General features: G+C 42.0%; 58 protein-coding genes, 1 tRNA gene and 2 pseudogenes (2 of these 61 cut by a window edge). 25 read left to right on the top strand and 36 right to left on the bottom strand.

Annotated elements, in window-relative coordinates:
- The 19 genes and pseudogenes from egtD to N0824_RS21175 form a co-directional block, all read right to left on the bottom strand.
- Nucleotides 1-611, bottom strand: the 5' portion of a protein-coding gene (gene egtD, locus N0824_RS01120) for an L-histidine N(alpha)-methyltransferase (protein WP_108935426.1). The gene continues 394 nt to the left of window position 1, outside the view; only the first 611 of its 1,005 coding nucleotides appear in the window; its start codon is at nt 609-611; its stop codon lies beyond the left edge, outside the window.
- Between the two features lie 229 nt (nt 612-840).
- Nucleotides 841-1,125, bottom strand: a complete 285-nt coding sequence (locus N0824_RS01125; RefSeq protein ID WP_108935378.1) for a hypothetical protein — start codon at nt 1,123-1,125, stop codon at nt 841-843.
- A gap of 32 nt (nt 1,126-1,157) precedes the next feature.
- The gene (locus N0824_RS01130; RefSeq protein ID WP_002740183.1) at nt 1,158-1,751 is read right to left on the bottom strand and encodes a DUF3177 family protein; all 594 of its coding nucleotides are present in this window, start codon (nt 1,749-1,751) and stop codon (nt 1,158-1,160) included.
- A gap of 175 nt (nt 1,752-1,926) precedes the next feature.
- A complete protein-coding gene (locus N0824_RS01135; RefSeq protein WP_002792997.1) occupies nt 1,927-2,151 on the bottom strand; it encodes a Calvin cycle protein CP12 in 225 nt (74 codons plus the stop codon).
- Nucleotides 2,152-2,663: 512 nt separating this feature from the next.
- Nucleotides 2,664-3,338: an HAS-barrel domain-containing protein gene (locus tag N0824_RS01140; RefSeq protein WP_108935379.1), complete on the bottom strand. Its 675-nt coding sequence runs from the start codon at nt 3,336-3,338 to the stop codon at nt 2,664-2,666.
- Between the two features lie 2 nt (nt 3,339-3,340).
- Nucleotides 3,341-3,535 (bottom strand): NAD(P)H dehydrogenase subunit NdhS, encoded by a 195-nt coding sequence (locus N0824_RS01145; protein WP_002759298.1) that lies wholly within the window; start codon nt 3,533-3,535, stop codon nt 3,341-3,343.
- 446 nt (nt 3,536-3,981) lie between these two features.
- Complete coding sequence (locus tag N0824_RS01150; RefSeq protein WP_108935380.1) at nt 3,982-4,206, bottom strand: DUF2283 domain-containing protein; 225 nt, start codon at nt 4,204-4,206, stop codon at nt 3,982-3,984.
- Nucleotides 4,193-4,474, bottom strand: a complete 282-nt coding sequence (locus N0824_RS01155; protein ID WP_061431492.1) for a hypothetical protein — start codon at nt 4,472-4,474, stop codon at nt 4,193-4,195. Before N0824_RS01155 ends, N0824_RS01150 begins: the two co-directional genes overlap by 14 nt.
- A gap of 199 nt (nt 4,475-4,673) precedes the next feature.
- A complete protein-coding gene (locus N0824_RS01160; RefSeq protein WP_108935381.1) occupies nt 4,674-4,853 on the bottom strand; it encodes a type II toxin-antitoxin system HicA family toxin in 180 nt (59 codons plus the stop codon).
- Entirely contained in the window at nt 4,850-5,068 is a 219-nt protein-coding gene (locus N0824_RS01165; protein WP_108935382.1) for a type II toxin-antitoxin system HicB family antitoxin, read from the bottom strand. Before N0824_RS01165 ends, N0824_RS01160 begins: the two co-directional genes overlap by 4 nt.
- Before the next feature lie 244 nt (nt 5,069-5,312).
- Nucleotides 5,313-5,579 carry a hypothetical protein gene (locus N0824_RS01170; RefSeq protein WP_108935383.1) on the bottom strand — a complete coding sequence of 89 codons (267 nt, stop codon included), beginning with the start codon at nt 5,577-5,579 and terminating at the stop codon, nt 5,313-5,315.
- A 14-nt stretch (nt 5,580-5,593) separates the two neighbouring features.
- Nucleotides 5,594-5,980, bottom strand: coding sequence for a DUF6883 domain-containing protein (locus N0824_RS01175; RefSeq protein WP_108935384.1), 387 nt, complete (start codon nt 5,978-5,980; stop codon nt 5,594-5,596).
- A 590-nt stretch (nt 5,981-6,570) separates the two neighbouring features.
- A complete protein-coding gene (locus N0824_RS21815) occupies nt 6,571-7,725 on the bottom strand; it encodes an RHS repeat domain-containing protein (protein WP_373456613.1) in 1,155 nt (384 codons plus the stop codon).
- Nucleotides 7,726-7,956: 231 nt separating this feature from the next.
- A pseudogene (locus N0824_RS21820) lies at nt 7,957-8,643 on the bottom strand (hypothetical protein); the annotation flags it as partial.
- 21 nt (nt 8,644-8,664) lie between these two features.
- A complete protein-coding gene (locus N0824_RS01185; RefSeq protein ID WP_108935385.1) occupies nt 8,665-9,105 on the bottom strand; it encodes a hypothetical protein in 441 nt (146 codons plus the stop codon).
- A gap of 35 nt (nt 9,106-9,140) precedes the next feature.
- The gene (locus N0824_RS01190) at nt 9,141-10,793 is read right to left on the bottom strand and encodes a hypothetical protein (RefSeq protein WP_002782306.1); all 1,653 of its coding nucleotides are present in this window, start codon (nt 10,791-10,793) and stop codon (nt 9,141-9,143) included.
- A gap of 9 nt (nt 10,794-10,802) precedes the next feature.
- Nucleotides 10,803-11,561: a hypothetical protein gene (locus N0824_RS01195; RefSeq protein ID WP_002782307.1), complete on the bottom strand. Its 759-nt coding sequence runs from the start codon at nt 11,559-11,561 to the stop codon at nt 10,803-10,805.
- A gap of 40 nt (nt 11,562-11,601) precedes the next feature.
- Nucleotides 11,602-12,921, bottom strand: a complete 1,320-nt coding sequence (locus tag N0824_RS01200; RefSeq protein ID WP_306438736.1) for a protein kinase — start codon at nt 12,919-12,921, stop codon at nt 11,602-11,604.
- Nucleotides 12,922-13,248 (bottom strand): hypothetical protein, encoded by a 327-nt coding sequence (locus N0824_RS21175; RefSeq protein WP_233256330.1) that lies wholly within the window; start codon nt 13,246-13,248, stop codon nt 12,922-12,924.
- Between the two features lie 341 nt (nt 13,249-13,589).
- Here N0824_RS21175 and N0824_RS01210 point away from each other — a divergent pair, with 341 nt between their 5' ends.
- The gene (locus tag N0824_RS01210) at nt 13,590-14,087 is read left to right on the top strand and encodes an HNH endonuclease (RefSeq protein ID WP_002759301.1); all 498 of its coding nucleotides are present in this window, start codon (nt 13,590-13,592) and stop codon (nt 14,085-14,087) included.
- Here the strand turns inward: N0824_RS01210 and N0824_RS01215 are convergent.
- The 3 genes from N0824_RS01215 to N0824_RS01225 form a co-directional block, all read right to left on the bottom strand.
- Nucleotides 14,084-14,437 carry a hypothetical protein gene (locus tag N0824_RS01215; protein ID WP_108935387.1) on the bottom strand — a complete coding sequence of 118 codons (354 nt, stop codon included), beginning with the start codon at nt 14,435-14,437 and terminating at the stop codon, nt 14,084-14,086. The two genes, N0824_RS01210 and N0824_RS01215, sit on opposite strands and share 4 nt — an antisense overlap.
- Nucleotides 14,438-14,717: 280 nt before the next feature.
- A complete protein-coding gene (hypD, locus tag N0824_RS01220; RefSeq protein ID WP_108935388.1) occupies nt 14,718-15,824 on the bottom strand; it encodes a hydrogenase formation protein HypD in 1,107 nt (368 codons plus the stop codon).
- Nucleotides 15,825-16,047: 223 nt separating this feature from the next.
- Nucleotides 16,048-16,311, bottom strand: coding sequence for a HypC/HybG/HupF family hydrogenase formation chaperone (locus N0824_RS01225; RefSeq protein ID WP_108935389.1), 264 nt, complete (start codon nt 16,309-16,311; stop codon nt 16,048-16,050).
- A gap of 368 nt (nt 16,312-16,679) precedes the next feature.
- Between N0824_RS01225 and N0824_RS01230 the strand changes: the two genes are divergently transcribed.
- On the top strand, nt 16,680-18,581 hold the full coding sequence (locus N0824_RS01230) for a transketolase C-terminal domain-containing protein (protein ID WP_108935390.1): 1,902 nt from the start codon (nt 16,680-16,682) through the stop codon (nt 18,579-18,581).
- Between the two features lie 404 nt (nt 18,582-18,985).
- The gene (gene clpB, locus N0824_RS01235) at nt 18,986-21,604 is read left to right on the top strand and encodes an ATP-dependent chaperone ClpB (protein WP_108935391.1); all 2,619 of its coding nucleotides are present in this window, start codon (nt 18,986-18,988) and stop codon (nt 21,602-21,604) included.
- Nucleotides 21,605-21,715: 111 nt separating this feature from the next.
- Here clpB and N0824_RS01240 read toward each other — a convergent pair.
- A tRNA-Leu gene (locus N0824_RS01240) sits at nt 21,716-21,798 on the bottom strand.
- 73 nt (nt 21,799-21,871) lie between these two features.
- On the opposite strand from N0824_RS01240, the gene lgt reads away from it, so the two are divergent.
- Nucleotides 21,872-22,723, top strand: coding sequence for a prolipoprotein diacylglyceryl transferase (gene lgt, locus N0824_RS01245; RefSeq protein WP_108935392.1), 852 nt, complete (start codon nt 21,872-21,874; stop codon nt 22,721-22,723).
- A 12-nt stretch (nt 22,724-22,735) separates the two neighbouring features.
- Nucleotides 22,736-23,686, top strand: coding sequence for a branched-chain amino acid ABC transporter permease (locus tag N0824_RS01250; RefSeq protein WP_108935393.1), 951 nt, complete (start codon nt 22,736-22,738; stop codon nt 23,684-23,686).
- A gap of 6 nt (nt 23,687-23,692) precedes the next feature.
- Here N0824_RS01250 and N0824_RS01255 read toward each other — a convergent pair whose 3' ends face one another.
- The 3 genes from N0824_RS01255 to N0824_RS01270 form a co-directional block, all read right to left on the bottom strand.
- The gene (locus tag N0824_RS01255) at nt 23,693-24,691 is read right to left on the bottom strand and encodes a Gfo/Idh/MocA family protein (RefSeq protein ID WP_108935394.1); all 999 of its coding nucleotides are present in this window, start codon (nt 24,689-24,691) and stop codon (nt 23,693-23,695) included.
- Nucleotides 24,692-24,967: 276 nt separating this feature from the next.
- Nucleotides 24,968-25,243, bottom strand: a complete 276-nt coding sequence (locus N0824_RS01265; protein ID WP_108935396.1) for a hypothetical protein — start codon at nt 25,241-25,243, stop codon at nt 24,968-24,970.
- Nucleotides 25,244-25,631: 388 nt separating this feature from the next.
- Nucleotides 25,632-26,180 carry a DUF721 domain-containing protein gene (locus N0824_RS01270; RefSeq protein WP_108935397.1) on the bottom strand — a complete coding sequence of 183 codons (549 nt, stop codon included), beginning with the start codon at nt 26,178-26,180 and terminating at the stop codon, nt 25,632-25,634.
- Nucleotides 26,181-26,274: 94 nt separating this feature from the next.
- Between N0824_RS01270 and N0824_RS01275 the strand changes: the two genes are divergently transcribed.
- From N0824_RS01275 to N0824_RS01305, 7 genes are all read left to right on the top strand, one after another.
- Nucleotides 26,275-27,165, top strand: coding sequence for a hypothetical protein (locus N0824_RS01275; RefSeq protein ID WP_108935398.1), 891 nt, complete (start codon nt 26,275-26,277; stop codon nt 27,163-27,165).
- A 22-nt stretch (nt 27,166-27,187) separates the two neighbouring features.
- Nucleotides 27,188-27,844, top strand: coding sequence for a PspA/IM30 family protein (locus N0824_RS01280; RefSeq protein ID WP_066029586.1), 657 nt, complete (start codon nt 27,188-27,190; stop codon nt 27,842-27,844).
- A gap of 232 nt (nt 27,845-28,076) precedes the next feature.
- Complete coding sequence (locus tag N0824_RS01285; protein WP_108935399.1) at nt 28,077-28,850, top strand: PspA/IM30 family protein; 774 nt, start codon at nt 28,077-28,079, stop codon at nt 28,848-28,850.
- 106 nt (nt 28,851-28,956) lie between these two features.
- The gene (locus tag N0824_RS01290) at nt 28,957-29,928 is read left to right on the top strand and encodes a PspA/IM30 family protein (RefSeq protein WP_108935400.1); all 972 of its coding nucleotides are present in this window, start codon (nt 28,957-28,959) and stop codon (nt 29,926-29,928) included.
- Nucleotides 29,929-30,283: 355 nt separating this feature from the next.
- Nucleotides 30,284-31,432 carry a Re/Si-specific NAD(P)(+) transhydrogenase subunit alpha gene (locus N0824_RS01295; RefSeq protein ID WP_108935401.1) on the top strand — a complete coding sequence of 383 codons (1,149 nt, stop codon included), beginning with the start codon at nt 30,284-30,286 and terminating at the stop codon, nt 31,430-31,432.
- A 208-nt stretch (nt 31,433-31,640) separates the two neighbouring features.
- Complete coding sequence (locus N0824_RS01300; RefSeq protein ID WP_002733247.1) at nt 31,641-31,937, top strand: NAD(P) transhydrogenase subunit alpha; 297 nt, start codon at nt 31,641-31,643, stop codon at nt 31,935-31,937.
- Nucleotides 31,934-33,343, top strand: a complete 1,410-nt coding sequence (locus N0824_RS01305; RefSeq protein ID WP_108935402.1) for an NAD(P)(+) transhydrogenase (Re/Si-specific) subunit beta — start codon at nt 31,934-31,936, stop codon at nt 33,341-33,343. Before N0824_RS01300 ends, N0824_RS01305 begins: the two co-directional genes overlap by 4 nt.
- Nucleotides 33,344-33,402: 59 nt before the next feature.
- Here N0824_RS01305 and N0824_RS01310 read toward each other — a convergent pair whose 3' ends face one another.
- From N0824_RS01310 to N0824_RS01320, 4 genes are all read right to left on the bottom strand, one after another.
- Nucleotides 33,403-33,642 (bottom strand): hypothetical protein, encoded by a 240-nt coding sequence (locus N0824_RS01310; RefSeq protein ID WP_002757689.1) that lies wholly within the window; start codon nt 33,640-33,642, stop codon nt 33,403-33,405.
- A gap of 160 nt (nt 33,643-33,802) precedes the next feature.
- Complete coding sequence (locus tag N0824_RS01315; protein WP_108935403.1) at nt 33,803-34,132, bottom strand: hypothetical protein; 330 nt, start codon at nt 34,130-34,132, stop codon at nt 33,803-33,805.
- A 64-nt stretch (nt 34,133-34,196) separates the two neighbouring features.
- Nucleotides 34,197-34,328, bottom strand: coding sequence for a hypothetical protein (locus N0824_RS21525; protein WP_255420494.1), 132 nt, complete (start codon nt 34,326-34,328; stop codon nt 34,197-34,199).
- Nucleotides 34,329-34,467: 139 nt separating this feature from the next.
- Nucleotides 34,468-34,968: a bifunctional nuclease family protein gene (locus N0824_RS01320; RefSeq protein ID WP_002803501.1), complete on the bottom strand. Its 501-nt coding sequence runs from the start codon at nt 34,966-34,968 to the stop codon at nt 34,468-34,470.
- Nucleotides 34,969-35,288: 320 nt separating this feature from the next.
- Between N0824_RS01320 and rpsD the strand changes: the two genes are divergently transcribed.
- Both rpsD and N0824_RS01330 read left to right on the top strand, forming a co-directional pair.
- The gene (gene rpsD / locus N0824_RS01325; RefSeq protein ID WP_002737433.1) at nt 35,289-35,897 is read left to right on the top strand and encodes a 30S ribosomal protein S4; all 609 of its coding nucleotides are present in this window, start codon (nt 35,289-35,291) and stop codon (nt 35,895-35,897) included.
- Nucleotides 35,898-36,111: 214 nt separating this feature from the next.
- Nucleotides 36,112-36,564, top strand: a pseudogene (locus N0824_RS01330) (DUF29 domain-containing protein).
- Nucleotides 36,565-36,604: 40 nt separating this feature from the next.
- Here the strand turns inward: N0824_RS01330 and larC are convergent.
- On the bottom strand, nt 36,605-37,855 hold the full coding sequence (gene larC / locus N0824_RS01335) for a nickel pincer cofactor biosynthesis protein LarC (protein WP_108935404.1): 1,251 nt from the start codon (nt 37,853-37,855) through the stop codon (nt 36,605-36,607).
- Here larC and N0824_RS01340 point away from each other — a divergent pair.
- Both N0824_RS01340 and N0824_RS01345 read left to right on the top strand, forming a co-directional pair.
- Nucleotides 37,832-38,473, top strand: a complete 642-nt coding sequence (locus N0824_RS01340; protein WP_046661155.1) for an L-threonylcarbamoyladenylate synthase — start codon at nt 37,832-37,834, stop codon at nt 38,471-38,473. The two genes, larC and N0824_RS01340, sit on opposite strands and share 24 nt — an antisense overlap.
- Nucleotides 38,474-38,810: 337 nt before the next feature.
- Nucleotides 38,811-39,221 (top strand): Hsp20/alpha crystallin family protein, encoded by a 411-nt coding sequence (locus N0824_RS01345; protein WP_108935405.1) that lies wholly within the window; start codon nt 38,811-38,813, stop codon nt 39,219-39,221.
- A 58-nt stretch (nt 39,222-39,279) separates the two neighbouring features.
- Here the strand turns inward: N0824_RS01345 and hpf are convergent, their stop codons facing one another.
- A complete protein-coding gene (hpf, locus tag N0824_RS01350) occupies nt 39,280-39,879 on the bottom strand; it encodes a ribosome hibernation-promoting factor, HPF/YfiA family (RefSeq protein WP_002780485.1) in 600 nt (199 codons plus the stop codon).
- 473 nt (nt 39,880-40,352) lie between these two features.
- Here hpf and lipB point away from each other — a divergent pair, with 473 nt between their 5' ends.
- The 3 genes from lipB (at nt 40,353) to N0824_RS01365 (ending at nt 42,801) form a co-directional block, all read left to right on the top strand.
- Complete coding sequence (lipB, locus tag N0824_RS01355; protein ID WP_108935406.1) at nt 40,353-41,021, top strand: lipoyl(octanoyl) transferase LipB; 669 nt, start codon at nt 40,353-40,355, stop codon at nt 41,019-41,021.
- A 1-nt stretch (nt 41,022) separates the two neighbouring features.
- Nucleotides 41,023-42,285, top strand: coding sequence for a pentapeptide repeat-containing protein (locus tag N0824_RS01360; RefSeq protein ID WP_108935407.1), 1,263 nt, complete (start codon nt 41,023-41,025; stop codon nt 42,283-42,285).
- A 285-nt stretch (nt 42,286-42,570) separates the two neighbouring features.
- Complete coding sequence (locus tag N0824_RS01365) at nt 42,571-42,801, top strand: hypothetical protein (protein WP_002737992.1); 231 nt, start codon at nt 42,571-42,573, stop codon at nt 42,799-42,801.
- Here N0824_RS01365 and N0824_RS01370 read toward each other — a convergent pair.
- Nucleotides 42,790-43,986: a homocysteine biosynthesis protein gene (locus N0824_RS01370; protein ID WP_108935408.1), complete on the bottom strand. Its 1,197-nt coding sequence runs from the start codon at nt 43,984-43,986 to the stop codon at nt 42,790-42,792. The two genes, N0824_RS01365 and N0824_RS01370, sit on opposite strands and share 12 nt — an antisense overlap.
- A gap of 321 nt (nt 43,987-44,307) precedes the next feature.
- Between N0824_RS01370 and N0824_RS01375 the strand changes: the two genes are divergently transcribed.
- The gene (locus N0824_RS01375) at nt 44,308-45,234 is read left to right on the top strand and encodes a class I SAM-dependent methyltransferase (protein WP_108935409.1); all 927 of its coding nucleotides are present in this window, start codon (nt 44,308-44,310) and stop codon (nt 45,232-45,234) included.
- A gap of 14 nt (nt 45,235-45,248) precedes the next feature.
- A complete protein-coding gene (locus N0824_RS01380) occupies nt 45,249-45,902 on the top strand; it encodes a HupE/UreJ family protein (RefSeq protein ID WP_108935410.1) in 654 nt (217 codons plus the stop codon).
- Between the two features lie 164 nt (nt 45,903-46,066).
- Here N0824_RS01380 and N0824_RS01385 read toward each other — a convergent pair whose 3' ends face one another.
- Entirely contained in the window at nt 46,067-47,071 is a 1,005-nt protein-coding gene (locus tag N0824_RS01385; RefSeq protein WP_108935411.1) for a helix-turn-helix domain-containing protein, read from the bottom strand.
- A gap of 202 nt (nt 47,072-47,273) precedes the next feature.
- Between N0824_RS01385 and N0824_RS01390 the strand changes: the two genes are divergently transcribed.
- Both N0824_RS01390 and N0824_RS01395 read left to right on the top strand, forming a co-directional pair.
- Nucleotides 47,274-47,729 (top strand): hypothetical protein, encoded by a 456-nt coding sequence (locus N0824_RS01390; RefSeq protein ID WP_233256331.1) that lies wholly within the window; start codon nt 47,274-47,276, stop codon nt 47,727-47,729.
- A 60-nt stretch (nt 47,730-47,789) separates the two neighbouring features.
- Complete coding sequence (locus N0824_RS01395) at nt 47,790-48,281, top strand: helix-turn-helix domain-containing protein (RefSeq protein WP_108935412.1); 492 nt, start codon at nt 47,790-47,792, stop codon at nt 48,279-48,281.
- 272 nt (nt 48,282-48,553) lie between these two features.
- Here N0824_RS01395 and N0824_RS01400 read toward each other — a convergent pair whose 3' ends face one another.
- Nucleotides 48,554-49,387 carry a GIY-YIG nuclease family protein gene (locus N0824_RS01400; protein ID WP_108935413.1) on the bottom strand — a complete coding sequence of 278 codons (834 nt, stop codon included), beginning with the start codon at nt 49,385-49,387 and terminating at the stop codon, nt 48,554-48,556.
- A gap of 963 nt (nt 49,388-50,350) precedes the next feature.
- Here N0824_RS01400 and N0824_RS01405 point away from each other — a divergent pair.
- Complete coding sequence (locus tag N0824_RS01405) at nt 50,351-53,101, top strand: glycerol-3-phosphate acyltransferase (protein ID WP_108935414.1); 2,751 nt, start codon at nt 50,351-50,353, stop codon at nt 53,099-53,101.
- Between the two features lie 738 nt (nt 53,102-53,839).
- On the opposite strand, the gene N0824_RS01420 is transcribed toward N0824_RS01405, so the two are convergent.
- On the bottom strand, nt 53,840-55,996 hold the full coding sequence (locus N0824_RS01420) for a putative PEP-binding protein (RefSeq protein ID WP_108935416.1): 2,157 nt from the start codon (nt 55,994-55,996) through the stop codon (nt 53,840-53,842).
- Between the two features lie 343 nt (nt 55,997-56,339).
- On the opposite strand from N0824_RS01420, the gene N0824_RS01425 reads away from it, so the two are divergent.
- On the top strand, nt 56,340-56,680 hold the 5' end (the start) of the coding sequence (locus tag N0824_RS01425; protein ID WP_002767277.1) for a response regulator transcription factor. The gene runs 355 nt beyond the window's last position; 341 of the gene's 696 nt are visible here — the first part of the coding sequence; the start codon lies at nt 56,340-56,342; its stop codon lies beyond the right edge, outside the window.

A 56,680-nucleotide genomic window follows, 5' to 3' on the forward strand; every position in this document is an offset into this window, starting at 1 on the left:
AATAAAAAATAATCTCCAGCTTTTAGGACAGTGGCAATTTTTTCTAAAAATTTATCACATTCAGCCGCGGAAAAATTACCGATCGAACTTCCCAAGAAAAAAATCATTCTGGTATTATCGGAAGGGTTTTGACAATAGGCTAAGGCCTGTTCATAGGTTCCAATTAACCCCTGAATGGGTAAATTAGGATATTCTTTTTGTAATTCTATGGCACTAGCTTTGAGAATAGTTTCACTAACATCGATAGGTACATATTTAGAGGATTTTTGCTGTTGATAATAAGCGTCCAATAACAGACGAGTTTTAGTGGAACTACCACTACCTAATTCGATCAATTCGCAGTCCCCTGTATAGGCAACAATTTCTTGAGCATATTTCTGGAGAATAGCCGCTTCTGTCCTAGTGGGATAGTATTCTGGCAATTGACAGATTTCTTCAAAAAGTTGCGAACCTTGCCGATCATAAAAATATTTAGATGGTAAACTTTTGGGGGTTTTAGTTAATCCTTCAATCACATCTTTGCCATCATCTTTAACTATATTTTGTCGCGTAGCAGCGGTGGCTAAATACTCAATTTGTAACAGTTCTTGGTTAGATTGTTTAAGTTGCATAGATTCTCCGATTATTCTCCAGTTTTTTGATTGTTCTCGATCGATACCGAGGATGAAATCCACTTTGACAGCTTGAATACTGGCAGAGATTATCATTCCCCGGTAATCTTACCACTAAAACGCCGCAAAATTTACCTCTTGTCTAGATAGACAAAGTTTATGGATGGTAAATAAAAGCTGTTAAATCGCTCAAGATGAGTGCTGATATTATCCAAGCAAAATTACCGTTTCAATTAATCAGTAAAGATTGCATTTCCTCTAAGCTAAGATTTTCTTGGATATAGCGAGGTTTAAGGGGATGATAGGGACTAGCAAGACGATCTATCCTAATAATTCTAGCCGTTTCAGGAATGAGCGGAATATCGGGATCGTAGGGGGTGCTGCGGGTAAGAGAACTAGAAAAACCTTTAAAAATAGAGATTTCTTCCTCCTCCCCATCCACAGCAATAGTCACTAATAAAACCTCGTGGGGATTTTTGAGGGTGTATTGTTCCAGTTGTTGACCAATATTCATAGAAAAATGGCTAATCATCGATAGCTAAAAACTTACTGTTGTAAAGCTGAACGTCCCTGTTTGCCAAGGCGAATAAGAAGAAAATGGGCAAAATAGAGAGTATAAAAAGAGAGACCAACTAAACCAAAAAAGCCCAAAACATTAGCGGTAGCTTCTGAATGAAAAATCTCGCGAAACTGCCAGGGTGCTTCCTGCCAAACCTGACAATAGGGAGAATTTAGCAATTCCCCTGACATAGCACAGGAGAGAAAAGGTAAGGTAGAAATCGCGCCCAAAGGAGAATAGATAGTCACTGCCCAACGCCAAGCAGTGGTGACAAATTTAATCGGACTAGCGGGTAAATCTTTAATTTCATCGTTAATATCCACCCAAAACCAGAGAGAAATCGGGATTAAAATCTTAGCTAAAAAACTGGTGACAAAACCAATCGGCCAGGAAGCAATCATTAAATATACGGTAATTAACAAAAGACTAGCCACTCGCCAATAGATAATCAACAATTTTTGTAATGATTCGATTTTTGCAAATAAAGACCAAATCAACAAAATTGCCGGAATAATCACCGTAAATAGGACGGCTAAACGATAATCTATCCAAACGAGAGGACGAAACCAAAGTTGATTCATAAATTATTTAGACATAATTACACTGTCAACATTTTACTGTCTTCCGGTGCGGCAGCCAAAATCGGCCACAGCTTGACCAACAAACAAAAAAACGAGGGGCGATCTCTTTATAGCTGAGATCGCCCTAAAGCTAGGATTCTACTGTGAGGAGAGAAAAAACCGCTGCCCGACTCCATTAATCGTCATAAACGCGACACTCGGCGGCATCAGGATTATCATCACAATACTTTTCGAAGTAGGTTTTTTGGGGGTGGTCTTGACGTTGGTGAGCTGCTTCTGCTTGTAATTCTTCCACCGCATCCCAAGCGGCGGCGCATTCGCCAGAGGTGGCACCTTCCGTACTACAGACGGTTCTGGCGTTTTCTAGCTCTTCTTGAATTTTATCTTGGATATTGCTCATGATTCCTCTGGAATTGATCTATTGACACTCTAACAATTATACAGCCACGTTCTCAAACCACAGGATCGGTTATCCCACTCGATCGCCTTTCCTGTGCTATTGAGCCGATCCTAGCGCAATTTTTGGGGAATTTAAGATCAAGATTTCCTGACTGGGCCAGTTTTTAGCCCAGATTCCCCACTGGAGAAATGCTAGAGGGATTTCTCCCCGGGATAGACAGCCTCGGTAACTGCTGTCATCAGTAACAATCCTCAATCTATCAATATTTCCTCGGTCGGGGACTCTTTCAATTCCGAGTCACTATCGGACATTAGCAGACAGCGATCGCCTTTTGCCGCCCTATTTGTTGTCACCCATTGAAAAAAGCCGGTTGCTCAAGTACAGGAATTATAGAGTAATAAACGGTTCCGAGAATGGCCAAGGGTTGCTGATTTTTTTCTTAACCACAAAGACACAAAGAGAGGGAGTAAGGTATTTTCACTACTCTAAGAGCGCCAAGAGAGCCGCATCATCTAAGGACTAATATGAATTTGACTGAGAATATAACGCAAGCGATCATAATCATCTTTAAGTAAAACACTTAACTGTCTGCCCACATTCACTAACCATTGTCGATCGGCTTGACGCAATTGATACATCTGACGGATAGAAGCGGCTGCCAAAGCTTCCACGGGAGTATTATTGACCTGTAATAAAATTCGTAAAAAGTCTAATTGTTCACTAAAATAAACCACTTCTAACGACTCACATTGATAAACCGCCTGATGAATTTGTGGAGGCCGGGGAGGAATATATTGATAGATATAACCTCGCCCGGCACCATTGCCATTAACTTGTCCGGGTAAGGTTTCAAAACCGACAATAGTTGCCCGAAATTCCGTTTTTAACATAGCGAAAATCTGCGGCTGTTGTTCCCGCAATTCAGCCAAAGACAACCCCAAAGCTCTAGCGCGATGTACCGAATCGATGGGTGCAGTGGTGGCAAAGGTGACAATCCCAAAAATTTTATTACCCGTTTCTTCATCGTAGGCTTTTACCCAACTACCAAAAGCGGGCATAAAAGGAAAGTTTAACTCCTCTGGTTCCAAACATTGCGCTAAAAACTCGGTCGTCGTCGTCTCGATAACTTCGGCGATATGATCGGGATGGCGGTTATCCGTGGCTAATTGCGGTAAGGGTGGACGCATGGTTATTTTTTGCCTTTAGCGGGGGCAATAATTACTTCTTCTAATTCCGAGAGATTAAAGGTGACTAACTTATCCCAGTTGCCCCCCTCAAAAAGAACGGCCACTTTCCCATCGCTTAAACGCTGGGCTAAACCTTCAAATTTATAATAGGTATCATCGGGATTGGTGACTCGAACGGTACTACCTGGCAAAATCATAGGATTGACGACGAAATTATAATTACTGTCTCTTAGCTTATCAAAAATTAGTGATCAGGGAGTCGTGACTTACCTCTATCTTCTGTTATCCGTCTTAGGCAATACGTCCCTGTTCTCTACCCGATCAGGCGATCGCAATTCGTTGATCAGGCGACAATTGTTGTACTGCTTAAATAAGCTGTTCTAAAGTTAAGGGAATGGTTCTCATCGATTTTGCTTTAATAATTTATAATTTGCTCTATTCAACCCTCAACCCCAGCCACAGGCGAGCGCACTAACTCGTAGGGTGAGCTTTTCGATAGCGTAACGCACCAATTTAATAATAAAGTTAGTGCGTGGGGTGCGGATTGTTAATTTGAGTTTTTTATCAAAGATAATCGCCGTCTAACGCACCCCACAAGAGCGGCGTACTGCTAGGCAGTGCCTTCGGCATCGCACTTAACAAGTCATTGGGTGGACAAATTTAATATTTTTCCTTGGGTTGACTCTAAAATTGAATCTCGGATAAAAGAACTAGCATTAGTAATCTCTAGGCCAATTAATTCTCCTAAATCATTAAGTTCAGCCGTAATATTTGGATTAATTTCTACACTTTTAGCTTCTGGTTCATCAGAAATAGTTAAATGAAGAATGTCTTCTTGTTCAAAGTATCTCATTTTAGGTTTGCTCATGGATAGTATATCTCCCAGTTGTTAGGCGAAATCGAATTTGTTGGCGTGTTGTCGCATGAATGGTGACAGGAGTTATAAAATTATCATCGTATTCATAAGGAATAATTACTAAACGATTATCATGCTTGCCTACGGCAATAAGACGACCCGTTTCAGTATCGTAGTACCTTTCTCCAGAGTATTTGAGAATCTCTTCTATTTTAGCAAGTTCAAATCCTCTCAGTTTGGCTCGGTATTGTAAGTAATCCGACCAGATAATATTCGGCATTATGAGCAGACTTTGCTAATTATCTGTTATCTATTTTAATCTAAATTCTCCTTCCCAAACCCCCAACACCGTAATCCACCGAATATTACGTGTTTGGTGGTGCGTTCCCCATCATCAAACGAATGGAGTAACAAGGGTTGCATCAGGGAACGCACCCTACAAGATCGGCGTACTGCTAGGCAGTGCCTTCGGCATCGCACTATTGGGCATTCAGGTTTCTGAGAATTTTTTGTGCTAAAAATTCTTTGATTTCTGTATGTCGTGGTACAGCTTCAATGAACCCAGTTTGAGGGTTAATCCAAAGAGAATGAGAAGCACCCTCTCGCTTAAGATAACAACCAGCTTTTCGCAACTTTTTTTCTAATTCTTTACGTTTCATGGAATGGTAATTGTCTCCTCGATCGCTTCTTTTGGTAGTCCTCGACGAATATCAGCTAAACGATCTTCAAAAATTAGTTGAATAGCACTTTTTAAGCTTTCTTTGGCTTCTTCAATGGTTTCTCCTTGACCATTTGCACCTAGGACTTCAGGACAAATCGCCCAGTATCCCCCTTCTGTTGCTGCTTCAATGATGGCGGTGAATTCTCCTTTCATGATAATCTCCTTTGATAATTTATGAATTAGCGAGCTGCTACGCAGTGCCTTCAACATCGCACTCTCAATCAAAATATCACAAGATCACGACACAAGATTAGAGCATCCTGGGGATGATGTTGAGTTGAGTACCGATCACCCAATGTACAAGATCGGCGATCGCACTTTAAGTAAATTAATGATCGCCTTTCGGAATTTAGAATTAAGAATGAAATATACAGCGATCGCAATACAGTGTTTAAGATTAATTGAATATCAATTTTTCTGCTTCATCTTCTGATATTGATTGAGAAGAAATAACAATAAATTGTTCAGGAGATAAAATTACATTTTCATAAGTAAAACCACCAATGACTTTAGGATTAGAAATCATTAAATCAATAGCGTATGCTTCAGGATTAGGATAGCATTCAACTATTGCACCAATTGTTCCTTTAGGAATGATTAAATCTGAAAAATCGGCGGTTATATCTATTAAAGTTTGAATCGAATCATTAATTTTTGCTTTCATTATGTTTTGCTCCTTTAGCTGTAAAATTCTAACCAGTTTGTAATTAATCTAGGAATAATTTTACCTTGATCTATTTGCCAGATTGTGATTAAATTTCCTTGCCCCCCATTAAAACCTTTGATCCTAATTGTAACTTTTAATCTCATACCATAGGGATTATTTTTGCTTTTATAGGCTGGTGCATAAGGTAAAATTTGACGAATTTGTTGAATTATATCTTGAGTTGCAATTTGACGGCCTTCTTGAGTTTCAACAGAATAACCTATCATGGCAAATCCCATCCATTTTCCTTGATTTTGAGGGTTGTTAGGTTGCAATGAGTAATCGGTAAACTTTCGCAATTCTATTTCGGCTTGATCTGCATTTGGTAAGGGATCTCCTTCTTTCCAGCTAATACTCATATTACAATCTTACAAATGCTCTGAATCAAGCTCTGGGATTAGAGTATCATAATTTCAGAGCATAGGGTTAAGATTCCTGATTATATGAGCAAAGATAATAAAAATCATTCGCAGTTTGAGCTAAACGAAGTGCCACCCAACCCATAACATGAAGAATAATCGGGGGATGATGTTGGGTTTCCGTTGTCAACCCAACCTACAAGATCGGCGATCACACTACAAGCTAATTCGTAGTAACGCACCAATTTAATGATGAAGTTGATGTGTTACAGCCGATTGTTAATTTGTTTTTATCAGAGATAATCGCCACAAATAAAAACATAAATCGTAGGGTGCGCCATTCGATAGCGTAACGCACCAATTTAATGATGAAGTTGGTGCGTTACAGCCGATTGTTAATTTAGGTTTTTTATCAGAAATTATCGCCCCAAACAAAAACATAAATCGTAGGGTGCGCCATTCGATAGCGTAACGCACCAATTTAATGATGAAGTTGGTGCGTTACGGCGGATTGTTAATTTCAGTTTTTTATCAGAGATAATCGCCGCCTAACGCACCCTACAAGCTACTACGAATATAGTTTAATAAAATCACATGTGGGCTAGGATATGGTTTAATAAAATCCTATGTGGACTATCCTTTACTGCATAACACAGAAGACTTCCTAGTCCCATTGCAATTCCTAAATTTCTCATTGCTAATCCTCCAAGTGCAGCCAGGACAAATGAATAATAATCATACAAAGCTGAATAATGATTGAAGTTTTTAATTGGTATATCTGGCAAATCAATCAAATTTAAGCAGTCTGCTAACAACGCAGCATTACCAAGCAGTATAACATACTCTATTATAGCCACTTCCCCACTAGGATCGATCGCATTTACCGGATTTACCCCAGCGTATAAATAATCATGCAAGGTTATCGGTTGATTATTGAAACCCTCAAAGGGATCAACGGAAGCAAAACGCCCTGTATTAGGATCATAATACCTTGCTCGTAAATAATAGCCATCTACTGCATCATCAAACTGCTCACCAGCAAACAGATAATTATTATCCGCATCCCCTACTTTACGGGTTAAATTACCATAAGCATCATAATCATATTCTACGATAACAGAACCATTATTACCCGTCATTAAACGAGTGCTACCTAAACCATCCACTTGATAGTAAATCCGATTTGCACCGTCATCTTGAGAGATTAAATCCCAACCGTGAGTATAGGTAGTATTAACTGTACCATTAGTTTGATATTCCTCAATCACTTGGGCGTATTGCTGTTGATTATTGTCAATTAAGAAGCGAGTCACCTCACCATCCACATCAATCGCCACTCGGATACCATTATGATCATATTCAAACTCGATGCGTCCGGTTTCGCCGTTTTCCGTGACTTCTACTGCGGTTAATTCACCCTTAGCATTCCACTCATAATTAGTGGTAGTTGCGCCATTTTCTACCTTAGCAAGGAGATTACCCTCATCATCGTATTGATATTGGGTAATATTTCCGCCAAGGATTTCTTTTAATAATCTGTCGTTTTTATCATAGTTATAGGTGGTTTTACCTGCCACTGAATCGACTTTTTCTAAACGATTTCCTACTGCATCAAAACTATAAGTAATCGTTTTGTTACCTGCTACAGTGTCAGTAATTTTCTCTTGGGTTAAACGATAGAGATTGTCATAGGTGTACTCCACAGTGCGACCATCATTTTCTACCACTTTCACCCGATTACCCATCGCATCTAGGGTATAAGCATAACTAGAAATAATGCTCGTATCATTGCGGTTTTCGAGGTAGGTTAAGCGATTTAATAAGTCATATTGTTGATTTTCAATCACCCCATTGGGGAAGACTGTTTTAATCAAATTACCCACCGCATCATAATTATAGTCTGTTACTCCATTATCGGCATCTTTAACAGTATCAAGGCGATTCAACACATCATAAGTATAAGTGGTTGTGCCTGAAGGTACGCTTAAGGTAAGAATATTACTAGCCTTGTCGTAAGTATAGCTAATAGTACGGTTATCGGGTTCGGTACGACTAATTAATCTGTCTCGCTCATCATAAACATAATTTGTCATCCCTCGGTTATCGATAACGGTAGCTAATTCACCCGTCAAGGTATAGGTAAAGGTTTCCGTAGCTGTACCATCAGAGAAGGATTTTTCGGTTAACCAGTTACGCTCATTATATTTATAGGTGGTGACTGCTCCGTTAAAGTCGGTTACTTTAATTAAATTACCGATTTTATCGTGAATTGTCTCGTTACGTTGTCCACCAGGTAAGATGGTAGCTTTTAGACGGCGTAAACTGTCATATTCAAACTTAGTGATGTTACCATTTGCGTCTTTTTGCTCGATTAAATTACCCACTAAGTCATATTTATACTCAGTGCGTTGATTTAAAGCATCAATTACCGCCGTTAGTCTTCCTAAAGCGTCATATTCATAATTAGTGGTATTTCCTGCTAAATCGGTTTCTGCTATCACTCGTCCTAAAGGATCATAAGTGGTAGTCATTACCGTATTATTAGCATAAGTTGTGGTAAGAAGACGATCAAGCTCGTCATAATCATACTCAGTGATGCGCCCTAACGCATCTGTTTTGGCAATTTGTCGCCCGTCTGCATCATAATTATAGCTAGTAATTTGATTGAGGGCATTAGAACCTACTCATCCTCCCCATTCAAACTCAAATTCAGGTTCAGGTAAAGTTTCAACTCCTAAATCTTGAGATTCCAATAGAGGAGTGTCATTAAGCTCAGGTTCAGGTTCAGGTTCAGGTTCAGGTTTTGCATAAGCTTCAGGTTGATCCTCTTCTTTGCATTTTATATCAATGGTTTTTATGTCGTTATCCCAAAATGGAGCATCCACTTCTTTTACAGAAATACTTTCAGGTTCACAACTTTTTGTATCTATAATAGTATTATTTTGATCGCCTTCGACAATATCAATATCTCCTTTTTGAGTAAAATTTTCGATGTTGGTCGTTTTTTCAGAGCTATCTTGATTAATATCTCTGCCAGCAAAGTTATCTGGACTATCTTGGGCCAAACCTACAAGGACATCCTCTGCCAAATCTTTGAAATTACTCCAAGTGCTTTTTTCTGACATGATTTATCACTCTCCTAAGTAAATAACTAAGATAATCATGGCTTATACTCGTCTAATCCTAGCACATAATCTACTAAATTTCTAGTCTGGGATGTGGCATCAGGGGCTAGGGCATCTTTAAGCAGAGTTTTAATATTAGCGAGTAGTTCATCCTCAAAATCTATCCAAAAAAGTTTGCGTTCTTCCTGAAGTTGAGGCGATTGTAAAAGTCCCGTAAAGCGACCACTCATTTGTAAGGATCGATTCGCTACACCTGGATTATCTTCTCCTAAAGATAATTCATAATCTTCTCTCTTTTCTAATCGTACTTTTGTAATTCCACTAGCATTAGGACTGTAACGCTGAATGGTGGGACTTATGGGTAAGTTAGGTAATCTATCACGCATTAGGTTGGTTAAAGTTGGGATTCCAGGACTTAAGGATAATAGGGTTTGGTAAACGTGCTTATTTTGTTCCCAACGTTTTTGATTGTCGGGAATAGTGGGAGCGACTTCAACTAAACCGACATTAAATTCTCGTAGATAGTCACCAGCAAGCCCCAATGTACCGACAGGAAGCCGATGAGTTTCATCAAGAATAGCTAAGATTTTTTCACGGGGTTTATCATCTTTGGGTTGGGGATTTGGCCCTAGTTCCAGAATACGGGTGAGTAGGTTGTCTAAAAATAATGGCCCAACAATATTTGATGATGATTTAGAGAGTGGTTGGCTTAAAATAACGAGGGCGCGATGATAAAGAATGTCATCCAAGTCAAGCATTTTTAAGTCTGGATGAGGTTCTGTATATTCTAATAAATCCTCATGGTTTAACATATCTTTAAAAAGTTGTACCCCCCGTCTTGTTAAAGTAAGTTGAGGCTGATTAAGATAGAAGAAATTGGCCATGTTAAGTTGTTGTTCAATATCTTCTAACAGTTGTAAATCTTTTGATTTTAAAGAGGTTTCCTGCCTTGCTGCATTCTCTTTTACTTTTTTTAGTTTTTCTTTGACTTTATCTGGAAAATACAATAGATGAACTAATTTTCTTAATGTTGGTATTTTTTCTGATTCAAAATTTTGAAGATATATTAACAGATATTCTGCAATTGTGGCCGCATTATAGACAACGGCAACTGTTTCACCATCCAGTTGATAATGCTCAACGATAACCTGAGCAATCATTGCAAAAAATTCGCGTCTATCTTGGGGATTGTTGAGATACTGCAATGGGTTAAAACAGCAGTTACCACGCGGCCAACGATAACAGATAATATCAGGAAATTTCTGTTGTAAGTAATCGGCAATATCGGTAAATGCCGCGCCTTCTTTTCCGCCATTAATACCGCCTTTAGCTTCGCAAACAATGACAGTACCATACCACTTTAAAGCCCCTGAAATTAATCTTAATAATACAGTAGTTTTGCCAGATCCAATTGCTCCACCGATAAACAAATGAGTAGAAAGTAAATCTACAGGCAACCAAAAAGGGTATCTAGTTGTTGTTTCGGGATAGGATGCCGCTTGTCCTAAATAAATTTTGTTTTTTCCTGGTTTAATTTTATCGCCATCGTATGGATTATCAGCATTATCGTCATCAGAATTAAGATTTGCTAAGACTGACTGAAGACTTTGAGGAATCCGTTTAGGCTTTCCTAGATTATTGCTTTTTTGAGCTAGGGGAATAGGTTTGAGAGAAAAAGGATAGGACATAATTTATTCTTATTGAAAGGGATGGTCATTTATGTCTTCACTATGATCAGCCTCTATTGGACGATGTAAGGAGCTTCCAAGTAAAGGATTATCAGGGTCTAATCGCTGCATTACTGAATCCATAATTTCCAATAATTCCTTCCCTTGTTTTCCAAAAGAAGCTCTATTTGTTTGCATGGCCAATAAAATATTATACGCCTGAGCAACTACATCTAAAAGCGTTTGTTGAGTTTTTTCTTTCAATTCAAATTTTTGCTTGAGAATCCTTAGTTCCTCACTCAATTTATAAATTCTTATATCTTTTCTTTGTTTAATATAATCATAAAATGTTGGTGTCAAACGTATAGAATTTTGATAATGTCGTCCATAGATAAAGAAAAGTCCAAGAGTCAAAAATATTCCTATCATTGTTGTTGACGAATTAAAACTCCTAACAAAAAAGTCATCCCATTCATCAAACTTTAAGAAAATTACTACTGTCAACAAGTCTAATACTGGTTTAAATAAACAAAAGACTATGCCAACCTGAATCAGGGAAAATACAATCAGATACCATGTTGAGATTTTAATCCCTTCTTTGTATTTACCCAATAAATCTTCGTTGTTACTTTTTAATATGTGTATTCGCACAGCGTTAATTGTTGCTTGTGGCCATATAAGCGCGTGCAAAAATTTATCATTTTTTGGTTGCTCCGCTAAGTGAACAATTTCATCTACGAGATGAGCAAACTTATCATCTTCAGGGTTAATGGATTCAATGGTTGTCATGTTAAAAACTCCTTAAACAAGTTAGAAATAAATTAAAAAATCAAGGATCAATCAGTTTTCGAGATTCTTGTTGACGGTATTGAGATTTAAGATACTGTAGTCTTAAGGGTGGATAAATTGATAATCCTGTTAATGAAACCGCAGATAAAACACTTGCTGTAAGAAGGTAAGTATTAAAACCACTAACAAAGCCTAAGCCTGTGGAAATGCCTACACAAGAAGTTAATAAAATGTATGAAGTTGCTCTCACTCTGTTTTTCAATGGTTTTTCATAAAATAATTGACAAAATAAATGACATAAATCGTCGTAAGATCTCATCCAAAGACGTAGAATGATTACAAGAATTACGCCGAAACTCCCTCCTAACAAACCGCCCATCATAAGTTCACTAAAAATTTGAACGAACCAATTCTGATCGTGAGCAAGACTCCAACCATAGACATTAAACATTCCTACTGATGAAAAAGCTAAAAATACACCTAAACCTAACAACGCTAGATAGGGAGGAAAAGCAACATCAAATTTAATTTTAGCCGTTTGAATAGAAACATTAAAACGGATGCGCTCCTCGTTAGCATTACTTTCTAAAACAATTTCTCGCTGATAAAATTTATCTGCTTTGAGTTTACTTGTATCAATCGTAATCGTGCAAGTTACCTCTTCCTCATAGTGCGCTTCAAACCGTTTGGGAGTAATGCGAATCCAGACATGATCATCTGGTGTATGGGGCGGATCATTCGGATGAGGCGCAACATACCATTGCCCTTGTAAAATCGTCTCAGAAACCGTATTTTTTAGCGTAATTGTTTGGCTTAACTTTTCCCCTACTTTGCCAGCAACAAACCTCAATTCTGACTTATCAAAAGTAATATCAGGAATCCGAACAATATAAAGCGGTTGTAAAGCCTCTAACGCCGTTTTTGCATCAGGAAAGCGATTCACTGGCTCAGGTTCAACCATTTTTTCCAGCCATTGAATAAACTTAAAACTAAACTTGGGAACCCGATCTTTAAAAATAATACGATTCGTGGAAAAATTGACTAACTTTCCAATATCGGATGTCTTAGTTTTGGTAATTAAACAGATTAAGGTTGCCCCTAAACCATACAAATCAGACGCTTCTGTTAACTTTTGATTATGAACTTGTTCTGGTGGCATAAATCCCAAAGTACCGCCCATCATGGTACTAAATGCCATTGTATTATTACCAATTCGTGCCAAACCAAAATCAATTAAATAAACCTTAATATTATCATCTACTAAAATATTTTCAGGCTTTAAATCTTTATGTATAATGATAGGAATCTGATTTTGTAAATAGATCAAGATTTCTAAAATTTGATTAGCAATATCCTTAATTTATTCTGGGCTAAACGTGCGAGGTTTTGATAAAGGAGCGGCATTCTTATATTCCTGTACAAAACATAACCCATCCCCCGGATCAAATTTAGTCAGAAATTTTGGTATTCCTGGATGCTTTAACCCCCGCAGTACCTCAATTTCTCGCTCAATCGCCTTGTACTCATCCCAGTTGTTAGTTTTTGCAAAACAAAATTGCTTAATCACCACCGCTTGCTGTGAGTTAAGATCAAGAGCCTTATAGGTAATCCTGCCGCCTGTGGCATTGTTGTTCAGGCATTCTGTCACTTCATAACCAAATTGACGAAAATCGGGGAAAGTAGTCATGGATAGACCTCTCAGCGAAATAAGTCAGGACATTTGCCCAGAGTCATTTCTGGCCAAAATGCCTTGTTTGAACGGTGCTATCAAAAATTAGTGAAGTTTTCTACCTCTGGACATTTTTATTTTGAAAATATTGATCTCCCCCACCCGTCAAATCTTCCCAGTTAAGCTGCCAGATTTGCTAGGAGAAGATAGGGTGAGAGGCGTGACTTGAGGAAGCACCTCTACCAGATCGGCGATCGCAATGAAAAAAGCTCCCCACTTCCCCAACAGTGAATAATAGGTTCCCATCCCAGTGATCTGTGTTACCATTCGGGGTAAATTCAAGCGATCTCCAGACACCTATGAGCAAGGTTCTCGTGTTGAATGCCTCCTACGAACCGCTAAATATTACCAGTTGGCGGCGCGCGATCGTTTTGTTGTTGAAAGGAAAAGCTGAATCCCTAGAACATAACGGAAAAGTGGTTTGTCGTGACTTACCCTTGCCTTCTGTTATCCGTCTTAGGCAATACGTCCGTGTTCCCTACAAGGAAATTCCTTTAACCCGTCGTAATATTCTCGAACGAGATCATCACACCTGTCAATACTGTCTCTACCGAGGTGAACAATTAACCATCGATCATGTGATTCCCCGTTCTCGCGGAGGGGGTGATACCTGGGAGAATCTAGTGGCGGCTTGTGTGCGTTGTAATGTGCATAAGGGCAATCGTACACCAAAAGAGGCCAATATGTCCCTGCACGCCCAACCCCGTCGTCCCTACAGTAGTCTCCACTTTGAGCTATTAAAGCACACCAGGGGGAATCACAATCACGAATGGCGTAAATATGTCATCGGCATTTAGGGTGAGAAAGGCATGGTGAAACCAAGACCAAAATTGATTCCCATGCCATTATTATTAGTCTGGGTGCGAGGATTGGCAACTCCCGTGCCTAGATAAACCGAACAACCGCGACAGGGGGAATTGACTCGGTAGCGCACCGCCATGGGATCATTAGGATCGGTGATAGTTACTCCCTGATGGTTTAAGTCTTTAATTAGATTGGTGACGGGTTTGAAAAAATCGGCGCTGGGGGGTTGAGTTGGTTGCAGTTCTAGGGTTTGTTCTTGGGAAGCAAGAACGATTTCGGAAGCGATAATTAGCAGCACAGAGGTGGTTAAGCCAAATAAACCCAGATTATTTTTGATCTTCATTTTTTTTTATCACCGAGAGATTGTTAATTTCTTCTGGTGAGAATTCTAGCGTTTTCTCACCGGAAAGGACCCTACCCTAATCAGTAAAAAAAATTTACTGATTTCTAAGTACCTAAGCAAAATTAATTACACATCTAAGCCACTACTCCGTCAGACTTCTGGTGTGAGGAAACAGTGAACTGAAAACTCAAATCCGATCCCTAATAGCTGTCTCCCGTCTCCCGTCTCCTGTCTCCTGTCTCCTGTCTCCTGTCTCGACTAGGAAATTAATTTTGCACGACTACTTACCATACTTATAATAAGCGGCACAAGCACCTTCACTAGAAACCATACAAGTACCGATGGGATGTTCTGGAGTACAAGCAGTCCCAAATACTTTACATTCCCAGGGTTTTAAAACACCTTTAAGAATTTCGCCACACTGACAAGCTTTGTGATCTTTAACGCGCTGATTGGGTAAGGTAAATTTCTTCTCCGCGTCAAAATTACTGTACTCATCTCGCAGTTTTAATCCTCCTTGAGCAATTTCTCCTAAACCTCGCCATTCAAACTGATCCCGCAGTTCAAAAACTTGGTTGATTGCCGATAAAGCGACTCTATTTCCTTGATTTTGTACCACTCGATCATACTGATTTTCGATCTCACATCTCTGCTCATCTAATTGTTTTAATACCATCCAAATTGATTGGAGAATATCCAAAGGTTCAAACCCAGAAACTACCACAGGTTTATGATATTCTTGGGCAATAACTTGATAGGGTTCTGTGCCAATTACCATGCTAACATGACCGGGACCAACAAAACCGTCTAACTGTAAATCTGGGTTATCTAACAAGGCTTTCAGAGCGGGAATAATCACCACATGATTAGAAAATAAACTAAAATTAGTGATACCATCTCTTTGGGCTTCTAAAACAGTTAAAGCTGTGCTAGGAACGGTTGTTTCAAACCCTAATGCTAAAAATATTACTTCTTTATCGAGATTTTCTCTAGCAATTTTTAAGGCATCGCGAGGAGAATAAACCATGCGAATATCATCACCTTTTGCTCGTGCTTGCAGCAGACTCAAATGGGAACCGGGGACACGCATAGTATCGCCAAAAGTTGTCAGAATTACATTCGGTTGTTGTGCGAGAAAAATGGCATCATCTAAACGACCTCTCGGCATCACACAAACGGGACATCCAGGACCATGAATTAATTCGATAGTTTCGGGAAGTATTGCCTCGATACCGTATCTAAAAATTGAGTGGGTATGACCTCCACAAACCTCCATAATTTTAGTAACTTTTTCCCGCTTTTCAGAGATTCTTATCGATAATTGTTCAATTTGCTGAATTAATCCTGCCGCTTTAACGGGATCACGAAATTCATCAACGTATTTCATTGTTTATCTCCTTTAATTATAATTTTTAGCTGTCGGTCGTCGGTAATAATTGCCGTGATTTATAGCATTTCCTAAGCTAGTGAGGTACACCTATTTTTCTTCCCTTTTGCCTCTTGCCTCTTGCCTAAAACCCATAACTTTTGTACATCAGGAGACTAAAAAACGCTATATATTTCCTAAGATAGACAACAAAATCAATTTATGGGTGAATAATGTAAAAACATTAATTATGATTAAATTCTGCCTCTAATTCCGCTAATTGTGTTAATAAATTTAAGGTTTCTTGCGCCTCATCTTCATCGATTCGATTCATAGCAAAACCCACATGAACTAATACCCAATCCCCTACACAAGTATTAGCGGGATGGTCTTCATCAACAATGCAAGTAATATTTACTTCTCTTTTTACACCCCCCACATCGACGAGAGCGAGATAATGGTTTTCATCAATAATTGCCGTAATTTGTCCCGGTATGCCTAAACACATAGTTTTTACCTTAAAAAATCTAGTTTTTGCTAATTATGCGCTGATTTTTTGCCTAGAGATTGCAGTAAGAGTAACCGAGAATCAGGTCATACTTCATCCCTCTGAGAAACGCTATACAGTCAAAGGTTATCCTTTTTACTTAGTCCTACCTGCCATTCTGGACTATTGCCCTCAAGAACAGCTTTTTTCCCGTATCTTTTTTAAGATTTCCCCTGTCCCGGACCGTGGACAGTATCCAGGCCCGGGTAAAACTTTTGTATTAGGGACTACATCTATGATAAGAAATTATTCAATCAATCGATCGGGTGACATTCTAGGCTATGATTTCCCTGACTATAGTTATTTCTCTACATTAAGGAAAATCTACGATGACAACCTTTCCCATCGATTTGAGTGCCTATAAACCCATCAGTCTCGACCCCAGTAACCCCACCCTCACCGACGACCAAAGAAGCGCTCTAAAAGCCAATATCCAACTCTGTCGCGATGCTATCATCTTTTTTACTGCCACGGGTGCGGCCCGGGGTGTGGGTGGACACACCGGCGGCCCCTACGATACCGTCCCGGAAGTGGTGATTCTCGATGCTCTTTTCCGCAGTCAACCTAGTCAATTTGTACCAATTTTCTTCGATGAAGCGGGACACCGCGTCGGTACTCAATATCTCATGTCTGCGTTAGAAGGTTCTTTACCCCCAGAACAATTAATGCACTACCGCGAGGCCAATTCTAAACTCCCCGGACACCCGGAATTAGGATTAACCCCCGGCGTCAAATTTAGTTCTGGCCGTTTAGGACATATGTGGCCCTACGTTAACGGTGTCGCTTTAGCTAACCCCGGAAAAACTGTTTTTTGTTTAGGTTCCGATGGTTCTCAACAGGAAGGCAATGACGCAGAAGCTGCCCGTTTAGCCGTAGCTCAACACATCAATGTTAAGCTGATTATTGATGATAATGATGTGACGATTGCCGGTAATCCTTCCAAATATTTACCCGGTTATGATGTGGCTAAAACTCTCGTTGGCCATGGTCTAAAAGTGTTAGTGGGAGATGGGGAAGATATCGATAGTTTGTATCGCAACATCTGTGAAGCAATTAATACTCCCGGCCCGATTGCGATTATTAATAAACGTCCCATGTGTCCAGGGATTGAAGGTTTAGAAGGTTCTAACCACGGTCATGATGTGATTTCTGTCCCCTTGGCTTTGAAATATTTAGAGGCAAAAGGACACAGTGCCGCCGTGGAATATCTCAACAGTATTAAGAAGCCTTCTAATGACTATAAATTCCTCGGTTCTGGGGATAAATGGGGTTCTAACCGCAACGTTTTCGGTGAAGCGGTGGTCAGTCTTTTAGGCAAAATGAGCGAAGAAGAACGCAAAGCTAATGTATTAGTAGTAGATAGCGATTTAGAAGGTTCCTGCGGTCTGAAAATTATCCACGATAAACATCCCGAAGTGTTTATTCCTTCCGGTATTATGGAACGGGGCAATCTTTCGGCAGCCGCCGGTTTTGGTATGGAAAAAGGTAAACAGGGAATTTTCGCCACCTTTGCCGCTTTTCTAGAAATGTGTATTTCTGAAATCACCATGGCCCGCTTGAATTATTCTAATCTTTTATGTCATTTTTCCCATTCTGGTATCGATGACATGGCAGATAATACCTGTCACTTTGGTTTGAATAATTTCTTTGCCGATAATGGACTCGATGACGGTTACGAAACCCGTCTTTATTTCCCGGCCGATGCGGCACAAATGACCGCTTGTGTCGAGGCAACTTTCCATCAACCCGGTTTACGTTTTATCTTCTCGACTCGTTCTAAAACTCCCAATATTCTTGATACTAACGGTAATAATTTCTTTGGCGATGGTTATACCTTTGTCCCCGGAAAAGATGAAGTAATTCGAGAAGGCACTGCCGGTTATATCATCAGCTTTGGCGATGGTTTATACCGCGCTTTAGATGCAGTGGAACGCTTAAAACAAGAAGGTATTGACGTGGGTTTAATTAATAAACCGACTCTCAATGTAGTGGATGAAGAAATTATCGCTAAAGTTGGTAGTTCTCCCTTTGTTTTAGTGGTAGAAGCATTTAACCGTCGCACGGGTTTAGGTAGCCGTTATGGTTCTTGGTTACTCGAACGCGGTTTAACTCCTAAATACGCCTACATTGGTACTCACCATGAAGGTTGTGGCGGTTTATGGGAACAGTTCCCCCACCAAGGTATTGACCCAGTTGGTATCATTAGTAAAGTTAAATCTTTAATCGCTTAGAGAGTATTTTAGGGTTAGCTTTAATCAGTTATCAGTTATCAGTTATCAGTAATCAGTCAACAGTAATCAGTCAACAGTGAACATCTTTAATAATTAAGTAGGTAGGCGTTAAAAATTATCAGACACCCCCCTTATCAAGGGGGGCAGGGGGGATCGAACCTAAAATTCATTTTTAATTTAATTATAACCAGCTACTTAAGATTTTAGCTTGGTTGAGAGATTGAACATTTGTACTAAAATTTCCCAGAAGCAGTTTAAATCCATTACAGCTGATCAACTTTAGCGGCTTAAATCGCACCATTGAGGGGAAATCCCCCTTAACTAGGTACGGTAAGCCCCTAGAAGCCAACAAACCGGTCAATCTAGAATAGTCTCAAGGGTATAAAAGTAATCTCTTATAGAAAATGCAGCCAACCAATCCACAACAATTTACAGAAAAAGCTTGGGAGGCAATCGTCAAAACGCCGGACATTGCCAAACAGAACAGCCAGCAACAAATCGAAAGCGAACATCTAATGAAAGCCCTACTGGAACAGGAGGGATTAGCGGGCAGTGTCTTTAGTAAAGCTAATATTAGTCTAGCCCGTTTGCGGGATCGAACCGATGATTTTATCCGTCGTCAACCGAAAATCTCTAACCCCGGCGACTCGATTTATTTAGGTCGTAGTTTAGATAGTTTACTCGATCGAGCAGAAAATTATCGCCGAGAATTTGGAGATGACTTTATCTCGATCGAGCATTTGATTTTAGGTTACGCTAAAGATGATCGCTTCGGTAAAAATATTTTTCAAGAATTCGGACTTACCGAAAACAAACTCAAAGAAATTATTCAACAAGTCAGAGGTAGTCAAAAAGTGACCGATCAGAATCCAGAAGGCAAATACGAGGCCCTAGAAAAATACGGACGGGATCTCACCCAATTGGCACGGGAAGGTAAATTAGACCCAGTAATTGGACGGGATGACGAAATCCGTCGCACCATTCAGATTCTCTCTCGCAGAACTAAAAATAACCCGGTTTTAATCGGGGAACCGGGAGTAGGAAAAACGGCCATTGTCGAAGGATTAGCCCAGAGGATTATTAACCGTGATGTGCCAGAATCTCTGTTAGATCGGACTCTCATTTCTCTCGATTTAGGTGGCTTAATTGCGGGAGCAAAATATCGCGGGGAATTTGAGGAAAGATTAAAAGCTGTCCTCAAGGAAGTCACCGATTCCCAAGGCAATATCATCATGTTTATTGACGAAATTCACACCGTTGTCGGTGCGGGAGCCACTCAAGGGGCAATGGATGCGGGCAATTTATTAAAACCGATGTTAGCCCGGGGTGAATTACGTTGTATTGGGGCCACTACCCTCGATGAGTACCGCAAATATATCGAAAAAGATGCGGCGTTAGAAAGACGCTTCCAAGAGGTTTTAGTAGATGAACCAAATGTGGTCGATACTATTTCGATTCTTCGCGGTCTCAAAGAACGTTATGAGGTGCATCATGGGGTAAAAATTGCCGATAATGCTTTAGTGGCAGCGGCGCTGCTTTCTAATCGTTATATTAGTGATCGCTTTTTGCCCGATAAGGCCATCGATTTAGTTGATGAAGCGGCGGCTAAATTGAAGATGGAAATCACCTCTAAACCAGAAGAACTCGATGAAATTGATCGCAAAATTCTCCAGTTAGAAATGGAAAAACTTTCCCTACAACGGGAATACGATCCAGCTTCGCGAGAACGGTTAGAAAAGTTAGAAAAAGAACTGGCTAACCTCAAGGAAGAACAATCGGGATTAAATGCCCAATGGCAAGGGGAAAAAGAGATTATCGATAAAGTTCGTGGGGTTAAAGAAGCGATCGAACAAGTTAATCTAGAAATTCAACAGGCTGAACGAGATTATGATTATAATCGCGCCGCCGAATTAAAGTTCGGAAAATTAACCGATCTGCAGCGGCAAATGTCCGCCCTAGAAACCCAATTGGCCGACAAACAAACCACCGGTAAAAGTTTATTAAGGGAAGAAGTTCTCGAATCGGATATCGCCGAAATTATCTCGAAATGGACGGGAATTCCTCTCAATAAATTAATCGAATCGGAAAAAGAAAAACTCCTCAATCTGGAAGAGGAATTACACGAAAGTGTCATCGGTCAAGAGGAAGCGGTCACAGCCGTGGCCGAAGCGATTCAACGTTCCCGCGCTGGTTTATCGGATCCCAACCGTCCCACGGCCAGCTTTATTTTCCTCGGTCCGACGGGTGTTGGTAAGACAGAATTGGCGAAAGCTTTAGCACGCAATCTCTTTGACACGGAAGAGGCTCTAGTTCGCATCGATATGTCGGAATACATGGAAAAACACAGCGTTTCCCGTCTCATGGGTGCGCCTCCAGGATACGTCGGCTACGATGAAGGGGGACAATTAACCGAGGCAATCCGGCGTCGTCCCTACTCTGTCATCCTCTTTGATGAGATTGAAAAAGCCCATCCCGACGTTTTTAACGTTATGTTACAAATCCTTGACGATGGGCGCTTAACCGACTCTCAAGGTCATCTGGTTGATTTCAAAAATACCATCATTATTATGACCAGTAATATCGGTTCTCAATACATTTTAGACGTGGCCGGTGATGAGTCTCGTTATGAGGAAATGCAGGCGCGGGTGATGGAAGCCATGCGGAATAGTTTCCGTCCCGAATTCCTCAATCGTATCGATGAAACGATCATTTTCCATAGTTTACAAAAAGCTCAACTGCGCTCAATTGTCAAACTACAAATAGGCAATCTCAGCGATCGCTTGATCGAACAAAAATTAGCCCTGAAATTTGCCGATATTGCCCTCGATTATCTAGCAGAAATTGGTTATGATCCAGTGTACGGTGCGCGACCCCTAAAACGGGCAGTACAAAGATATGTGGAAACTCCGATCGCTAAGGCAATTCTGCGCGGCGAATTTAAAGGGGGAGACACGATTTTTGTCGATGTGGCCGATGAAAGATTGACCTTTAAACGGTTAGCTTCCCCGGTAGTAACTGCTTAATTAAGTAAGGGTGGGCAATGCTCACCCTTTGATTATTATGGAAGCAGGGTATTTTTGCTTGAATCTATGACTGCAACACTGTTTGCACCACGTCAAAGACCCGAAGGTTAATGCGGATGGAGGGACTCGAACCCACACATCGAAAAGATACTAGAACCTAAATCTAGCGCGTCTACCAATTCCGCCACATCCGCAAACATGTCATCGTATTCCATCATAGCATAAGATACTATAGGAAAGATAAAATTTTTTATTCTTAATAATTTTATGCTCTTAGGTTTTGTCTTTCAGTCTCCTGGCCCCGTCCTCTGGGAGATCGGACCGATTTCGGTGCGCTGGTATGGATTTCTGATTGCTATGGCGGTATTATTGGGTGTCACCCTCTCCCAGTACCTCGCCCAAAAAAGAGCGATCAATCCCGATTTAATCGCTGATTTGGCCATTTGGTTAGTAGTGGGGGCCATACCTGCAGCCCGTCTGTACTATGTTCTCTTTCAGTGGCAAGAATATGCGCGAAATCCTGCCGATATTATCGCCATTTGGAAGGGAGGTATCGCTATTCACGGGGCAATTATCGGGGGTTTGCTGGCAGCCCTAATCTTTGCTCGCATTAATCGGGTTTCTCTTTGGCAATTACTCGATCTAGTCGCACCTTCAGTTATTCTCGGTCAAGCGATCGGACGTTGGGGGAACTTTTTTAATTCGGAAGCTTTTGGCAGTCCGACTAATTTACCTTGGAAGTTGTTTATTCCTCCGGCTAGTCGTCCTTTAAAATATATCACCGTCGATTATTTTCACCCCACCTTTCTCTACGAATCTCTCTGGAATCTGGCAGTTTTTGCCCTACTCATCTATCTATTTTTCTGGGGTTTAAAACACCCTAGTAAATTAAAAATTGGCACCCTTACCCTAGTCTATTTTATCGCCTACAGTCTAGGTAGATTCTGGATCGAGGGACTACGCACCGATAGTTTAATGTTTGGTCCTCTGAAAATGGCGCAAATAATTAGTTTAGGAGCGATCGCTGTCGGTATTTTCGGTTTATTCTGGTTATATAAACTCCAGCGTCCTTTACCAGATGTGGTGGCGACTGTCGGTTATAATCAAAAGTTACCCTAGCTAACCCTGACAATGGATCTAGTAACGATTTTTCAACAGGTTTTAAACGGTTTATCGATCGGTAGTGTCTATGCTATTTTTGCCCTTGGTTACACTTTGATTTTTTCCATTCTAGGTATTATCAATTTTGCCCATGGCGCAATTTTTACCCTCGGTGCCTATTTTACCTATGCTCTAGCGGGGGGAGTTTTCGGGTTTAATGGTTTATTAGCTAATGCCAAATTACCCTTTTCCTTACCCTTTTTTTTAGCACTCTTCCTAGGCTGTATCCTTTCAGGTTTTACCTCTGTTCTTCTGGAAAGATTGGCCTTTAAACCCCTCCGGGTAAGGGGTTCCGATTCTCTCTTAACTCTGGTTTCTAGCCTAGGGGCAGCCGTGGTGATTGTCAATGTCATTCAATACTTAGTCGGGGCGGAAATTTATACTTTTCCCGATGATATTTATGGCAATCTTCCCCCCGCAATTAATTTCGGTACAGCTGATCGTCCCGTGGCAATTCGCACAATTCAGATTATTATTTTTCTGGTTTCAGCAGTTATGGTAGCTTTACTAACTTATTGGGTTAATTTTACCAAAATGGGCAAAGCTTTACAAGCGGTAGCTGAAGATGTCACCACGGCCAGTTTGTTGGGGATCAATCCCGAAAAGTTTATCGTGATTACCTTTTTTATCAGTGGTGCCTTGGCAGGTTTAGCAGGAACTTTAGTCGGTTCTAGTGTTAGTATCGCCGGTCCCTATTTCGGCATTGCTTTCGGATTAAAAGGTTTAGGAGTGATCGTTTTAGGGGGATTGGGAAGTATCCCCGGAGCGGTCATCGGTGGTTTATTATTGGGTATTGCCGAAGCTTTTGTTCCCGCAGAATATTCCGGTTATCGAGAAGCGATCGCTTTTGCTATTCTCTTTATTATGTTGTTAGTTCGTCCCCAGGGTTTACTAGGTAGAAAGTTAATTGAAAAAGTCTAAGTCGGTTTAATTGGCCCGGAGAAAAACTGTTTTTCCCGACAAAGAAGATTGATAGGCAGCATAGGCCACTTCTAGGGCATAAAGACTGGCTTGAGGAGTAACATAGAGAGGAGACCGATCGAAGAGATAATCTAGCACGATGGCGGTATCTTTGGCAAAAAGACCGCGACGGGTTTCCACTTCTAAAGCTTGGCTACCTTCACTATTAATTAACTGCCCTTTTTCCCCTTCAAAAATTAAGCTGCCCCCCTCGCCATGAATAGTGAAAGTTCGCTCATTTTGCCAAAAAACTTCGCCTTTACCGTAGGTAACTTCAGCAATTAAGCCATTTTTAAATAATAACTGCGCCTCACACAAACAGGCCAGAAAATAATCGGATTCCGGTCTATCCCAATAACGACAATGACAGGATACGGACTCCACTTCCCCAAATAAATTAGTAAAGCGATGGATACGAGAAAGGGCCGCAATCAAAGGAAACCCGAATAAATCCCGATGAAATGTCCAGCGCCGGGGTGCTGGTCTGCCGGGGGCGATCGTGGTATAACGGGCTAGGTGGATATTGCCGAGGCTGGCTAAATACTGCTGTTGGGTTTGATGCAGTCCCCCCAAAAGTTCAATATGTTCGACGTGCAGTAATTTGTTCTCGGTTTCGGCTAGGGTGATTAATTCTGCCGCCGCTGCCGGGTGAAAAGCAAGAGGATACTCGACGATAACGTGCTTACCGGATTTTAGGGCAGTACGGGCGATCGAGGCATGGGCCTGATTAACGTTGGCAATGACAATCAGATCGAGATCGGGATGGCTGGCCAGGCTTAGTGCCGAATCTAGGGCAGCAATTTGGTATTTTTGCGAGAAATTAGCGATCGATTCGGGACTATTACCGCTAACATACAGAAGCTGGGCGCGATCATCGGCTTGCAAGCTTTCAGCGCGACGTTGAGCGGCGAACCCTGTGCCAACTATACCAATTTTTAGGGGACGATGAGAAGTCATCAGGGGCATTCTGGCGACCTTAATTATCGGGAAGTGGGAATTATGAATTATGAATTATAAATTATGAATTGGAGAGATGGGAGTGGGGAGACCCACTTCGTGTGCCTTGCGCAGGGAGATGGGGAGAATCATCTCCTGACTCCTGCCCCTCGCCTTTCCTAGCTTTATTTTGGCAATTAACTCATCTATTATCTCAAAAATAGCGCCCCAAAAGATGTGGAGGGGTGAATTCATATTTTTAATGGGCAACGCCAATTTTTTGATCCTGTTTAGGCCCCAGATCTTCTAAACCGAGATCGGTTGTCGGGGAGCATGACGACTAGGGGAAACCACTACGGGAGTTGGCGACACCGTACAGGTTAATTCTAGAGACTGTTCTAAACTAACCACCCGATTGAGTTGTTGCCATTCAGTGCTAAAAGGAGGCATCGCTAGAGCGCAGGCTTTCCAATGAGCTTCGACGGGAACATCTAGTTGTTGACAAGTGCCACCGCGCCGACCTTGGGTTTGATAGTATCGGCAGTATCGACAGGAAGAAGTAAGAAAGTTTGCGGTTTGCATGGGTTGGCTTTAAAAGGAAGATCATTATAGGGAACTCAAGGGATGACTCTCTTTTTGCTCTGTGTAATATTGTCCTACCCCGTGCCAAGGGTATTTTCCTGACTACCATAGCTAGAACTGTTATGCCATATAGTTTTTAGTGATCCCCCCAAAAAATTTTGTTTTTAGAATCTTTTAATAGTTACTTTGCAAAAAGCAGCACTGTCTCAAAACTGAAGAGTTTAACTCAGTTGTGTCCGAGGTTATTGGGTCTAGTATCGGCGATAACAGAACGGGGATCAAGCCTTAGCTCGATAGAATTGATGAATACAGGTTCAATTAAGACAGAAAAGATAGGCCAATTGATTCCCGACTCAAAACCACTCTTTCCACAAGACTATAAAAAAATTTAATCTTTTACACCGCCCGACTGGGCAAAACAAAAAGCACAACATTGCCAACGCTCAAGCTCTCCTGAGGGAGTGGGAGACTGACAACGAGGACAAATCGGCCAAGATCGGGTCCGGTGAACTATTTTCTGGCTCCAACTCTCTAAACTGTCCGGTTGCTGGGGATTTTCCGGCGGTTTTTCCGGGGTGACATAACTAGGATGATCTCTTAGGGAATTAGGCGCGATCGCTTCTAGAGGAATTAACTGACTATCTTGCTGCCAACGGGCAGCAGAAAAGCGGATATCGCTCAGGGGAGTCTCTAACTGACTATTAAGCCGTTTTAATAAGCTATAGCGTTGTAAAGACAATTCCTGTGCTAAAGCGGCGCTACTGGTAGCCACCGATAAAACCCCACGATTGAGGGAAAAAGGCCGGGTTTGCTCGAGCAGACGGGGATTAATAATTTTTGGCCATAATTGCAGCACTTGATCATAGTGGCGATATTCTTCCCAACCCCCCTGTTGAGTAATAGCCGCCAAAATTTTGTCAAGAGAATGTAAAGACATCTGGAAAATCTAGAGAGTACCACGTTAGACTAGGACGAAAAAACCCGCCAACTTTTCAGCATAACCTTTAATACCCCCGCCCTAGTCATCTGCCATGAAATCCGATCGACCCCCATCCTCCCAAGATTTACCTCTCTCGATCGTCCATCAGCCCAGTTCAGCCCTCGATCCCGCTCAGAAACCAGAATACCTAGAAGCTGCTGTCATTAACGTCTATCCCCCGGCTAAAGATATCTTTTTTACCCCTTGGGGTATCGGGGCAATGGCGATCTTTTTAATTGCTAATAGTCTCCTCTCTCTCAATCAATGGTTAACCAACACCACCGCTACCCCGAGGAAAGCTGAGAATTCCCCCCGCGAGCAGCACCAAAATAACTCCCGCCACCTCGATCGATTGATAGCGATCGCTCGTCCAGTACAGAAAACTCCTCAACCCAGTCCGATCGCTAATATTCCCGCTTCTCCCCTTAAAACCAGTCCGATCGCTAACATTCCCGCCCCACCAGTGGTTCAGAGTCCCCCCACCGCTGTCAATCTGACTAACGCCCTCTTACCCCCGAATCCGCCACCGTCCCTGATGCCGGCCCATCAATTACCCGTCAGTAAGATCGAGCAATCTTTACCCGTCGCCCCCCCGGCCCCCGCTACCCCGCCCGTATCTTCCCTAGTTTCCGCACCACCGCCACCACCGCCCCAAGTCACCCCCGTCCCCTCTCCGGCGGTCATTAACGAACGAATGTTAGAGGAATTGCGCCAAAGAGAAGAATCACCCGCTAATTTACCCTTTTTTCAACGGGAAAAAGCCCGTCGCTTGGCCAATCAAAACCCACAGGATGCGGCGGAGTTAATGAAACAGTTACCGCCAGAATTACAAGTGGCCCCTTCTCCCAGTAGTCCGCCACCTTCAGAAACAGTCAATCCCTCCCAGTCCCCCGTCCCTAGTTCTATCATTATTGATAGGAGCGGCACTTCGGTAAACTATTAGGGTTGGTATCGGGAGGACGGCAATGGGTTTGTTAGATCGCATGGGCCAAGCAATTCGCGCCCAAGTCAATAGTCTGATTCAGGAAAACCAAGATCCAGAAAAACTGCTGGAAAAGGCGATCTTGGAGATGGAAGGGGAATTGATCCAAATGCGACAAGCCCTGGCGGCGGCCGTCGCTACCCAGAAACGTACCGAGCGCCAACGACAACAACAGGAAAAAGCAGCCCAAACTTGGCACGAACGCGCCCAATTAGCCCTACATCACGGTAACGAGGAACTTGCCCGCCAAGCTCTCAGCCAATGGCAAACCTATCAAAGTCAGATCGCCCCCCTACAAACCTCCCTGCAACAACAGACGGCTATTATACAAAAATTAAAGAAAGAACTCTTGACAATTGAACGCAAATATGCTGAGATGAAAGCACAGAAAAGCCTTTATGTGGCCAGATTGCGATCAGCGAGCGCCAGTCAAAAAGCTCAAGAAATTATGGGCAGTTTGAACAGCAGTCAGATGGGGACTATTTTCGAGAAATTAGAAGCAAAAGTCCTAGAAGCCGAATCCCAAGCCGATTTAATCCAGTATAAAGACCCCTTAGAGCGACAATTCCAAGATTTGGAGGGACAAAAACAAATTGAAGCCGAATTACTCAAGTTAAAACAAGAAAACTTGGATGGGTGATAGGGAATTATAAATTATGAATTATGAATTATGAAGTGGGGTGTAGGGTGTGGGGAGAAAAAAGCGTTCGACAAAAGCTCACGCCGAAGTCTGTCTCCTGACTCTTGACTCCTAACTCCTATCGCCTATCCTAGCTCCCGTGGTTTATATTGGATAATAAGCCGTTAGGCAAGATGGGAAATTTTAAGAACAGTTAACTGATTTAGTACACACCGAGAGGAACAAGAGCGTCATGGGTTTATTCGATCGCCTTAGCCGAGTTGTCCGAGCTAACCTCAATGATATGGTGAGCAAGGCTGAAGATCCAGAAAAAATGCTGGAACAAGCTGTCAGTGATATGCAAGAGGATCTAGTACAGGTACGTCAAGCGGTTGCTAGAGCGATCGCTGAACAGCGACAAACGGAACAAAAATACAGTAAAGACCAGTCAGAAGCCAATAAATGGGAACAAAGAGCCAAATTAGCCCTTTCTAAAGGGGATGAAAATCTCGCCAGGGAAGCTCTTAAACGCAAGAAAGATTTCACGGAAACCGCCGCCATTCTCAAAAATCAACTGGATCAGCAAACGGTACAGGTAGAAAGTCTGAGAAAAAACTTGATTGCGCTCGAAAGTAAGATTTCTGAGGCAAAAACCAAGAAAAATATGTTAGTAGCTCGCTCCAGAGCCGCAAAAGCTAACGAAGAAATCCAAAAAACCCTCGGCAGTATCGATACCAGTAGTTCCATGTCCGCTTTTGAGCGCATGGAAGAAAAAGTTATGCAGTTAGAAGCCAGTAGTCAAGCGATCGGTGAAATCACTGGTAGCGACATAGACCGTCAATTCGATGCCCTAGAATCGGGTAGCGATGTGGAGGATGAATTGGCAATGCTGAAAGCACAAATGTCCGGGGGAGCATTACCCGGTACAGCTTCTAGTCAACCCACTTTACCCCAAGCAACCACCGTCAGGGATTCGGCAGTGGATGCAGAATTAGAGGAATTGCGATCGAAGTTGAAAGAACTGTAAAACTTTGAGAGCGTCGAGACGTACTATCTACGGTACGTCTCTATTTATTAATTTTGTTGTTGAGATAGGGAATATTAATTGCTAGTCATAATTAACCATCACTATTATGCGGGATGATTTATCTAATTTACGTTCCTCAATTATCGAAGTAATTGCCTTACAAAAAAGAGCCGAACAACAGTACAACCAAGCACAAGCTGAAGTTTTAAAATGGCAAGAAAGAGTTAAACTCGCCCTAGATAAAGGTGATGAGTCTCTGGCACAAGAAGCTAATATAAAGAAAAAACATCACATTAATACCGCAAATATTATTAAAAATCAACTGGAAAAACTGAATATCCAAGTTGATAAACTGAAAGAAAAATTGCCGATTTTAGAAAGAAAGATTAACGAAAAAAGTATCGGCAGTATAGATACTAGCATTGACAAGGCGGTTTTTGAAGTCCCAGAGGGAAAAGTTAGACAATTGCAAGATCCTAGTCAAATTTATGACGAATTGGACGGGATGGCAATCGAAAAGAAATTACCAAGATTAGACATGGCCGAAATAATCACTTTACAAAAAAGAGCAGAACAACAATATAATCAAGAACTAGCGGAAATTTTAAAATGGGACAGGAGAGCTAAATTAGCTAGATCTGAAGTAGATTATTCCCTTGTTAGAGAAGCTTTTAGACAAAAAGAGAATCATATTAATATCGCCAATATCATCAAAAGTCAGATCGAACAAATTAAAACTCAAGTCGATACTTTACAAAAAAACTTAACTATTTTTGAGAATGGGAACAATAGTATTTACCGTTCAGCTTTTGAGCGCATGGAAGCAAAATTTATCCAGTTAGAATCCAGTAGTCAAGTTGACGGTGAATTGGTTAACATCGGCATGGAACATCAATTCACGCTAGAAGCGGGTAGCGATGTGGATGATGAATTAGCACTGCTAAAAGCACAAATGTCCGGGGGAGCATTACCGGGTACAACTTCTAATCAAAGCAATTTACCCCCAGCAACTACCGTCAGGGATTCGGTAGTGGATGCAGAATTAGAGGAATTGCGATCGAAGTTAAAAGAACTGTAAAACTTTGAGATTGTCGAGACGTATTACAGCCCGTCTCATCAATATGAAGTATAACTTAATCTGGTATCTAAGACCGAAGACTGGCTAATGTTAAGCGTTTCTGCGGTTCCCAGAACAAAAACTTTGTACCTCATCATTATAAAAAAATTTCCAAACAATGCCACTCAAAACCCTTTAATTCTGAAGATAATCCTAAGATTCAGCCCGAAAAAGAGCCAGAAAGGTGAGGATAGCTAGGATGGAAGTGAAAAGCAATTTTGACTCGAAATTATCCCAAGGGATCGATCGCATTTAACGAAACCCTTACCCTAACAGCATAAGACAAGAGAAGGACTCATTAAGGAGAAACCCAGCCATGAAAATCGGCGTAATCAAAGAAAGTGACCAAGGCGAGGCGCGGGTGGCGCTAGTGCCGGATACCGTCGCCCGTTTAGTCAAGGCGGGATTTGAGGTAATTGTCCAAAATGGGGCGGGAATTAGCGCTAACTTTGCCGATAGTGCCTATAGTGCCGTGGGAGCCGCCCTGAGCGAAAACAGCGAATATATCTATGAAACTGCCGATATTATTCTCAAAGTCGTCCCTCCTAGCGATAGCGAGATCGATCGCCTGAAAAATGGTGGTATCCTCATCGGCTTTCTCGATCCCCTGCGTCAACCCCGGCGCATTGCCAAATTAGCCGAGCGCGGGATCACCGCTTTGAGCATGGAATTAATTCCCCGCAGTAGTCGCGCCCAGAGTATGGATGCCCTCTCCTCTCAGGCTAACCTCGCCGGTTACAAAGCGGTACTCCTCGCCGCCGTTGAGCTGCCGAAAATGTTCCCGATGATGACTACCGCCGCCGGTACGATCGCCCCAGCCAAAGTGCTGGTATTGGGGGCAGGAGTCGCTGGATTGCAAGCTTGCGCTACCGCCCGCCGTTTGGGGGCAGTGGTGGAGGCTTTTGATATTCGTCCGCAAGTCAAAGAAGAAGTGCAGAGTGTCGGGGCGAAATTTATTGAAATGCCCCTAGAAGAAGATACCGTCGCCGATAACGGTTACGCCAAAGAGGTTTCTCTTAGCACACAGGAGCGCATTTGTCAAGCCTTAGCCGAACCAATTAAGCGGGCTGATGTGGTGATCACCACGGCCCAAGTACCGGGGAAACAGGCTCCGCTGCTAGTCACCAAAGAAATGATCGCGACCATGAAAGCGGGGTCGGTAATCGTTGATTTAGCGGCGGAACAGGGCGGAAATTGCGCCTACACCCAACCGGGACGAGAAATCATCGAAAATGGGGTAAAAATCGTCGGAGCCGTTAATCTTCCTGCCACAGTGGCCACCAATGCCAGCCAGATGTACGCCAAAAACCTGCAAATGCTGCTACAGCTTCTAGTCAGCAAAGAGGGCAGTTTAAACCTCGATTTTGCCGATGACATCATTGATAGTGCCTGTGTCACCCACGCCGGCGAAATCCGCAACCAACGCATTAAATCCGCTCTCAGTGAACAGTTATCAGCTTTTTAGCTATCAGGAGGCAGGAGGCAGGAGTCAGGAGTTAGGAGTTAGGAGTTAGGAGTCAGGAGTCAGAAGGCAGCTTTGTTCTCCCCACTTCCCACTTCATAATTCATAATTCATAATTCATAATTCCCACTTCCCCAATCCCCCACTTCCCCATCCCCCCAATCCCCCACTTCCCACTTCCCACTTTCCCTATCCCTTATTTCTTTAACCAATGACTGCCCAACTTTTAACCGCTTTAGTGGTATTTGTCCTCGCTTCCTTTGTCGGTTTCGAGGTAATCAATAAAGTCCCTCCCACTCTCCATACACCCCTGATGTCGGGAGCGAATGCAATTTCAGGTATCGCCGTTGTTGGTGCGCTCCTCATCGCCGGAGGCACGGATTGGCACGAATTAACCGTAATTTTAGGGTTAATTGCCGTTATTTTGGCGATGGTTAACGTGGTCGGTGGTTTTGTCGTTACCGATCGAATGCTGCAAATGTTCAAGAAAAAAGAGGCTAAATCATGAATAATGCCCTTATCACAGGGATCGAGTTATCCTATCTACTGGCCGCCATTTTATTTATCATCGGTCTTAAACAATTATCTTCCCCCGCTACCGCCCGTCAAGGCAATTTTCTGGCTGCGATCGGGATGCTAATCGCCGTTATTGCCACCTTAATCAATCAAGAAATCCTCAGCTATGGTTTAATCGCCGTGGCGTTGGTGATTGGCTCAATTATCGGCCTAGTTTCGGCGCAAAAAGTCCCGATGACGGCTATGCCCCAAATGGTGGCGATTTTTAACGGTTTAGGCGGTGCTGCCAGCGCTTTAATTGCCATCGGCGAATACTGGCGTTTACTGCAAAGTGGTGAAAATATTGCCTTTGACTCGATACTGATCGCTATTTTGGGTGTATTGATCGGCGGTGTCACTTTTACCGGTAGTGTCCTCGCTTTTGCCAAATTACAGGAATTAATCAGTGGCGCGCCCGTAACTTTTCCTTTCCAACAACCCTTTAACATTCTCTTGCTACTCACCTTTTTAGGGGGTAGTGTCTATCTCTTTTTCGATCCCACCTCGATCGATGTTTTCCTGACCTTGGTGGCACTTTCCTTAATTTTCGGGGCTTTATTCGTGCTTCCCATCGGCGGCGGCGATATGCCCGTGGTTATCTCCCTCTTAAACTCTTTTTCGGGACTTGCCGCCAGCGTAGTCGGTTTTATCCTGATGAATAGTATGTTGATCATCGCCGGTGCTTTGGTGGGTGCGTCGGGGATTATCCTGACTCAGATCATGTGTAAAGCCATGAATCGATCGCTGGCTAGTGTACTATTTGGGGCATTTGGTACAGGTGCTAGTGCCGGAGGTGAAGCGAGCGCCACTTCTAGCCTTGATAAATCGGTTCATGCTATTGATTCAGAAGAAGGGGCAATGATGCTCGGTTATGCGCGTTCTGTGGTGATTGTACCTGGTTACGGCATGGCAGTGGCCCAAGCACAACACGCAGTGCGAGAATTGGCTGAACAGTTGGAAAAAAATGGTGTTGAGGTTAAATATGCTATTCACCCCGTGGCGGGAAGAATGCCCGGACATATGAATGTATTATTGGCCGAAGCTAATGTTCCCTATCCGCAACTCTACGATATGGATGATATTAATCCTGAGTTTGAGCGCGTCGATGTGGCGTTAATTATTGGGGCGAATGATGTGGTTAATCCCGCTGCCCGTCACGATAAAGCTAGTCCCATTTATGGAATGCCAATTCTCGACGTGGATAAGGCACAGCACACGATCGTGATTAAGCGCAGTATGCGATCGGGTTTTGCCGGGGTGGAAAATGAATTATTCTACAATCCCAAAACCTTTATGCTCTTTGGTAGCGCTCAAGATGTGGTAGCACAATTAGTATCACAAGTCAAGGATTTGTCATAATTCTTAACAAATAGGACGGGGTTTTCACCCCGTCTTTTTTTTATCCGATTTTCCAGAGTTTAAAGATAATCCAGAACTAATTCCCCTTTGCTCACTTTTTCGGTAATTAAAGTTCTGACTAACTCTAATTCTTCCAGGGTCACTTTACCATCAGACCTCATAGCTAGGGCGATTCTTTCCCTTTCTCCTTGAGTGATCACGCCATCAACACTAGCCTGTTCAATAATAGCTCGCAACTTTTCTAGTTCCTGTTGTTCTTCTGCGGTTAATTCTGCTTGATTAGGCCGAGATATTTCCATAAAAATTTCTCCTTGAGTGATCAATACAAACTTGATAATTTTTTTCTAAGTAGTAGAACCCCTGGCAGTTATCCCCAGTCAGCATCAGGAATCAGGGACGATGCCTAATCAGTTTACACTCCATATTTGCTCGGAAACTCTCTCAACAAATACGTTTGTATTAAGAACCATTGATAAAGCTGAGAGCCTTGACTATTGCCTCTGGTCTATTCCCTTGCCTCACGGTTAACTTTAATTTTGTTCGACCACTTAGAGTTGGCCAATACATTATAGCAGTTATCTTAATGGTGAGAGACAGGCTGTAGTATAACTTTGTCTCTTTGTGCTTGAGGAAAAAAAGCTGTCTTGTCCCCTCCAGAATCGAGGTTAATTTAATCAATTCTAGCCCCAAGGCTCGCAATTTTGCCTCTAGTATTTGCCCTCGTTGTTCAGCAGTTTCTGCCTGTTTTTGCACTTGCTTGAGTTTCTTTCCTAACTCTACAAAAGTCAAAAGTCTCTCGCCATCCGGTTGACAAATCTGACAATCTTCTGGGGATAAAAGAGGACTAATTCAATTATCCATCACTTCGATAATTTCTTAGGTTAGACTTCCTCGCTTGCCAACCCCTAAGATGATTGTGAACGGTATCGTAAAGATAGTATTCCAAGACTCCGTATTTCTCATAGACATCTAACTTTTTGATCATTTCTTTCCAAGGGCCGTATGAGGAGAAAGTCTCATGTACGGTTCCGAATAGGAGGGGATGGGGGCGACTCTATTCTCGACCCCTAATAATTTCCCTGTTATTATCATTTTTATCTAGCCGACGGCTGACTGCTTCAAGATCACTGATCACTAAAATCACCGCGACGTTGGATCAGATCTGAGGGGCTAAGATTGGAGACGAAATTGCGGAAAGCTTGACGTTCCTCTTCATCTGCGTCACGATCGACAGGAATAGAAGCCGAAGCGATCACTTCTTCCATTACCCAGACAGGACTGTTGGTACGCAGGGCAATAGCGATCGCATCACTGGGACGACAATCGATTTCTTTTTTGACTTCGCCGCGCTGGAGACAGAGGACAGCATAAAAAGTATTATCTTGGAGAGAATGGATGATAATCTTTTCTAAATCCATGTCCCAAGCTTTAAAAATATTAACGATCAAATCGTGGGTGAGAGGACGAGGGGGTTTTTGTTGTTCGAGGACGGTCATAATAGCCTTAGCCTGATCTTGTCCGATGTAGATAGGTAGGGCGCGACGCTCGGAACCATCCTTCAGCAGTACAATGGGACTGCGAGTGATAGCGTCTAGGGCAATTCCAGCGACTTTCATTTCGATCATGACTATGGCTTCTCCAAGATAGAGATTCAGCTAGGGAAGGAGTGGGAAAGCAACCTGAATAATATAGTGCTTCGTTACACTCACAGTATGCCCTAAGATGGCAGGGATTAGCCTTATCTTTAATGAAAAAAATACATCACCTGCCGTCAGGAGATAGGAGACAGGAGATAGGAGGCAGGAGGCAGGAGGCAGGTGATAGGGGTTTAGGAAAATTTCAGCCAAATGCTCCACTTCCCAACTTCCCCACTCCCCACTAAATTACTTAATTTGTGCTATGATAATAGTTTTGGGATAAATTTAAATAGGAGCAGACCGTCTGTATGTCTCGTTATAGAGGACCGCGCTTGCGCGTTGTGCGTCGTTTAGGGGAATTACCGGGCCTAACCCGTAAAAATGCCCGTCGTGCCTATGCACCAGGGCAACATGGCCAGGCCCGCAAAAAACGTTCAGAATATGCCATTCGTCTAGAAGAAAAACAAAAACTGCGTTTTAACTACGGTGTCAGCGAAAAACAATTAGTTCGCTATGTCCGCAAAGCTCGCCGGGCTACTGGTTCCACCGGTCAAGTGCTGCTGCAACTCTTAGAAATGCGTCTGGATAATACCGTTTTCCGTCTCGGTATGGCCGGGACAATTCCGGGGGCGCGACAATTAGTCAATCACGGTCACGTCACCGTCAACGGTAGAGTTGTGGATATTGCCAGTTATCAGTGCCGTCCGGGTGATGTGATTGGAGTTAGAAATCAAGAGCGTTCCCAAGATCTAGTCAAAAGAAATATGGAATACCCCGGTTTAGCCAACCTGCCGAGTCATTTGGAATTTGACAAAAACACCCTCGTGGGCAAAGTGAATGGCGTTGTGGAAAGAGAATGGATTGCCCTCTCGATTAATGAACTGTTAGTAGTGGAATACTACTCTCGGAAAGTCTAGGAAAAAAGCCTTTTCCAGATACCTTGAGGACGCAATTGGCAGCGTCCTTATTTTATTGGTTAAATTTAGTATTTTTGATTGTACATGGGGCTGGCTAATATCCGACTACGAATGGCAGAACCTCAACCGGCTCCCCCTACTGATAACTCCCCTGAACAGTTACAGTTAAGAGAGTGGTCTGTTACCACCCACTTCTAAATGGGATATCATCAACATGAAAACTAAATTATCTCAGCTTTATGAAACTGATTTTAATTTGTGGCTCGAGCAAACTGTAAATCACTTAAAAAAGGGCAATTTACAAGCCCTTGATTTAGATAACTTAATCGAAGAAATATCCGATATGGGACGTAATAATAGACGGGAGGTATTCGGCCGTTTAAAAGTTCTCTTGATGCACTTACTTAAATGGCAATATTAACTGGAAAAACGGACTAATAGCTGGATAAATACCATTGATGAGCAAAGGGAACAATTAGAGCTTATTTTCAGGGATAGTCCTAGCTTAAAACCCTATTTAGCAGATATTTTCGCAGAATGTTATCAGAAATCAGTGCGAGGGACGGTAAATGAAACTAATTTACAAAAAGAAACTTTTCCAGTTGATTGTCCTTTTAGCCAAGAACAGGTTTTAAATTGGGATTATTTTCCTGAAAGTACCTTTTGAACAATAGCAGTTTTATGATAAAATTGCCCTACTGTCAAGACTAATTTTTTTCTTGCCAAATAGCTAAGGCCATTTGATGAACAAATCGCCAAGGTAGATGATGCTGACGGGCAATAGCGGCACAATCTTCGTATTCTGGTTGTACGGTAATCGGTTGATTAATTGACTCTTTATAGGCAACTTTTAGCCGAATTTGTCCATAGACAGTATCGATCGATTGTATCTCTCTTTTTAAGATTGATCGCTCTTGAATTGTCCTTCTAATGCCTAAAGTTGTGGTTTCCTGAAAGATCATATTTTCACAAATAGCAATTTTATCCAAGTCACAAATTACTGTCAAAAGTATTCCCAAACGGGATTTTTTCATAGTAATTGCTTGACTAAATACATCCAAGACACCTGCTTGTAATAAAGCCTCACTTAAGTATGCGATCGCTTGCGGATTTAAGTCATCAATTTGAGTTTCTAAAACTGCCACAGTTTCGATTTCATCTAGCTTTTCTGGTGCTTTTTTCCCTAACCAAAGCCGGACAAGATTGGGAATCGGTAAATCTTTTGTCCCTGCTCCTAAACCGACCTTTTCTAACTGCATTTTCGGCGGTTTACCGAAACTTTTAGCTAAAGTTGTCACAATAGCTGCCCCCGTGGGTGTTACTAACTCCGCTTCGATGCCATTACTATAAATTGGTACTTGTCCCTGACTGAACAATTGTACTACTGCTGGCACGGGAACCGGTAAACGACCATGGGCGGCCTGAACTGTACCGCCGCCGGTGGGTAGAGAAGAACAGTATAATTCACTCACCGATAGCCAGTCCAAACCCAAACAAGTCCCGACGATATCGACAATGGCATCGGTTGCCCCGACTTCGTGAAAATGCACCTTTTCCGGCGCGATCCCGTGAACGGCTCCTTCTGCGATCGCAAGTTGTTGAAAAACCGCTAAACTCCATTCTTGGACTTTCTGGGGTAAATTTGCCTGTTTAATTAAATTTTCAATCTCCGGTAAATGGCGAGCGGGGGTATGATGGTGATGGTGGTGATGATCAGCGGACTTCTCGGCAGTGACATCGACGTGAACCTTAGTAGCAATTTGACCGCGACGATGCACTTTTTCGGCCCTTAACTGATATTCCTCCTCAATTCCTAAAGTTTTTAGTTGTGCAATCAGGTATTCTAGGGGGACTCCTAAATCTACTAATGCCCCTAAACACATATCCCCGGCGATTCCCGTGGGACAATCCCAATAGGCGACGATTTTGCTATCATGGCTACTATTTACTCTCTCCATCCGGAAAATCCCCAACAACGTTCTATCCAAGAAATCTGTCATGCCCTGAAAAATGGGGCAATTATGCTTTATCCTACCGATACCGTCTATGCGATCGGTTGCGATCTCAATGTGAAATCCGCCGTCGAACGAGTTCGCCAAATCAAGCAACTATCTAATGATAAACCCTTGACGTTTCTCTGTTCTTCTTTGTCGAATATTTCTGAGTACGCAGTGGTCAGCGATTATGCCTATAAGATTATGCGACGAGTCATACCCGGTCCCTACACTTTTCTCTTACCGGCGACTAAATTAGTGCCGAAAGTGGTGATGAATCCGAAGCGGAAAACTACCGGTATCCGGGTTCCCGATCACGTTATCTGTCGCACTATTATCGAAACCCTAGAAAATCCCATTATCTCTAGTTCTGCCCATCTTCCCGATGAGGAGGGAGATTTTCCCACCAAGGGATTAGAATCCGCTAGGTTATTCGATGCCCTCGATCATATAGTTGATTTAATTATCGAAGATGGTTCGGCTCCCGGTTCGGAAGTGTCAACAATTGTTGATTTTACCGGCGATCAACCGGAGATTGTGCGTCAAGGTTTGGGTTGGCCGGAATTACAACAATGGTTATAACGAAGGCAGGGGGCAGGAGTCGGCAGTCAGTATTCAGGAGATAGGAGATAGGAGACAGGAGATAGGAGATAGGAGATAGGAGATAGGAGATTATTTTTATTTATTCTTCCCACACCCCACACCCCACTTCCCCACTTCCCCACACCCCACACCCCACACCCCACACCCCACACCCCACTTCCCATACCCCACAACTTCCCACTGATAACTGATAACTGATAACTGTATCGGTTATTGCGACTTTTTATTTCCTGAAAACCGCCTTGTGGAAGTCAAGTTAGTTGCTTAAGATAGAGGTAATCGCAGTCAGAGAAAACCTCTCAAGGAAATTATTACTATGGCTTTCACTCTTTATTCTCCCTTCCTAGAAATTAATTCTGTCCAACGTCAAATCGACCAACTTTTTCAAGAAGTATTACCGACAACTTCATTGGTATCTCGTCCCCCGGTGGAAATCTCTGTTAATGAGGATTCCGTAGAATTAAAAATCGAATTACCCGGTGTGGATATTAAAGATATCGATGTAGAGGTTAGCAAACAAATGGTGGCTATTAATGGGCAACGTCAACGCCCTGACGAGGTGGAAAACAGCGAATTTTATTATGGTAAATTTAGTCGCTTGATTACCCTGCCAGTGGAGGTGCAAAATAGCCAAGTTACCGCTAACTATCAAAACGGTATTCTTTATCTCACCCTCCCGAAAGCAGTGGCAGAAAAAAATAAAGTGGTGAAAGTTAATCTTGGTTAGATGATAAAAAGACTGGAGAATTTCTCCAGTCTTTAGTTTTATTTGTAGTCGCTAACTGTTAATTGGATTCTTTGCCATTTAGGTTGACGGGACGGGGTTGAATAACACCAAAACCGCCGTGATTGCGTTGATAGATAACGTTGATTTCGTTAGTGTCTTTGTTGCAGAACATAAAGAAATCGTGATCGACTAATTGCAATTGTGTTAGTGCTTCCTCAATAGTCATCGGTGGCATAGCAAAGTATTTCATCCGCACTACTTCCGCAGGTAATTCGGGAGTGCGATCGCCGATTAGGTTATCATCTAAGGGTTTCTCTTGCACCACCTCGCTAGTTTTAACGGTAGCGTGGGTGCGATGATCCACCAGTCTTTCTTTATACTTGCGGAGTTGACGAGCGATTTTATCAGAAACTAAATCAATACTCGCGTATAAATTTTCGCTTCCTTCTTGAGCGCGAATCACTGTTCCATTAGCATAAACCGTTACTTCCGCTTTGTGGCGATCAGGAATGCGTGCATTCTTTTCCACGGAGAGGTGAACATCGACTTTTGTGGTTATGCCGTTAAAATGTTTCACCGCTTTCTCCAGCTTTTGTTCCACATAATCATGAATAGGTTCGGTGACAGCGATATTATTGCCCTGAATCAATAGCTTCATACTCACTACTCCATCTAAAAATTTTGCTATAGACCGTCCACATCAACTATTTTTAAGGGATGTTGATGCTAGGAATTTAATCCTCAAAAATCTGCTCGATCACGCTGTTGTTAGAGGTCACAGTCTAGATATTGTCGGTGTTCTCTTTCTCTTTTTTTTGTCGGATCGCGCGGAAAATTCATCGGGTCGAGCGCCTATTTGCAACTGGATTTATCTACCTCTATTCTAACAAGTTTCTGCAAAGCTTCTCTTAACAGAAGTGCGAAGTTCTGTTAACTTTTATTTAAAGAAACCGATTTTGGCCGCCAGCAAGGGAATCCGGTGATTGTTTCTCCTGTGGGACGGTTAACATCCGAATAGATGGGATATCCTTAGATTAGCACTTAGTATTCTCCCCGACATATATATCTTCCCTTCTTTTAATCTTCCTTTGCGCTCTTTTACATTTCTTAAATATTTTGACAAATCTCGCAATGAATGCTCAAAAAATACCTCGTCTCTGTGGGCTGAAAATTCAGGCAATCACTCCCTATTCTCTCGCTTGGGCGCACCAGCGATCGCTGGTGTCGGCGAGAATTGCCGATCCCGACTTACCCGATGTGCTGCTGCTGCTGGAACATCCCCCCGTTTACACCCTCGGTACCGGTTCAGATATTAAGTTTATTAAATTTAATCTTGACAAAACCGACAAAGAAGTGCATCGAATCGAGCGAGGAGGCGAAGTCACCTATCACTGTCCGGGGCAGTTAGTGGGCTATCCGATCCTCAATTTGCGCTATTATCAGCAGGATTTACACTGGTATTTGCGACAATTAGAAGAAGTCATCCTGCAAACTATCGCTATTTATGGATTGTCGGGGGAAAGAATCGCGGGCCTGACGGGGGTATGGGTAGAAGGGTATAAAATAGCGGCGATCGGTATTAAAGTTAGTCGTTGGATTACCTATCATGGTTTTGCCATTAATGTTTGTCCGGATTTAAGCGGTTTTGCCGAAATTATTCCCTGTGGGATTACTAATAAACCCGTGGGCAGTTTACAGCAGTTTCTGCCTAATATTAGTCTTATGCAAGTACAGCAAGATTTATCGAGGGTTTTCGCCTCAGTTTTCGGTGTGGAATTATTTTCTCTTGACAAGGATTAATATGAGCGATCGCAAAGACCCAGAAAAACTCGCATCAGAAAATAGGGCCGATAACCCCGAAAATAACGGTAAAGCCAGTTTATCAGCCCCCGATGCCTCCGAATACGTCTCCTCTTTATCTTCGCGTAATCCTCTGCGTCAGCGCATCCTACTATTAAAAGATCTTCGGCCGGGTAACGCGGGGTTACTGTTGGCCCCCCTGATGGTGATGACTATCGGCCTCGTCTTTAGCTGGGACTGGTTAGGCTTTTCTGGGGCGATAGTAGCGATATTAATATCTTTACAGGTGATTTTACCCTCTATTCGCCAGTGGATCGCCCATTATCTCACCCCCTCTGAACGTCAGACGGTTTTCGCTTTTATCGTTTTTATAGCTGCTCTGGCCGGATTAGGGAAATATTTAGGAGTTTACGAGCGCATATTGCGATGGTTAGACAGTTTTAAATACGATGAGTTCGGTTCCTGGGCCGAGTGGGTGGGGGCCTTGGGACAGATTATGATTGCTGTGTTAGCTGTCTATGTGGCCTGGGAACAGTACGTTATTTCTAAGGATTTAACCATACAGCAAAATCGCATTACCCAACAACAGACGATCGATTCCTATTTTCAGGGGATTTCCGATCTAGCCTTGGATGAGGAGGGATTTTTAGAAGATTGGCCCCAGGAAAGAGCGATCGCAGAAGGTCGCACCGCTTCTATCCTCAGCAGTGTCGATGCCTCTGGGAAAGCGAAAATACTGCGTTTTTTGAGTCAATCGCGGCTATTATCACCGATTAAACGCGATCGTTATCTGGGCCGACCGATTCTAGACGGGGAAGGGGGTTATGCGGAGGATCGAGAGTTCGGTACAAGAGTAGTACAATTGGGAGTAATGTTAGCGGGGGCCGACATTTCTGGGCAGGATTTGCGCTGGACGGATTTAAGCGAAGCGAATATGGTGCGGGCCGATTTAAGTTATAGCGATTTGGTAAAAGCAAATGTATCGCGGACAATTCTCTACGAAGCTAATTTAAGAGGGGCCGATATCAAGGGGATGCGTTTATTTTATGGTTCCCTAGAAAATGCTACCCCCCGCAGTCGTACTGTTCCCCCCAATTATGACAGCGGAGAACACACGGGAGCAGTGGTAGAAAATGTCAATTTTACCGGGGTGAAAAACATGAGCGAGGAACAACGTCACTATTGTTGTCGTTGGTGTGGGGAAAAGTCCCGCGCAACCATTCCGGGGGGATGTGCTGATATTGGCAATCTTTTGGGACGATAATTAGGGTTTGCTGAATAAATCTAAAAACCTTGTTGGATAATATCTTTAGGCTTTTTTGAAATCAAAAAGTTCCGGGCCTGGGAGTGATCGGGGAGAAAATTTAGGCACTTTTTCCCTGAAAATTAGGTAATTGGCCACCTCAAAACCAGTAAAACCCCACACCCCACACCCCACACCCTGCCCCCAGGAAAAGCTTTTTCAGCAAACCCTAATTAGAATATCTCCTCATCGGCAAGGGCAGTGTTATAATCAGTGGTATTCATGGCCAATAATTCCCACAAATTTATGAATCAAAAAGTAGTTATTCTTGCCACTGCTTCCGCTAGTTTATTAACCCTATTAGTTACCACTAACTCCGTACAAGCTGCCCCAGAGTCCTTTCATCCTAGTTTCAATACCGAGAACTTAGGTGACATGATTATCGCCAAGACAACCGGGGAAGAAAATCCGATTTTACGTCATCTTAATTGTAGTTGTGCCGCCTGCACGCAATCCCTTAACTCCTCACTCAATTGATAATTTTCCGCCCCAACGATCCTGGGGAATAAAAGTCCGCTCTAGATTAATTTTTGCCACGGGTTCTGTGAGGGTAAATTCTCCCGATTCGATCAGTGCTTTTAATTCTAAAGCGGCTTCCCGGGACAGGGAAATACTGGCCAAAGGAGCCACCCTCACACTTTTTCCCTCGATCATAATCCGACCGCTTTTTAGTTTAGCGTAGGTGATTAAACCAAAGGTAGGACGGACTCGCCGGGGAATCGAAAAATCCACCACTGGAGCGACAATTTCCTCATCTTTTACGGCACAATGTCGAACGATTTCCTCGTTTAAAATTGGAATCGGTACTGCTACCCCTAACATTAAAGAAGCCCCATAATTTTTGAAATAACAACCCCGCACCCAGCGAGCATTCATTTGTTTAGCATCACCAATTAAGGCTAAGGTGGAAGCGGGGCCAATGGGAGTGCGATTTTGTAGGCGTTTTTGCAGGGGAAAATGTTGGGTTCCTTCCCAGGCAATATAACCGATTCCTCCTCCCAAAAAAATGCGCGTACCGATGCCGATAGCCTCTAAATCGGGGTCATTTAACAGGGGAGAAATTGCCCCGGGGTTAGAATAAACTGCATTACCTAATCGCGGCTGTAGTGGTCCTAAATAAGTATATAAAGTCCGCTCTCCCCCATTGACTCCGACGATAAAATTCTGGTAGAGATTGCGAGGATTAAAAAGATAAAATTGATTGATAGTCTCCTTAGAAATAATCGTTTCAAAAGAAGCACGAGGATAACAATCGGTGGCCTGGCCCACAGCACGCAATTGCAGCGATTTTCCAGCGATTAAATCCTCAATAATATGTCCGCCACCTCTCTCGGTATTTTCTCCCTCTAAATTCTCATTTTTGGCCGCTAGATCACTAATAGCACTGGCTCCTAAGTATAAATCCACCGCCCCAAAACCGGCATAAGCAGGAATCCCATCTAACCAACATTGACGAATTTTTATCGGCGGATCTGTCTGACCTAAATTAATAATTGCCCCCGAAGATTCCATCGGTTCAAAGGTTCCCGTACAAACCACATCTACTTGGGAAAAAACCTCCTTAATTCCCATCTCGGTAACGCGACTTTTTAATTCCTCTACTGTCCAGACTACAGCAGTTTTTTTAGCAATTTTGTCGTTGATTTCAGCGATTGTTCTCATAATAAGTAGCTGGTTATAATTAAATTGAAGATGGATTCCCCCTTAATAAGGGGGGTGCCGATCCCCCCTTAATCCCCCCTTAATAAGGGGGGCATCTGAAAGTTTTCAACACCTACCTACTTAAAAATTGGCAAGATGGGGGTTAGGGAGCTTTTTGCTGTTATCAGTCAACAGTTATTAGATGTGAGTTTTCAGTGAGTGGTATTAACTGAGCAGTATTAAATGGCCATAACAGTGCTGTCTTTTCACTGATTACTGATTACTGATGACTGATCACTGTTATAAGATAAAAAAGGGAAAATTTACGATCGAAGCTTTTCTATGACAGTTACACCCGTTCCGGCCTCCTTTAATCCTGTTTCTGGTCTAGTTAACCGTATTCTCGGCATAAAACCGCTTTTTGACATCGCTCGCTATCAGGCCCGCAATATGATGATTAAAAGAGCCGAAAAACTAGGCGTACCTTGGCGAGAAACCGTCAAACAATGGCAGCAACGGGATTGGAGTTGGGAACTGCAAGCGGTAGAAAATCCCGATCTCGTCTATCCCGAATACTACGTTTGTTCTTTCCACGCTTACGAAAAGGGCAATTTAGACTGGTTGCCAGCTTTTGAGGTAGAATCTGCCGCCTATGCTGTCCATTCTACCATCTGGCCCGGGGCGGGGATGGACGGCGACCCGCGATTGCGACGGGAATATCACCGGATATTAAAGGAGCAAATCAAGGCAGAAATTAACGATATTGTCGATTTAGGCTGTAGTGTCGGCATGAGTAGCTTTGCGCTGCAAGATACTTATCCGCAAGCGCGGGTAACTGGGTTAGATCTCTCTCCCTACTATTTAGCCGTTGCCCAATACCAAGCTCAACAAAAACAAAAGACGATTCAATGGCAACACGCGGCGGCAGAAAAAACTCAATTACCCGGTCAGTCCTACGATCTGGTATCTTCGTTTTTAATGTTCCACGAACTACCCCAACAGGCTACTAGAGAAATTTTCGCCGAAGCGCGTCGTTTATTGCGATCGGGAGGTTATTTGACGCTGATGGATATGAATCCGCGCTCGGAAATTTATCGAAAAATGCCCCCTTATGTCCTAACCTTACTCAAGAGTACCGAACCCTATCTCGATCAATATTTTACTCTCGATATCGAACGGGCATTAGTTGAAGCGGGGTTTCAAGCACCGATCATTACCTCCACCAGTCCCCGACACCGGGCGATTGTTGCGCGGGTTTCCGAATCATAATTTTGAGGTAATCAATGAAGATAATTTTTCGTCAAAGCTGGACAAGGATATTAACTATTGTCCCCCTATTCCTGTTAATTTTTGCCAGCAAAACCCTTGCCCATCATGCCATGGCAGGGGAAACTCCTGATAATTTTTTGAACGGATTTTTATCGGGTTTAGCTCACCCGGTTATCGGTTTAGATCATTTAGCTTTTGTGGTGGCTAGTGGTTTAATTGCTGTGGGGATGGAACAGGGTTTATTAATTCCGATCGCTTTTGCGATTGCCACTTTAATCGGGACGGGGATTCATTTACAGGGAATAAATTTACTTTTTCCTGAAGGGATTGTTGCCCTTTCTGTGGTGATTTTTGGTGTGATTTTAACCCTAAAAAAAGGTTTACAAAATCCTTCTAATCTCTATACGATCGCTCTGGCAACTCTGGCAATGATTGCGGGAATTTTCCACGGTTATGCCTACGGAGAATCAATTATCGGGGCGCGAGTTGCCGCTTTAGTTGCCTATTTAATCGGTTTTACCGTGATCCAATTAGCGATCGCATCTGGGGCTTTTTTCCTTGGCAGTGTCATCAAGGAAAAATTAGCCAAGCAAGCAACTCTAATTAGCAAGTTAATCGGATTGGCAATTATGGCGATCGGTACAACTTTTTTAGTGGGAATTAAGTAAATTAATCTCGATGGGGCTAATTATTAATGGCTCTCTTGAGGTTATGAGATCGAAGAAAGGGCGTACAATATACGCCCCTGCCAAACAAGTGCGGGAGAGCCGCTAAATCAAAAATAAGCCAGATAAATCTAACAATAATCCTAATTCCTACCCCTACTATTTTTTTAGGTTTCAGAGGGGAAGTAACCAAACAGTTTTTTATAATCAGAGGCCAGATATCCTCGGTGAAAAAAACCTAATTCTTCGGCAATTTCATAAACTAATTTTGTCTGATTATTTTGGTTAAGAGATTGATGTAAAGCATTAAGACGAAGCAATTTAAAATAATTGTAAGGAGACATTTGATAGAAGTCTTTAAATATATATTCTAAGGTGCGTTGACTTACTTCTAAGTCTTGACAAATCGCTGGAATAGTCAGATCAGAACGCAGATTTTTTCTCATCATTTCTTCGGCTTTTTTGAGGATAGAGGTGCGTCTGATAGCGTTTTTAGGGGTTTTAATATCCTTGGTTAATGCTAAAGTCAAAAGAAAATCTTTGACAATTTCTTCTTTTAATTTTTGACTGACAAAATTCAATCTTAATGCTTTTCTTTTCCCAGATATTTGTTGACGATCTAAATTAAATAGCATTTGATAAAGTTGATGACAAGATTGTTGGAGATGACGAATTTTTTCCGATGGGCAAATCACAATAGAAGAAGCGGAAGAATTTAAAAACTTTTTGGCTTCTGGTAGCTCTAAAGTTTGGCACAATTGTTGCAGATAATTATCATGAACGTAAAGCTGAAAACGATTAGAAAAAGGATGCTGAAAAACGGAAATTTCTGATTTAGGGGGTATAATCCCCAGATAGTTATTTTCTAATGGATACAAATTTTGGAAGAAGACAGAATTCACCTGAACAGGAATCGCAAAAACCCACATTTTAGAATGGACTACTCCCGCAACATTCGTTAAACAATTACGTTGCGATAATTCTAACATCACTTCATCGATGATGATCCTTGAAAGATACCCTTCAAAATTATCGCCACTGAGTTGTAAAGCATCTAAGTTGACAAATTCTCGATTCTGAAAATAATGAGAAAAGTTACAAAAATATTCACTTTTAAAGGTTAATTCCTGAGAATTAATTAAAATATCGGTTTTATTGTCAAAAATAAACATCTGTATATAACTATTTGGTTATTGAGTAAAATTAAAAATTTTTTTGCCCATCAATTTAAAAACTTGCGTTTTTTGGATCATCTTAGCATAAAAGACTGAGTAGTATGAGTTACAGCAGAGTTGATCTGTTAATTTTGTCCATCAGTGTAATTCCAGTTAAATCTCTCACTTTTTTCCGTTATCAATTACTAAGGAGATTTCGATGACTGAAAAATATATGCCATTTAAAGATTGCTCTGGGTCTGGGGTATTAGGTGCAGAAATTCCTCAAATACGTCCCCCGGCATTTTCTGATGACCCACAATATAACACATTTACCTATACCTATTATCCAGGGGGATTGGAAATTTCCGATAGCTATATCTATTATCCAGGAGAATCAGAAATTTCCGAAGCTGTTGCCAGGGAAATCGCTACGTTCACCGTTCCCCCGACAAATTATCCAGGGGGATTGGAAATTTCCGATAGCTATATCTATTATCCAGGAGAATCAGAAATTTCCGAAGCTGTTGTTCCTAACATTAGCACTCGTTTTTATGCCATCGAAGCAACTATTGATTTCTCCAAAGCTAAAGGGGACTTACAAGGTGTTCTGATGGCGCAGGGTGGATGTTTTGGTGGACATAGTTTCTACATCTATCAGGGAAAACTATGTTAAGCTGTTCAAAATTTAAATAGCGTACAATAGAAATAGTAACCTAGTCAAATATTAATAGCCATGCCAGCCCCTAATCACTTAAATTCCGAGCAAAAAGAAAAATTACAAAAGGCATTGAAAGAAGAAAAAAATGCCTATATTCGAGAAAGAGTTTTGATACTATTGTTGTTAAATGACGGAAAAACTCAAGTCCAAATCTCTCAACTCATTGGGTGTTCACTGCGCACAGTATCCTATTGGTGTATTCATGGAGATGCGGATAATTTAGATAGTTTAAAAGACAAGAGAATGGCGGGTAATTATCGAAAAGCCACGGACGAGTATATCAAAATATTGTTAGAGACAATTGACAAAAATCCTCATGAAATGGGGTATGAATTTAGTCGTTGGACAGCCAAAAGATTAGCCACTTATCTAACAGAACAGACAGGAATCAAGTTAAGTAGTTCTCAAGTCATGAACATTTTAAAAAAAGAGTCTATATTTAGGCAAAATCTAGTTGAGAAGATCGAGAAAAACTTGAAAAAAGAAGAGAATTTAAACAGAAACTAGCGGAATATTTAAAAATAGCAAAAGAAGAATTAAGCTCAATTTCTGGTTCTTCGGTTTGTGTGATGCCATGGCGGGAGTTTTAAGGGATGAAATTCTTACATAAAAAGGCATTCGGCGATTTTTCTCAATTGTTGTCGTTCTAGAACGAACTAATCAATTAAGCAGGGTGAGAGCATCTCAAAAGCTATTGAGATGCTCTCACCCTGAGGTACCTCTTGCGAACAGGAAACGCTATAGATATTTCTACAAAATTGAGATGCACCCATTCAAGATTACCCTTCAATCCAAAGTAACGGAACTAAATCATCGACAAAGCACGATAAATCCGCAAAATCATAAGGATATTGATTAGACATTCTCTTAAAATCATGTTCTGGGATTGTTCTCATTTTTACCCCAGCAAGTTTTTGAAAATTTGTTATTGATTTAATCTGTTTATAATTATTGGTAGGGGTGATATGGATTATTACTCCATTACAAGCCATTTCCCAATGATTATTATAGGAACGATTCTGACGAGCTAGGGCTTTTTGTGCGCGACTGCCTATTTGAAAATCTTCTGGACCCCTGATTCTTCCCCAAGGTTTTCTTCTAATCTTAAAACTTGTATTTATATGATTATTTTCTTGAATAAAATTTTTAATCTTTGCGGCTGTCCCTTTCGGAGAACAATCTGTCCAGTCATATTTCAAATGAATATGTGGTAGCTCTTGAGAAGTTTGTGGTTTAAACCCAATAATGATTAATCGTCGAGAAAATTCCCTGAGAAAATTTTGGAAGACTAACTCTGATGGTACAATTTGTGGAGATTTAACTTTTGTTCTATTTAGCAAAGGTTGAAAATGTTTAATTAGATATAGTTCAATTTCATTTAATTCTTCATTATTGCAAACTTGCCAAGCTATTCTTACAGGATAATCTTGATTAATTTCTTGTAATTGATATATACGATGGTGATTTTTCCAGCGAGTTAAAAGATTGACTGCTTGACGAATATAAAGAATTCTATTTTGAGAATCGATAGCAAAATATATGGCAGAACAATCAGGAAGTTGATTTAAATTATCTAGTTCTACTGAAGACATTGCCAAAGGATCGAGCAGCATAAACCTAGTCTTATTTTATTTCCAAGATAATAATTTTCTGTAATTGCTATCAATTATAACTCATTATTCGCTTAATTTTTTAAGGCAAGGGTTTTAAAATTGCTATAACTTTTATCCTGTATGCTTTTTAGCGAATAAGGTAAGCAGAACAGTGGCGATTCCTTAACCTCAAAATGGTCTTTTTGTATTAATAAATATTCGAGTAGAACGCTCAATGCGTTTGCTAGACTGCATTTGAGACAATTTATCAAATTTTCGGTTCCAGAAATGAGCGAACGGTGAGTTATAAAATTCATGTCAGCGAAGAAGTCCGTCAAGCTGTGGGAGAAGAAGGAGTCTAAGATATAGCGTTTCCCAATCTCATGAGGTACACCAAAATCTTAACTCCTGACTCCTGACTCCTCAAAACCTAAGACTCTGTACCTCACAACTATGGAAATTGCTATAGTTTATTTACATCCTTACTCTCTCGACTTTACCTCGATTGAAAACTATTGAAAACTTTTGCCCAAAAGTCAAGTCTATCTTGGGAAAATTACAACCGAAAAATTATCGAGATTTAGACAAGGCTCTCGAAGAAGCTTTTAAGGCAGTCTCCAAGAAAGACACGCGTAAGTAGGTAGGTGTTAAAAGTTGTCAAATCACCCCCCTTGATAAGGGGGGATTAAGGGGGGATCGGCACCCCCCTTATCAAGGGGGGCAGGGGGAATCAGAAGCAAAATCTATCTTCAATTTAATTATAACTACTTACTTAATTGCTGCAATCACTGTTGTCAGGATACCTCATCTGTCCGAGAAAGGCTGTAAGTATTTATAAAGTAAAATTTAAAATAAATAATGTCGTGGGCTGGTAGAGCTAAAATACTATATAAGATTTAAGTGAGTGTGGGCGGAATTATTCTAATCCCGATACCTGACAGGACTCCACCGAGAAGTAACTATTTTTTAGAGCCAGAAAATATAATGACAGAAATTTGGGGATCCCTATTTATTTTTTTAGTCTGTCCTATCATCGGGGGATTGCCTCTGATTGATTGGATAAATTATCTCGTAACTGGACGTAAATTATCCCAATTAGGTACTGGTAATATCGGTGTAACTGCCGCTTTTTACCATGGGGGTAAATTAGTGGGAATTTTGGCGGTAATTTCGGAAGCAGCCAAGGGAATTATCGTTATTTTCCTAACCCGTTTCTTTTTTCCCACCGGCTCCCCTTGGGAATTATTAGCTTTAATTGCCTTAGTCATGGGGCGCTATTGGTTAGGAAAAGGTGCGGGAACTACTAATGTTTTCTGGGGATTAATCGTTCACGATTTTGTCGCTGTTTTTCTCACCTCAATTATCAGTGGGATTAGCTTTACTATTTTTCGGGAAAAATCTACGGGTAGATTGGTAGGATTATTTTTATTAGCTTTAATTCTCACCTTGCGCCGTCCCCACGATTCAGGTTATATTATAAGTGCCATTGCTTTAGCCTGTTTATTAGGGGCAATTTTTCAAAAAATCGCCGACGATTTAGACTTACCTGAAGCAAGTGTTAACAATGAATCAAAAACTATGTTTCGTTTTTTTCGTGGAGATCGATCGATCCAAACTCTTGATGACAATCTGGCAGCTTCAAAAGTGGGACAAAAGGCCGCGACTTTAGCCGATCTTAAGCGTGCCGGTTATCCCATTCCTAGGGGTTGGATTTTACCACCGGGGGATGATCCACAACCGTTAATAGAATCTCTTCATCCTGATATCAATCATCCCTTAGTCGTGCGATCTTCTGCTATTGGAGAAGATAGTGAAACCGCTTCATCTGCGGGACAATATACCACAATTCTTAACGTTGTTGATCGAGAAAATTTAGCGGCGGCGATTTTAAGTTGCCAAACCTCCTATAATAATCCTAATGCTGTTAATTATCGACTCGATCGAGGTCAAGAAAACACAGCCATGGCTGTGTTAATTCAAGAACAAATTCGAGGAGTTTTTTCGGGAGTTGCCTTCAGTCGTGATCCGATTAATCCTCTCAGTTTAGATGTGGTTATTGAAGCTTTACCCGGAGATGCCACCAGAGTTGTATCGGGAAGAATCACCCCCGAAAGTTATCGAGTTAATTTAGAAGAAAATATCATCATCGGAGAGGGAGATATTCCCCGGGCTATTATTCAACAGGTAGCTAATCTTTGTCGGCAATTAGAAACCCTTGATCATGGCATTCCCCAAGATATAGAATGGACTCATGACGGACAAAAATTATGGTTATTACAGTGCCGTCCTATCACCAATTTACAGCCAATTTGGACAAGAAAAATCGCAGCTGAAGTTATCCCCGGAGTGATTCGTCCTTTGCCTTGGTCGATTAATCGTCCTTTAACCTGTGGAGTTTGGGGAGATATTTTCCAGTTAGTTTTAGACAAAAAAGCTATTGATTTGGACTTCAATGAAACAGCGACTTTACACTATCAAAGAGCCTATTTTAATGCTTCTTTATTAGGAACCATTTTCCGTCGCATGGGATTACCTCCAGAAAGCTTAGAATTCCTGACCAAAGGGTCAAAGTTTACCAAACCACCTTTAACGGCAACCTTGGCTAATTCCCCCGGTTTATTAAAACTTTTAGGACGGGAATTACAGTTAGAAAAAGACTTTAGCCAAGATCAAAAAAACTATTTTATCCCGACGCTCAAAAAAATTAACGCTACTTCCCTAGAAGCTTTATATTCAGGGGAGATTTTAGAGCAAATTGAGGAGATTTTAACCGTCTTAAAAAAGGCTACCTATTATAGTATTCTTGCCCCTCTTAGCTTCGCTTTACGTCGCAGTATTTCCCGAGTACCTTTTGAGAAATTGGATAACTCCCAAGCACCAGAAATAGCCTCCATGCGATCGCTATCTGAACTGAGAAAAAATACGCTCGATCGAGATTTTGACCAGGCTTTTTCCCTCTGGTTAGAAACCTACGGTTATTTAAGCGAAGTAGGAACCGATATTTCCATACCGAGATGGCGAGAAAATCCCCAAGAGCTGCTACAACTACCCTTAGATAGTCCCGGTAATAATAGCCATAAAAAAGTTAAATCTTCCCATACTGTCCAAAAAAGATTAAATATCAAAAACCAGGTAACTGAAATTTACTCCCGTCTTTTGGCTCACCTACGCTGGCATTTTCTCGCTTTGGAAACCCTCTGGTTACAGCAGCAAATATTATCGGAGACGGGAGATATATTTTATCTAAACTACTCAGAAGTTACCCAGTTAGGTCAGAATAATAAAATCGCCAATCTTAAGCAGATTATCCGTCAGCGTCGCCAACAATTCCAAGAAAACTCTCAATTAACCGATATTCCCTATATCGTTTATGGACAACCCCCGAAAAGAGAATTTTTAGTTTCAAATTTAACTGCCAAAAAACGCTTACAGGGAATTGCCGCTAGTGGGGGGACAGTGGAGGGACGAGTCAAAATTATGCCAACCTTACAAAATCTAGAAATTGCCCCTAATACTATTCTCGTTATTCCCTATACTGACTCAGGATGGTCCCCTTTATTATCCCGGGCTGTGGGCATTATTGCCGAGGTGGGGGGACAATTATCCCATGGTGCTATTATTGCCAGAGAATACGGAATTCCGGCGGTTATGGATGTGCATCATGCCATGAAATTGTTAAAAGATGGTCAATTAATTCGTCTCGATGGCACTCAAGGAATTATTGAAATTCTCTAGGCATTAGGGGACAAGCTGTTCCCTATCTAATGCTAAATTCTGTTTAAGAAGAGCAGGGAAGTGGGGAATTATGAATTATGAATTATGAATTATGAATTCGGGAGACCACTTCGTGCGCGACGTTCGGACGTTCGGCGAAGCTAAGTAGTTTGACAGACTCACTAACACGAAGCTCAGTCGATCCTTTGCGGGGGAAGTGGGGAAATTGAACTAAAACCCCAAAACCCCAAACCCCCAAAACCCCAAAACCTGTCTCCTCTCTCCTGACTGACTCCTGACTCCTGTCTCCTGTCTCCTAACCCAATGTTGCTCAAAGATAAGCAAAAATTATCTATAAACCCCAAACACTTAAGAATATTTAAATTAACATTCCGCAATATTTATAAAATCTTAAGAATTAATTGAGAAAGATTGTTATTTAACAACGATGTTATGCCGGTTACAGCGATTTGATACAATTTCACAATGGGTTACTCTATGCTTTCTTGGGCAGCAACGGTTGAAACCCTTGCCACACCTAGAAGGTAATCCTCATTAAGACAGGTAAATGAGTCAATTTCACCCACAACGATGATCTTTTTTTTGTGTAGTTTTATTGCAAAAAAAAAGTTTTTTTGACAAAAAGCACAAAGTATGGGTTATGAAGTGGGGTAGTGGGAATTATGAATTATGAATTATGAATTGGGGAAGTGGGGTGATGGGGAAGTGGGGAGGTGGGGAAGTGGGGTAGTTCGGAAGTTATCTGCTATTTTCCAATAAAAACCTTCTTTCTGCCCGAACAATTGCCTCTCTAGTGGCTAAAACTGCTTCCCTATCCACCGAAAGAGAAGTCACACCCCAAGCAATCAGATCATCGATAAGTTCGGGATACTGGACGATAGCCATGCCGCAAACGGAACAGGGAATCTGTAAAAGTTTTGCCTGAGTGATAATTTGTTTTAAAGCTGCCCTGACTGCGGGATGACGGGCGTTAAAATATTCTGAGAAATCTTCTCGATCGCTACCTAAAAGTAATTGAGTTAAATCATTAGTACCAATAGCGAGCAATTGTACGCCCGCTTGCACATAATCCCTCAATTGAAAGATTACCCCCGGTACTTCCACCATTATCCCCAATTGGAAAGAAGGGACTTGAGTGAGTAAAGCCGATTGTACCCGTTGCCGGCAGAAAATAAATTCTTCAACCCCGCGGACAAAGGGAAGCAGTAAATTAATATTGGTGGCGCCGGTGGTTTGTACCCGTCGTAAAGCTTGCAATTCTAGATCGAATAGAGTCGGATCTAATATATAACCATGGGTTCCCCGACTGTCTTTAGCCGAATGTTGAGCATCAAAAGAACGGTAAAATAAAGGCTTAGGCTGGATACTAAGGGCAAATTGTGCGATTAAATCACTTAATCTCTCGATCAATGCTTCTTGATGCTCTGGAGTTAACCATTCTTCTAGATTACGCTGAGAAAGTAACTCTAAAATCATCCATTCTGAGCGCAATAAACCGATCCCATCAATAGGCAGTTCTTGGATTCTGGCAATACTTTCAGTTTGACTGAGATTAACCATCAAACGGGTAGCAATTGCCGTCCCGTCAGTTTCTCTGGGTGGTGGTGGGGGTAAGGAAATCTTTTCCTGAGATGCTAGAGAAATAATTCCCCTCGTACCATCTACCAAAATTATCTCCCCTGAGCGGATAATTTCCGTGGCATTTTTCACCCCGACAACGGCAGGAATGGCTAATTCCCGGGCTAAAATGGCTCCATGGCTAGTTAATCCCCCCTGTTCCGTGATCATTGCTCGAATTTGGCGTAAATGGGGCAGTTTTTTCGGAGGTAAATTAGTAGTAACCAGAATGCAATCCTGAAAATTTGCCTCTGGGGAGTCGAAATTGCTGATCACTTTTGCCACTCCCGATGCCAACCCTGGGGATGCCCCTAATCCTCTTAAGGGATAATTGGAGGTAGTGGGGGTGATTTCCTGACTGTGACAGTTAAGAATATAAATTTGACCATCCAGCATCATCAGCCATTCTATGCTGGTTAGGGTGGGTTTTTCCGCCAGTAGAGATTGAACCAGTTGACAAAGGCGATCGAGGGCGAAATTATCTAAACAGTAGCTTTCTTGTAAACTGGGTGCTAATAATTGTGGTGCAAGCAGATTACTGTCACTATTGAGATAATAAGCCCTGGATTTATTGCCTAATTGCCGACTGCGTAATTGACCGGAGCGATCGATAATATAGGTATCCGGTGCCACTTCTCCATTAACTAAACTGTGTCCTAATCCCCAAACCGCCTGAATTTGCCAGTTATCCTCATTAATCAGCACATTTCCCGCACAATTGGCTGGTAATAACGGTTGTACCAGTAAAGATAATTGAATGTTTTCTAACCCAACTCCCATTTTTCGCCAATAAAATAGACTTCTGGCGGTGAATAACTCCGCCCAAGCTTGTTTTAGGGCATTTTCTAGATTATCTGCTTTAATTCCACTGATGGGGGCGGAAAATAAACCGAGAGTTCGCCGAGCCAAATGAGCAGGTAAGGAAAAGCGCCATACTAGGCTATCCATGGATAATTGTGCCACGGCCGCCGTTAGTTCTTCTAACCAGAGAGGAGGAATTTGCGCTTGTAAAATGGCGCGGCGACTCTCTTTGGCGACTAATTGCAGAGCTTTTGGGTTATCTACGTCTAAATAGAGGGAAGACTGGGGAAAATCAGTCAGAAACGAGTCAGCATTGTTGATAGTTTCCAAAAATTCCGCAAAAATGCGGTTAAAAATGGCAAATCCCCCGATAATTGGGTATCCTCGCTGGTGTAATTCACTGGCAATAAAAGCTTTTTCCCCCACCAGGGGGCGATCAGAAGCACTAATGCGATCGAGCCAGCAAAGAATGGTCACGGGATTTGTTAAGAATGGTGAAAGGATTATAAAATCATTGTGTGATTTTTGTAACTTTTTAGTTCTATCTGCTAGTTTAACTCAGCGTCACTATCTTGAGGATGATCTGGGAAGTGGGGTGTGGGGTGTGGGGTGTGGGAATTATGAATTATGAATTATGAATTGGGGAGGTGGGGTGTGGGAAGAACAAAGCTGCCCCTTGCCTCCTGCCTTTTGCCTCCTGACTACTGACTCCTATCTCCTGTCTCCTATCTCCTATCTCCTGCCGACCGCCTCCTGACTACTGACTCCTGATAGCTGATAAGATAGGATTCGGACAATATTCGATCGCTGCGAGAAATTGATGGACACACCTGCGAAAGTTTTGTTAGTGGATGACGAACCGGGGGTTCGTGAATCTGTGCAAGCATATCTACAGTACGGGGATGACTTCGAGGTAAGAACTGCTAGTAATGCTAACGAAGCCTGGGATTTACTCAATCAAGAAATTCCGGAATTAGTTATCTCCGATATTATGATGCCGCAGGTGGATGGCTATCAGTTTCTCAAGAAATTGCGCGAAGATGCTCGTTTTCAGACAATTCCCGTGGTTTTTCTCACTGCAAGGGGGATGACGAGCGATCGCATTCAGGGTTATAATGCCGGTTGTGATGCTTATTTATCCAAACCTTTCGATCCCGAAGA

It is taken from the genome of Microcystis sp. 0824 (assembly GCF_003112475.1).
GTDB lineage: Bacteria > Cyanobacteriota > Cyanobacteriia > Cyanobacteriales > Microcystaceae > Microcystis > Microcystis aeruginosa_C.

Bases quoted from the DNA above. Each gene is read 5' to 3' on its own strand.
- N0824_RS01195 (WP_002782307.1), bottom strand. From the start codon at position 11,561: ATGACAACCATTGAATCCATTAACCCTGAAGATGATAAGTTTGCTCAT.
- N0824_RS01140 (WP_108935379.1), bottom strand. From the start codon at position 3,338: ATGCGTCCACCCTTACCGCAATTAGCCACGGATAACCGCCATCCCGAT.
- hpf (WP_002780485.1), bottom strand. From the start codon at position 39,879: ATGAAGCTATTGATTCAGGGCAATAATATCGCTGTCACCGAACCTATT.
- N0824_RS01390 (WP_233256331.1), top strand. From the start codon at position 47,274: ATGACTGAAAAATATATGCCATTTAAAGATTGCTCTGGGTCTGGGGTA.
- N0824_RS01385 (WP_108935411.1), bottom strand. From the start codon at position 47,071: ATGTTTATTTTTGACAATAAAACCGATATTTTAATTAATTCTCAGGAA.
- N0824_RS01130 (WP_002740183.1), bottom strand. From the start codon at position 1,751: ATGAATCAACTTTGGTTTCGTCCTCTCGTTTGGATAGATTATCGTTTA.
- N0824_RS01210 (WP_002759301.1), top strand. From the start codon at position 13,590: ATGAGCAAGGTTCTCGTGTTGAATGCCTCCTACGAACCGCTAAATATT.
- N0824_RS01165 (WP_108935382.1), bottom strand. From the start codon at position 5,068: ATGAAAGGAGAATTCACCGCCATCATTGAAGCAGCAACAGAAGGGGGA.
- N0824_RS01345 (WP_108935405.1), top strand. From the start codon at position 38,811: ATGGCTTTCACTCTTTATTCTCCCTTCCTAGAAATTAATTCTGTCCAA.
- clpB (WP_108935391.1), top strand. From the start codon at position 18,986: ATGCAGCCAACCAATCCACAACAATTTACAGAAAAAGCTTGGGAGGCA.
- N0824_RS21815 (WP_373456613.1), bottom strand. From the start codon at position 7,725: ATGGGTAATCGGGTGAAAGTGGTAGAAAATGATGGTCGCACTGTGGAG.
- rpsD (WP_002737433.1), top strand. From the start codon at position 35,289: ATGTCTCGTTATAGAGGACCGCGCTTGCGCGTTGTGCGTCGTTTAGGG.
- N0824_RS01160 (WP_108935381.1), bottom strand. From the start codon at position 4,853: ATGAAACGTAAAGAATTAGAAAAAAAGTTGCGAAAAGCTGGTTGTTAT.
- N0824_RS01400 (WP_108935413.1), bottom strand. From the start codon at position 49,387: ATGCTGCTCGATCCTTTGGCAATGTCTTCAGTAGAACTAGATAATTTA.
- N0824_RS01170 (WP_108935383.1), bottom strand. From the start codon at position 5,579: ATGAAAGCAAAAATTAATGATTCGATTCAAACTTTAATAGATATAACC.
- N0824_RS01280 (WP_066029586.1), top strand. From the start codon at position 27,188: ATGGGTTTGTTAGATCGCATGGGCCAAGCAATTCGCGCCCAAGTCAAT.
- N0824_RS01265 (WP_108935396.1), bottom strand. From the start codon at position 25,243: ATGCAAACCGCAAACTTTCTTACTTCTTCCTGTCGATACTGCCGATAC.
- N0824_RS01135 (WP_002792997.1), bottom strand. From the start codon at position 2,151: ATGAGCAATATCCAAGATAAAATTCAAGAAGAGCTAGAAAACGCCAGA.
- N0824_RS01145 (WP_002759298.1), bottom strand. From the start codon at position 3,535: ATGATTTTGCCAGGTAGTACCGTTCGAGTCACCAATCCCGATGATACC.
- N0824_RS21525 (WP_255420494.1), bottom strand. From the start codon at position 34,328: ATGATCAAAAAGTTAGATGTCTATGAGAAATACGGAGTCTTGGAATAC.
- larC (WP_108935404.1), bottom strand. From the start codon at position 37,855: ATGGAGAGAGTAAATAGTAGCCATGATAGCAAAATCGTCGCCTATTGG.
- N0824_RS01310 (WP_002757689.1), bottom strand. From the start codon at position 33,642: ATGGAAATATCTCGGCCTAATCAAGCAGAATTAACCGCAGAAGAACAA.
- N0824_RS01300 (WP_002733247.1), top strand. From the start codon at position 31,641: ATGACTGCCCAACTTTTAACCGCTTTAGTGGTATTTGTCCTCGCTTCC.
- N0824_RS01150 (WP_108935380.1), bottom strand. From the start codon at position 4,206: ATGAGCAAACCTAAAATGAGATACTTTGAACAAGAAGACATTCTTCAT.
- N0824_RS01365 (WP_002737992.1), top strand. From the start codon at position 42,571: ATGAATCAAAAAGTAGTTATTCTTGCCACTGCTTCCGCTAGTTTATTA.
- N0824_RS01225 (WP_108935389.1), bottom strand. From the start codon at position 16,311: ATGTGTTTAGGCATACCGGGACAAATTACGGCAATTATTGATGAAAAC.
- N0824_RS01255 (WP_108935394.1), bottom strand. From the start codon at position 24,691: ATGCCCCTGATGACTTCTCATCGTCCCCTAAAAATTGGTATAGTTGGC.
- N0824_RS01295 (WP_108935401.1), top strand. From the start codon at position 30,284: ATGAAAATCGGCGTAATCAAAGAAAGTGACCAAGGCGAGGCGCGGGTG.
- N0824_RS01285 (WP_108935399.1), top strand. From the start codon at position 28,077: ATGGGTTTATTCGATCGCCTTAGCCGAGTTGTCCGAGCTAACCTCAAT.
- N0824_RS01375 (WP_108935409.1), top strand. From the start codon at position 44,308: ATGACAGTTACACCCGTTCCGGCCTCCTTTAATCCTGTTTCTGGTCTA.
- N0824_RS01185 (WP_108935385.1), bottom strand. From the start codon at position 9,105: ATGTCAGAAAAAAGCACTTGGAGTAATTTCAAAGATTTGGCAGAGGAT.
- N0824_RS01175 (WP_108935384.1), bottom strand. From the start codon at position 5,980: ATGAGTATTAGCTGGAAAGAAGGAGATCCCTTACCAAATGCAGATCAA.
- lipB (WP_108935406.1), top strand. From the start codon at position 40,353: ATGAATGCTCAAAAAATACCTCGTCTCTGTGGGCTGAAAATTCAGGCA.
- N0824_RS01340 (WP_046661155.1), top strand. From the start codon at position 37,832: ATGGCTACTATTTACTCTCTCCATCCGGAAAATCCCCAACAACGTTCT.
- N0824_RS01270 (WP_108935397.1), bottom strand. From the start codon at position 26,180: ATGTCTTTACATTCTCTTGACAAAATTTTGGCGGCTATTACTCAACAG.
- lgt (WP_108935392.1), top strand. From the start codon at position 21,872: ATGCTCTTAGGTTTTGTCTTTCAGTCTCCTGGCCCCGTCCTCTGGGAG.
- N0824_RS01190 (WP_002782306.1), bottom strand. From the start codon at position 10,793: ATGTCCTATCCTTTTTCTCTCAAACCTATTCCCCTAGCTCAAAAAAGC.
- N0824_RS01395 (WP_108935412.1), top strand. From the start codon at position 47,790: ATGCCAGCCCCTAATCACTTAAATTCCGAGCAAAAAGAAAAATTACAA.
- N0824_RS01215 (WP_108935387.1), bottom strand. From the start codon at position 14,437: ATGAAGATCAAAAATAATCTGGGTTTATTTGGCTTAACCACCTCTGTG.
- N0824_RS01405 (WP_108935414.1), top strand. From the start codon at position 50,351: ATGACAGAAATTTGGGGATCCCTATTTATTTTTTTAGTCTGTCCTATC.
- N0824_RS01290 (WP_108935400.1), top strand. From the start codon at position 28,957: ATGCGGGATGATTTATCTAATTTACGTTCCTCAATTATCGAAGTAATT.
- N0824_RS01360 (WP_108935407.1), top strand. From the start codon at position 41,023: ATGAGCGATCGCAAAGACCCAGAAAAACTCGCATCAGAAAATAGGGCC.
- N0824_RS01370 (WP_108935408.1), bottom strand. From the start codon at position 43,986: ATGAGAACAATCGCTGAAATCAACGACAAAATTGCTAAAAAAACTGCT.
- hypD (WP_108935388.1), bottom strand. From the start codon at position 15,824: ATGAAATACGTTGATGAATTTCGTGATCCCGTTAAAGCGGCAGGATTA.
- N0824_RS01275 (WP_108935398.1), top strand. From the start codon at position 26,275: ATGAAATCCGATCGACCCCCATCCTCCCAAGATTTACCTCTCTCGATC.
- N0824_RS21175 (WP_233256330.1), bottom strand. From the start codon at position 13,248: ATGACTACTTTCCCCGATTTTCGTCAATTTGGTTATGAAGTGACAGAA.
- N0824_RS01155 (WP_061431492.1), bottom strand. From the start codon at position 4,474: ATGCCGAATATTATCTGGTCGGATTACTTACAATACCGAGCCAAACTG.
- N0824_RS01230 (WP_108935390.1), top strand. From the start codon at position 16,680: ATGACAACCTTTCCCATCGATTTGAGTGCCTATAAACCCATCAGTCTC.
- N0824_RS01250 (WP_108935393.1), top strand. From the start codon at position 22,736: ATGGATCTAGTAACGATTTTTCAACAGGTTTTAAACGGTTTATCGATC.
- N0824_RS01125 (WP_108935378.1), bottom strand. From the start codon at position 1,125: ATGAATATTGGTCAACAACTGGAACAATACACCCTCAAAAATCCCCAC.
- N0824_RS01380 (WP_108935410.1), top strand. From the start codon at position 45,249: ATGAAGATAATTTTTCGTCAAAGCTGGACAAGGATATTAACTATTGTC.
- N0824_RS01305 (WP_108935402.1), top strand. From the start codon at position 31,934: ATGAATAATGCCCTTATCACAGGGATCGAGTTATCCTATCTACTGGCC.
- N0824_RS01320 (WP_002803501.1), bottom strand. From the start codon at position 34,968: ATGATCGAAATGAAAGTCGCTGGAATTGCCCTAGACGCTATCACTCGC.